Annotated in this window: 46 protein-coding genes, 1 tRNA gene and 1 riboswitch; of the genes, 26 read left to right on the forward strand and 21 right to left on the reverse strand. The window is 62.8% G+C overall.

All coding sequences use genetic code 11. The features are described 5' to 3' along the window. Positions 1-198 precede the first annotated feature (198 nt). On the forward strand, positions 199-2,721 hold the full coding sequence (locus AC0L15_RS12115; protein ID WP_473496382.1) for a ligase-associated DNA damage response DEXH box helicase: 2,523 nt from the start codon (positions 199-201) through the stop codon (positions 2,719-2,721). Beyond that, positions 2,718-3,434 carry a ligase-associated DNA damage response endonuclease PdeM gene (gene pdeM, locus AC0L15_RS12120; RefSeq protein ID WP_027155152.1) on the forward strand — a complete coding sequence of 239 codons (717 nt, stop codon included), beginning with the start codon at positions 2,718-2,720 and terminating at the stop codon, positions 3,432-3,434. Before AC0L15_RS12115 ends, pdeM begins: the two co-directional genes overlap by 4 nt. Positions 3,435-3,440: 6 nt before the next feature. Here pdeM and AC0L15_RS12125 read toward each other — a convergent pair whose 3' ends face one another. From AC0L15_RS12125 to AC0L15_RS12135, 3 genes are read right to left on the reverse strand one after another with little or no spacing between them, the layout of a single operon-like run. Then, positions 3,441-4,376, reverse strand: coding sequence for a dimethyl sulfoxide reductase anchor subunit family protein (locus tag AC0L15_RS12125; RefSeq protein ID WP_473496383.1), 936 nt, complete (start codon positions 4,374-4,376; stop codon positions 3,441-3,443). Between the two features lie 9 nt (positions 4,377-4,385). Next, a complete protein-coding gene (locus tag AC0L15_RS12130; RefSeq protein ID WP_027155154.1) occupies positions 4,386-5,120 on the reverse strand; it encodes a 4Fe-4S dicluster domain-containing protein in 735 nt (244 codons plus the stop codon). Next, positions 5,117-8,050, reverse strand: coding sequence for a molybdopterin oxidoreductase family protein (locus AC0L15_RS12135; RefSeq protein ID WP_287064860.1), 2,934 nt, complete (start codon positions 8,048-8,050; stop codon positions 5,117-5,119). Before AC0L15_RS12135 ends, AC0L15_RS12130 begins: the two co-directional genes overlap by 4 nt. 279 nt (positions 8,051-8,329) lie before the next feature. Between AC0L15_RS12135 and AC0L15_RS12140 the strand changes: the two genes are divergently transcribed. Continuing rightward, positions 8,330-9,232 carry a LysR substrate-binding domain-containing protein gene (locus AC0L15_RS12140; protein ID WP_128169885.1) on the forward strand — a complete coding sequence of 301 codons (903 nt, stop codon included), beginning with the start codon at positions 8,330-8,332 and terminating at the stop codon, positions 9,230-9,232. A 6-nt stretch (positions 9,233-9,238) separates the two neighbouring features. On the opposite strand, the gene AC0L15_RS12145 is transcribed toward AC0L15_RS12140, so the two are convergent. The 4 genes from AC0L15_RS12145 to AC0L15_RS12160 form a co-directional block, all read right to left on the reverse strand. Beyond that, entirely contained in the window at positions 9,239-10,495 is a 1,257-nt protein-coding gene (locus AC0L15_RS12145; protein WP_473496384.1) for an Hsp70 family protein, read from the reverse strand. 109 nt (positions 10,496-10,604) lie between these two features. Next, positions 10,605-11,396 (reverse strand): TIGR02186 family protein, encoded by a 792-nt coding sequence (locus AC0L15_RS12150; RefSeq protein ID WP_287064866.1) that lies wholly within the window; start codon positions 11,394-11,396, stop codon positions 10,605-10,607. Continuing rightward, on the reverse strand, positions 11,396-12,319 hold the full coding sequence (locus AC0L15_RS12155; RefSeq protein WP_027155159.1) for a sulfite exporter TauE/SafE family protein: 924 nt from the start codon (positions 12,317-12,319) through the stop codon (positions 11,396-11,398). Before AC0L15_RS12155 ends, AC0L15_RS12150 begins: the two co-directional genes overlap by 1 nt. A gap of 189 nt (positions 12,320-12,508) precedes the next feature. After that, entirely contained in the window at positions 12,509-16,486 is a 3,978-nt protein-coding gene (locus AC0L15_RS12160; RefSeq protein WP_473496385.1) for a peptidoglycan-binding protein, read from the reverse strand. A gap of 447 nt (positions 16,487-16,933) precedes the next feature. Here AC0L15_RS12160 and AC0L15_RS12165 point away from each other — a divergent pair, with 447 nt between their 5' ends. The 7 genes from AC0L15_RS12165 to AC0L15_RS12195 all read left to right on the forward strand — a co-directional run bounded on the left by AC0L15_RS12165 (position 16,934) and on the right by AC0L15_RS12195 (position 25,755). Next, positions 16,934-17,395 (forward strand): MerR family transcriptional regulator, encoded by a 462-nt coding sequence (locus AC0L15_RS12165; RefSeq protein ID WP_287248591.1) that lies wholly within the window; start codon positions 16,934-16,936, stop codon positions 17,393-17,395. A 261-nt stretch (positions 17,396-17,656) separates the two neighbouring features. Next, positions 17,657-19,453 carry an acyl-CoA dehydrogenase gene (locus tag AC0L15_RS12170; protein ID WP_473496386.1) on the forward strand — a complete coding sequence of 599 codons (1,797 nt, stop codon included), beginning with the start codon at positions 17,657-17,659 and terminating at the stop codon, positions 19,451-19,453. A gap of 56 nt (positions 19,454-19,509) precedes the next feature. Further along, positions 19,510-20,679: an acyl-CoA dehydrogenase family protein gene (locus AC0L15_RS12175; RefSeq protein WP_287280982.1), complete on the forward strand. Its 1,170-nt coding sequence runs from the start codon at positions 19,510-19,512 to the stop codon at positions 20,677-20,679. A 30-nt stretch (positions 20,680-20,709) separates the two neighbouring features. Continuing rightward, positions 20,710-21,918 (forward strand): acetyl-CoA C-acetyltransferase, encoded by a 1,209-nt coding sequence (locus tag AC0L15_RS12180; RefSeq protein ID WP_473496387.1) that lies wholly within the window; start codon positions 20,710-20,712, stop codon positions 21,916-21,918. Between the two features lie 14 nt (positions 21,919-21,932). Then, positions 21,933-24,152, forward strand: coding sequence for a 3-hydroxyacyl-CoA dehydrogenase NAD-binding domain-containing protein (locus AC0L15_RS12185; protein ID WP_287280979.1), 2,220 nt, complete (start codon positions 21,933-21,935; stop codon positions 24,150-24,152). Positions 24,153-24,234: 82 nt separating this feature from the next. Next, positions 24,235-24,885 carry a S24 family peptidase gene (locus AC0L15_RS12190; protein ID WP_091600331.1) on the forward strand — a complete coding sequence of 217 codons (651 nt, stop codon included), beginning with the start codon at positions 24,235-24,237 and terminating at the stop codon, positions 24,883-24,885. Between the two features lie 9 nt (positions 24,886-24,894). Beyond that, positions 24,895-25,755 carry a thermonuclease family protein gene (locus tag AC0L15_RS12195; protein WP_287280975.1) on the forward strand — a complete coding sequence of 287 codons (861 nt, stop codon included), beginning with the start codon at positions 24,895-24,897 and terminating at the stop codon, positions 25,753-25,755. On the opposite strand, the gene AC0L15_RS12200 is transcribed toward AC0L15_RS12195, so the two are convergent. Then, positions 25,718-27,367: a lysine--tRNA ligase gene (locus AC0L15_RS12200; RefSeq protein WP_287307111.1), complete on the reverse strand. Its 1,650-nt coding sequence runs from the start codon at positions 27,365-27,367 to the stop codon at positions 25,718-25,720. The genes AC0L15_RS12195 and AC0L15_RS12200 overlap by 38 nt on opposite strands. Before the next feature lie 169 nt (positions 27,368-27,536). Between AC0L15_RS12200 and AC0L15_RS12205 the strand changes: the two genes are divergently transcribed. Beyond that, positions 27,537-27,947 (forward strand): tellurite resistance TerB family protein, encoded by a 411-nt coding sequence (locus AC0L15_RS12205; protein WP_027155168.1) that lies wholly within the window; start codon positions 27,537-27,539, stop codon positions 27,945-27,947. Positions 27,948-28,035: 88 nt separating this feature from the next. Here the strand turns inward: AC0L15_RS12205 and AC0L15_RS12210 are convergent, their stop codons facing one another. Continuing rightward, positions 28,036-28,854, reverse strand: coding sequence for a transporter substrate-binding domain-containing protein (locus AC0L15_RS12210; protein WP_473496444.1), 819 nt, complete (start codon positions 28,852-28,854; stop codon positions 28,036-28,038). Positions 28,855-29,145: 291 nt separating this feature from the next. Between AC0L15_RS12210 and AC0L15_RS12215 the strand changes: the two genes are divergently transcribed. The 3 genes from AC0L15_RS12215 to AC0L15_RS12225 all read left to right on the forward strand — a co-directional run bounded on the left by AC0L15_RS12215 (position 29,146) and on the right by AC0L15_RS12225 (position 31,378). Beyond that, positions 29,146-29,880, forward strand: a complete 735-nt coding sequence (locus AC0L15_RS12215) for a helix-turn-helix transcriptional regulator (RefSeq protein ID WP_023802176.1) — start codon at positions 29,146-29,148, stop codon at positions 29,878-29,880. Positions 29,881-29,977: 97 nt separating this feature from the next. Continuing rightward, positions 29,978-30,616, forward strand: a complete 639-nt coding sequence (locus AC0L15_RS12220) for an acyl-homoserine-lactone synthase (RefSeq protein WP_287064884.1) — start codon at positions 29,978-29,980, stop codon at positions 30,614-30,616. Between the two features lie 15 nt (positions 30,617-30,631). Beyond that, on the forward strand, positions 30,632-31,378 hold the full coding sequence (locus AC0L15_RS12225) for an enoyl-CoA hydratase-related protein (RefSeq protein WP_236379093.1): 747 nt from the start codon (positions 30,632-30,634) through the stop codon (positions 31,376-31,378). A gap of 71 nt (positions 31,379-31,449) precedes the next feature. Here AC0L15_RS12225 and ppk2 read toward each other — a convergent pair whose 3' ends face one another. Further along, positions 31,450-32,358: a polyphosphate kinase 2 gene (ppk2, locus tag AC0L15_RS12230; RefSeq protein WP_287064886.1), complete on the reverse strand. Its 909-nt coding sequence runs from the start codon at positions 32,356-32,358 to the stop codon at positions 31,450-31,452. 192 nt (positions 32,359-32,550) lie between these two features. On the opposite strand from ppk2, the gene AC0L15_RS12235 reads away from it, so the two are divergent. From AC0L15_RS12235 to AC0L15_RS12245, 3 genes are all read left to right on the forward strand, one after another. Then, on the forward strand, positions 32,551-33,822 hold the full coding sequence (locus tag AC0L15_RS12235) for a sensor histidine kinase (protein ID WP_287064888.1): 1,272 nt from the start codon (positions 32,551-32,553) through the stop codon (positions 33,820-33,822). Between the two features lie 201 nt (positions 33,823-34,023). Continuing rightward, on the forward strand, positions 34,024-34,749 hold the full coding sequence (gene phoU / locus AC0L15_RS12240; RefSeq protein ID WP_027155174.1) for a phosphate signaling complex protein PhoU: 726 nt from the start codon (positions 34,024-34,026) through the stop codon (positions 34,747-34,749). Positions 34,750-34,840: 91 nt separating this feature from the next. Then, positions 34,841-35,848 carry a magnesium and cobalt transport protein CorA gene (locus AC0L15_RS12245; RefSeq protein WP_027155175.1) on the forward strand — a complete coding sequence of 336 codons (1,008 nt, stop codon included), beginning with the start codon at positions 34,841-34,843 and terminating at the stop codon, positions 35,846-35,848. Between the two features lie 146 nt (positions 35,849-35,994). Here the strand turns inward: AC0L15_RS12245 and AC0L15_RS12250 are convergent, their stop codons facing one another. Continuing rightward, positions 35,995-36,513, reverse strand: a complete 519-nt coding sequence (locus tag AC0L15_RS12250; RefSeq protein WP_473496388.1) for a GcrA family cell cycle regulator — start codon at positions 36,511-36,513, stop codon at positions 35,995-35,997. A 355-nt stretch (positions 36,514-36,868) separates the two neighbouring features. Here AC0L15_RS12250 and AC0L15_RS12255 point away from each other — a divergent pair, with 355 nt between their 5' ends. From AC0L15_RS12255 to AC0L15_RS12265, 3 genes are all read left to right on the forward strand, one after another. Beyond that, positions 36,869-38,068, forward strand: a complete 1,200-nt coding sequence (locus AC0L15_RS12255; RefSeq protein WP_027155177.1) for an aspartate aminotransferase family protein — start codon at positions 36,869-36,871, stop codon at positions 38,066-38,068. Positions 38,069-38,084: 16 nt separating this feature from the next. Beyond that, positions 38,085-38,996 (forward strand): ornithine carbamoyltransferase, encoded by a 912-nt coding sequence (gene argF / locus AC0L15_RS12260; RefSeq protein WP_473496389.1) that lies wholly within the window; start codon positions 38,085-38,087, stop codon positions 38,994-38,996. A gap of 117 nt (positions 38,997-39,113) precedes the next feature. After that, positions 39,114-40,124, forward strand: coding sequence for an Hsp33 family molecular chaperone (locus tag AC0L15_RS12265; protein WP_473496390.1), 1,011 nt, complete (start codon positions 39,114-39,116; stop codon positions 40,122-40,124). A 79-nt stretch (positions 40,125-40,203) separates the two neighbouring features. On the opposite strand, the gene apaG is transcribed toward AC0L15_RS12265, so the two are convergent. Further along, positions 40,204-40,596 carry a Co2+/Mg2+ efflux protein ApaG gene (apaG, locus tag AC0L15_RS12270; protein ID WP_023802187.1) on the reverse strand — a complete coding sequence of 131 codons (393 nt, stop codon included), beginning with the start codon at positions 40,594-40,596 and terminating at the stop codon, positions 40,204-40,206. Positions 40,597-40,834: 238 nt separating this feature from the next. On the opposite strand from apaG, the gene AC0L15_RS12275 reads away from it, so the two are divergent. Then, on the forward strand, positions 40,835-41,989 hold the full coding sequence (locus tag AC0L15_RS12275; RefSeq protein ID WP_473496445.1) for a ceramide glucosyltransferase: 1,155 nt from the start codon (positions 40,835-40,837) through the stop codon (positions 41,987-41,989). A 45-nt stretch (positions 41,990-42,034) separates the two neighbouring features. Here the strand turns inward: AC0L15_RS12275 and AC0L15_RS12280 are convergent, their stop codons facing one another. Further along, positions 42,035-43,222 (reverse strand): O-succinylhomoserine sulfhydrylase, encoded by a 1,188-nt coding sequence (locus tag AC0L15_RS12280; protein ID WP_473496391.1) that lies wholly within the window; start codon positions 43,220-43,222, stop codon positions 42,035-42,037. Positions 43,223-43,295: 73 nt separating this feature from the next. Beyond that, a riboswitch (SAM riboswitch) is annotated at positions 43,296-43,373 on the reverse strand. A 125-nt stretch (positions 43,374-43,498) separates the two neighbouring features. Between AC0L15_RS12280 and AC0L15_RS12285 the strand changes: the two genes are divergently transcribed. Both AC0L15_RS12285 and AC0L15_RS12290 read left to right on the forward strand, forming a co-directional pair. Further along, entirely contained in the window at positions 43,499-44,593 is a 1,095-nt protein-coding gene (locus tag AC0L15_RS12285; protein WP_023802190.1) for a 2'-deoxycytidine 5'-triphosphate deaminase, read from the forward strand. A 93-nt stretch (positions 44,594-44,686) separates the two neighbouring features. After that, complete coding sequence (locus AC0L15_RS12290; RefSeq protein ID WP_287248544.1) at positions 44,687-45,460, forward strand: ABC transporter substrate-binding protein; 774 nt, start codon at positions 44,687-44,689, stop codon at positions 45,458-45,460. Between the two features lie 62 nt (positions 45,461-45,522). Here the strand turns inward: AC0L15_RS12290 and araD1 are convergent, their stop codons facing one another. The 4 genes from araD1 to chvE all read right to left on the reverse strand — a co-directional run bounded on the left by araD1 (position 45,523) and on the right by chvE (position 50,791). Further along, positions 45,523-46,515 (reverse strand): AraD1 family protein, encoded by a 993-nt coding sequence (araD1, locus tag AC0L15_RS12295; RefSeq protein WP_023802192.1) that lies wholly within the window; start codon positions 46,513-46,515, stop codon positions 45,523-45,525. A 289-nt stretch (positions 46,516-46,804) separates the two neighbouring features. Continuing rightward, positions 46,805-48,097 (reverse strand): multiple monosaccharide ABC transporter permease, encoded by a 1,293-nt coding sequence (gene mmsB, locus AC0L15_RS12300; protein WP_473496392.1) that lies wholly within the window; start codon positions 48,095-48,097, stop codon positions 46,805-46,807. Further along, complete coding sequence (gene mmsA / locus AC0L15_RS12305; protein ID WP_287241614.1) at positions 48,094-49,626, reverse strand: multiple monosaccharide ABC transporter ATP-binding protein; 1,533 nt, start codon at positions 49,624-49,626, stop codon at positions 48,094-48,096. Before mmsA ends, mmsB begins: the two co-directional genes overlap by 4 nt. A 100-nt stretch (positions 49,627-49,726) precedes the next feature. Next, entirely contained in the window at positions 49,727-50,791 is a 1,065-nt protein-coding gene (gene chvE / locus AC0L15_RS12310) for a multiple monosaccharide ABC transporter substrate-binding protein (RefSeq protein ID WP_287241617.1), read from the reverse strand. 315 nt (positions 50,792-51,106) lie between these two features. On the opposite strand from chvE, the gene AC0L15_RS12315 reads away from it, so the two are divergent. From AC0L15_RS12315 to AC0L15_RS12325, 3 genes are all read left to right on the forward strand, one after another. After that, complete coding sequence (locus tag AC0L15_RS12315) at positions 51,107-52,096, forward strand: LysR family transcriptional regulator (RefSeq protein WP_287121758.1); 990 nt, start codon at positions 51,107-51,109, stop codon at positions 52,094-52,096. A gap of 185 nt (positions 52,097-52,281) precedes the next feature. Beyond that, complete coding sequence (locus AC0L15_RS12320; RefSeq protein WP_473496393.1) at positions 52,282-52,785, forward strand: peptidoglycan-binding domain-containing protein; 504 nt, start codon at positions 52,282-52,284, stop codon at positions 52,783-52,785. Further along, on the forward strand, positions 52,778-53,257 hold the full coding sequence (locus tag AC0L15_RS12325) for a L,D-transpeptidase (RefSeq protein WP_287248552.1): 480 nt from the start codon (positions 52,778-52,780) through the stop codon (positions 53,255-53,257). The genes AC0L15_RS12320 and AC0L15_RS12325 overlap by 8 nt, the downstream gene beginning before the upstream one ends. A gap of 641 nt (positions 53,258-53,898) precedes the next feature. On the opposite strand, the gene AC0L15_RS12330 is transcribed toward AC0L15_RS12325, so the two are convergent. The 4 genes from AC0L15_RS12330 to AC0L15_RS12345 all read right to left on the reverse strand — a co-directional run bounded on the left by AC0L15_RS12330 (position 53,899) and on the right by AC0L15_RS12345 (position 57,234). Further along, the gene (locus tag AC0L15_RS12330) at positions 53,899-54,624 is read right to left on the reverse strand and encodes a Crp/Fnr family transcriptional regulator (RefSeq protein WP_353806223.1); all 726 of its coding nucleotides are present in this window, start codon (positions 54,622-54,624) and stop codon (positions 53,899-53,901) included. A gap of 154 nt (positions 54,625-54,778) precedes the next feature. Continuing rightward, on the reverse strand, positions 54,779-55,027 hold the full coding sequence (locus tag AC0L15_RS12335) for a DUF3606 domain-containing protein (RefSeq protein WP_353813106.1): 249 nt from the start codon (positions 55,025-55,027) through the stop codon (positions 54,779-54,781). A gap of 172 nt (positions 55,028-55,199) precedes the next feature. Further along, positions 55,200-55,273: transfer RNA gene (locus AC0L15_RS12340), tRNA-Gly, on the reverse strand. A gap of 89 nt (positions 55,274-55,362) precedes the next feature. Further along, positions 55,363-57,234, reverse strand: a complete 1,872-nt coding sequence (locus AC0L15_RS12345) for an acyltransferase family protein (RefSeq protein ID WP_287248555.1) — start codon at positions 57,232-57,234, stop codon at positions 55,363-55,365. Positions 57,235-57,475: the final 241 nt, after the last annotated feature.

A 57,475-nucleotide genomic window follows, 5' to 3' on the forward strand; every position in this document is an offset into this window, starting at 1 on the left:
CTGGCCGCCAATCCTGCAACGTTGGTGATTAGCGGAAGCAGACAAGACAGCCAATCTCCCCCCTTGTGGGGGAGATGGCCGGCAGGCCAGAGGGGGGCGCAGTAGAGCGCCCACCTCACTTGCGACCGAAGCCGCGCACGATCACCTTTTGTTCCGATTCTGCTTGGCGATTGCGCGGCGCCGCGCTACCTCTGGCGGGTGACAGAGCAGCCGCGCCTCGCCGAACAGAATGCCGCCGTGCGCTTGCCCGAGCCATTCCTCAAATGGTTCGCGCAAAGAGGCTGGTCGCCGCGCGCCCATCAGATCGAATTGTTGGCGACTGCCCAGGCCGGGCAATCGGTTCTGCTGATCGCGCCGACCGGCGCCGGCAAGACGCTGGCCGGGTTTATGCCTTCACTGACCGAGCTGGCCCGGAGGCCGGGGAGAAAGCCGGGGCAGGCGCGTCGCGGCATCCACACGCTCTACATCTCGCCGCTGAAAGCGCTGGCCGTCGACATCGAGCGCAATCTCGGCAAGCCGGTGGAAGAGATCGGTCTGTCCGTCACCATCGAGACGCGCACCGGCGACACGCCCGCGCACAAGCGCCAGCGCCAAAAGCGGGCCCCGCCCGAAATCCTCCTGACCACGCCCGAGCAACTGGCGCTGCTGATTGCTGCGCCCGACGCCAGGCGCTTCTTCGAGGATCTGCGCTATGTCGTGCTCGACGAACTGCATTCCTTGGTGACATCGAAGCGCGGGCATCTCCTGTCGCTCGGGCTGGCTCGGCTGCGATCCTTTGTTCCCGGCTTGCAGACGATCGGCCTGTCGGCGACGGTCGCCGAGCAGGACGAATTGCGGCGCTGGCTGGTCAGCCAGAATCAACCCGGCGGCATGGCCGAATTGATCGTCGTCACCGGCGGCGCCAAGCCCGACATCTCCATCCTCGACTCGGAACAGCACGTGCCGTGGGCCGGACATTCGGCCCGCTATGCGACACCGGAGATCTATAGCGAGATCAAGCGACACAAGACGACCCTGCTGTTCGTCAACACGCGCAGCCAGGCCGAACTGCTGTTCCAGGAATTGTGGCGGGTCAACGAGGACACTTTGCCGATCGCGCTGCATCACGGCTCGCTCGATGTCGCCCAGCGCCGGCGCGTCGAAAAAGCTATGGGCGAGAATGCCTTGCGTGCCATCGTCGCCACGTCGACGCTCGACCTCGGCATCGACTGGGGCGATGTCGACCTGGTCGTGCATGTCGGCGCACCGAAGGGTGCGAGCCGGCTGGCGCAGCGCATCGGCCGCGCCAACCACCGCATGGATGAGCCGTCGAAGGCGATCCTGATTCCGGCCAACCGCTTCGAGGTGCTGGAATGCCGGGCGGCGCTCGACGCCAATTACCTCGGCGCCCAGGACACGCCGCCGCTGGTCAATGGCGGGCTCGATGTGCTGGCGCAGCATGTCCTGGGTTGCGCCTGCGGCGCGCCTTTTCATGCCGATGCGCTGTTCGAGGAGGTGCGAACCGCCGCGCCCTATGCCGAACTCGACCGGCCGACGTTCGATCGTGTCGTCGACTTCGTCGCCACCGGCGGATATGCGCTGAAGAACTACGAGCGCTACGCCCGCATCCGCCTGAACAAGGACGGGCTGTGGCGCGTCTCCAATCCTCGCATCGTCCAGCAGTACCGGCTGAATGTCGGCACCATCATCGAGGTGCCGGCGCTCAACGTGCGTTATGTCAAGGCCGGCAGCAAAGGCTCTGCCTCGCGCGGAGGTCGGGTTCTCGGCAAGATCGAGGAGGCGTTCCTCGAAACGCTGACGCATGGCGATACCTTCATGTTCGCCGGCAAGGTGCTGCGCTTCGAGGGCATCCGCGACAATGAGTGCTTCGTGTCGAATGCGCCCGGCAGTGACGCCAAGGTGCCCTATTATGGCGGCGGCAAATTCCCGCTTTCGACTTACCTCGCCGAACAGGTCCGCATCATGCTGGACGACCCGCAGCGCTGGAAGAAGCTGCCGGAACAGGTCGCCGACTGGCTGCGCTTCCAGGCCGACAAATCGGTGCTGCCGAAGCGCGACGACCTGCTGATCGAGACCTTTCCGCGCGGCAACCGCTACTATCTGGTGGCCTACCCGTTCGAGGGCAGGCTGGCGCACCAGACGCTTGGCATGCTGCTCACCCGCCGCCTCGACCGGGCGGGAGCCAGGCCGCTCGGCTTCGTCGCGACCGACTATGCGCTTGCCATCTGGTCGCTGGCCGATATGGGCAGGATGTTCCGGGCGAAGAAACCGTCGCTGGCCGCGCTTTTCGACCAGGACATGCTGGGCGACGATCTCGAAGCCTGGCTGGCCGGCAGCTGGCTCTTGAAGCGCACCTTTCGCAATTGCGCGCTCATTTCCGGACTGATCGAAAAGCGTCATCCGGGCCAGGAGAAGAGCGGCCGCCAGGTCACCGTCTCGACCGACCTCATCTACGACGTCCTGCGCAGCCATGAGCCCGACCACATCCTGCTGCAGGCGACGCGTGCCGACGCGGCCACGGGTCTGCTGGATGTCAGCAGACTTGCCGAGATGCTCTCGCGTATCAAGGGACGAATCGTGCATAAAGACCTCGAGCAGATTTCGCCGCTCGCCGTGCCGATCATGCTCGAGATCGGCAAGATGCCGGTGCATGGCGAGGCCGATGATACGCTGCTGATGGATGCGGCAACGCTGGTCGAGGAGGCCATGGGGACGAAATGACATTCGCACTCGCCATGACGGCGCTCCTGGCGGATGCCGATCCGATCGGCATCGCCGGCGAGCGTGCGATCTGCGATCGGCGCGGCGTGCTTTATTTTCCCGAGCTTCGGCTTCTGACCGTGTCCGACCTGCATCTGGAAAAGGGCTCGTCGCTGGCACGGCGCGGTACATTGATCCCGCCTTATGATACCGGTGCGACGTTACTGCGGTTGCAGGCGGTGATTGCCGATTATCAGCCGGCGATCGTCATCAGCCTCGGCGACAGCTTTCATGACGGCGGCGGCGCCGCGCGCATGCATGCGAGCTTTCGCGAACGGCTGGAAGCGCTGATGGCCGGTCGCGACTGGTTCTGGGTTGCCGGCAATCATGACCCGGATGCGCCGGCCGACCTGCCCGGCGAGACGGTGCGCGAGCTGGCCATAGGCTCTCTCGTATTCCGGCACGAGCCTTCGGCGGTGAGAGTGGAAGGCGAGGTATCAGGTCATCTGCACCCTTGCGCCCGCATCGTGCAGCAGGGCCGCTCGGTGCGACGGCGCTGCTTTGCCGGCGACGGCGGCCGCATGATTATGCCGGCCTTCGGCGCCTATACCGGCTCGCTCAATGTGCTCGACCGCGCCTATGCCGGGCTGTTCCGCCGCGAGACGCTGATGGCCTATATGCTCGGCACCGAGCGCATTTTTGCGATTTCCCACGCGATGCTGCGGCCGGGCTGAGCTGCTCTACCTGCCGTAGTAGAGGGTGACGGTGTGTTTCGCTTCGGCGAAGAACAGCCAGCGTTCGACCAGCATGCCGGCGAATTGGGCTGATGTGGCGAGTGCCGACAGCACCGCCGCATAGGGCCATGGCAAGGCGAACGCGGCAATCAGCAGCAAGACGGGCAGAGCGAAGGCCAGCACTTGCGTGATCTGGCGCAGCCGCGCCTTGTGCTTGCGGGCGATGCGAAAGCCCATCTCCTTGAGCAGGTAGTTTTCTTCGGTGTGCGGCCATTCCAGCGACCGCACCGTACCTCCGGCAAGCCCGGTCGCGGTGTTGGCGTTGGTCGGGATTTCCAGCCTGTCATTGTAGCGCCAATTTGCCAGCTTCCAGCCCCAGCCGAGCAAGGTCAGCAGCACGCAACCTGTCAGAACGATAGTCGAGCCGAGGGCGAAGCCCTGCAGCAGCGCGTTGAGAAGCACGCTGCCGCTCATCGCCGAAAAGATCAGGTAGCCGGGCAAAGTGAAGCGGCTGTGCCACTGGGCGATCGGCTTCAGCGAGGCATAGATCATGCCGGTGGTGCAGACGGTGGCGACCGCGCCGACCGCAGCCAGCAGCCCGGCGACGGCCACCCAGCCGTTTGTGCGGCCGAGGAGCAGCCAGCCGAAGGCCAACAATCCCGCCGGCACGAAGGTCGCGACCGAGGCAACGCCTTCGCGCGACAGCCATGAGCTGCGCCATTGCGAGAATGCTCTCCAGGCGCGTTCTGGTCGGCCGAGATGGCCGGCCGACGACAGCAGGCCGGCCGAGATCAGGCCGAGAGCCAGCCCCATGCCGACGAGGCCGAGCCAGAAGTCAGGCGGGACAAATCCTTGTCCGGCCAGCACGCCGAGCAGCGCGAGCAGGCCGTAACCGGCGCCCGTGGCAGTGGTGAAGAAGACGACGGAGAAGGCTGGATGCATGGATGCTGATCAATGCGAAAGCATGCGGTCGACCCAGCCGAGGAAACCGCCTTCAGCCCGCACCGGTTCGAGCCTCGGCGCCGGCACCGATGCAGCCCGCGGCGTGTGGGCGCGCGGCGGCAAATATTTGTTGGTCGGATGATAGCCGAGTTCGGGCATCAGGTCGACGCCGCCGCGTTCGGCCACCAGTTGCGAGATCGCCGATGCCGGGTCGCCGAGATCGCCAAAGTGCCGCGCGCTGGTCGGACAGGCGGCGACGCAGGCCGGCACGCGGTCTTCTTCCGCCAGATTGTCGTTGTAGATGCGGTCGACGCACAGCGTGCACTTCTTCATCACGCCGACATCGGTGTCGAATTCGCGCGCGCCATAGGGGCAGGCCCAGCTGCATAATTTGCAGCCGATGCACTTGTCTTCGTCGACCAGCACGATGCCGTCCGAGGCCCGTTTGTAGGAGGCGCCGGTCGGGCACACGGTGACGCAGGCCGGTGTCTCGCAATGCAGGCAGGAGCGTGGGAAATTGACCGTGCGCCCACCCATCTCCGTCATGTGCTCATAGCTGTGCACGCGGTTGAACCAGACCCCATCGGCATCGCCGCCATAGGGATCGATGTCGGTCAGCGGCGCCATGTGGCCGCCGGTGTTCCATTCCTTGCAGGCGGTAACGCAGGCCTGGCAACCGACGCAGGTGTCGAGGTCGATGACCAGGCCGAGCTTCTTGTCGGTATGGGCGGGAAGGCAGGTCATGGTCTGGAAGCTTCTCTTGCCCGGCGAAACTCGGCGCCAAAACTGAGCTTGTCGGGCGAGGGTTTGAAATGCGGTGGCTGCCGGAAGCGCTCGAACTGCGGCTCGGTGAAGCCGGCTTCTTCAGCCGCGCATTTGACGATGCGGACGCGCAGGTCGAACCATGCCGCCTGGCCGGTGATCGGATCGGAATTCGAGTAGCGCTTGCCGTTCGCATCGGCAGAAGTCTGGTCGCCGATGATGTGGTTGAGCAGGAAGCCCCGGTTGGATTCGGCCGCGTCGTCCTTCAGGCCCCAGCTGCCGCGCCGCTTGCCGATCGCGTTCCAGGTCCAAACCGTGTCGGCGTTGACCCCGTCGACCAGCTTGATCTGTCCCTTTACCCTGCCGTTGATGCTCTCGATCCAAACCCAGTCGTCATCGGTAAGCCCGAGGCCGGCGGCGGTTTGGCTGTGCACGAACAGCCGGTTCTGGCTGGTGATCTGTCTGAGCCAGGCGTTCTGCGAGCCCCAGGAATGATACATGTGCATCGGCCGCTGCGTCAGCGCATGCAGAGGGTATTTCTCAACGTCGACAACCGTCTCCTCGAAGGGCGTGTACCAGAACGGCAACGGGTCCATATAGGTTTCGATGCGGCTGCGCTCCGCCTCCGGCGGCAGCACCCTGCCATGGCCGCGCGCGGCGAGGCGAAACCGCTGCATCGGCTCGGAATAGAGCTGGAACACGATCGGCTCGGCCTTCGGGATGAAACCCATGGTCTCGGCAAACTCGAGGTAGGATCGGTTGGCCATCTTGTAGTAGCGCTGGTCGTCGGCAAAATCGTGGTGCCAGAAGCCGCCATTGTCGATGTAGCGCTGAAGCTGGTCGGGATTGGCATCGCCCTTGCCGATCAAAATTCCGTCCTTGCCGCGCCAGCCGGCGAGCGGGCCGACGCCTGGCCTGCGCTCATGATTGACGATGTAATCGGCATAGTCGCGGTATTTGGCCGAGCCGTCGTCGGCGACGAAGCCGGGCAGGCCGAGCCGCGCGCCGAGCTCGATCAGCACCGTCTGGAACGGCCGCACGTCGCGGTCCGGCTCGACAACCGGATGGCGGATGGCGTCACCCGGTCCATCGGCGTGGCTGATCGGCCGGTCGAGCAGGCTGATGCAGTCATGACGCTCGAGATAGGTCGTGTCGGGAAGCACGAGATCGGCGAACGGCACGGTCTCGGAATAATAGGCGTCGGAATAGATGATGAACGGGATCCTGTACTCGCCTGACGCTTCCATATCGGTCAGCATCGCCATCGTCTCGACGGTATTCATCGACGAGTTCCAGGCCATGTTGGACATGTACATGAACAGCGTATCGATCCTGTAGGGGTCGCCGGCCCAGGCGTTACGGATGACCGTGTGCATGAGCCCGTGTGCTGCCAGCGGCGCATCCCAGGAATAGGCCTTGTCGATACGGATCGGCGTGTCGGTGTCGTCGACCAGCAGATCGTCCGGGCCGCAGACGAAACCGAGCGGCATGCCTTCGAGCGGCGTCATCGGCCTGACGTCCTTGCCCGCCGGCCTCGGCCCCGGCGGCGCCGACCGCGGATAAGGCGGCTTGAAGCGAAACCCGCCGGGCACGTCCACCGTACCCAGGAGTACTTGCAGCAGGTGGATGGCGCGGCAGGTGTGAAAACCGTTCGAATGCGCCGAGATGCCGCGCATCGCGTGCATCGACACCGGCCGGCCCTTGATCGTCTCGTGCCGGCGGCCGGCCCAGTCGGTCCACGCCACCGGCAGTTCGATCGCCTGCTCGAAGGCGACATGCGCCAGTTCGGCGGCGATGCGGCGGATGGTGTCGGCGGTAACGCCGCAGCGTTCGGCGACCGCATCGGGAGAATAACTCTCGTGCAGGTAGCGGTCTGCGATAAGCTGGAAGACCGGTACGCAGCGGCGGCCATCGACCTGGAAGTTGCCGGTCAGCGCCGGCTTTGCGTCGGTATCGGTGGCGCTGACGGAGACTTTGGCCAGCCTGTCCCAGGCCAGCGGATTGCCGCCGCTGTCGCGTGCGAACAGCCCGTCATCTGCTGCACCCGGCTCCTGGATGACGAGGACATGGGCGTTGGTGTAGCGCAGCAAATAATCGAGATCGACGCGGCCGGCCTTCAGCAGTTCATGGATGAGAGCAAACACGAACAGGCCGTCGGTGCCGGGCCGGATGCCGATCCAGTCATCGGCAATGGCGTTGTAGCCGGTGCGGCATGGATTGATCGAGACCACCTTGGCGCCGCGCGCCTTGAGCTTGCCGAGACCGATCTTGATCGGGTTGGAATCATGGTCCTCGGCGACGCCGAACAGCATGAAGTACCTGGTGTTGTCCCAGTCGGGTTCGCCGAACTCCCAGAACGAGCCGCCGATCGTATAGAGCCCGCCGGCCGCCATGTTGACCGAGCAGAAGCCGCCATGGGCGGCGAAATTCGGCGTGCCGAACTGGCTCGCCCACCAGCCGGTCAACGATTGCGACTGGTCGCGCCCGGTGAAGAAGGCGAGTTTCTTTGGGTCGGTGCGGCGGATTTTCGAAAGCCGTTCCGTCGCGATCGAGAAGGCCTCCTCCCACTCGATCTCGCGAAACTCTCCCGAGCCGCGCGGACCGCTGCGCAGCAATGGTTTCTTCAACCTGGCCGGACTGTAATGCTGCATGATGCCGGCGCTGCCTTTGCCGCACAGCACGCCGCGATTGACAGGATGGTCCTTGTTGCCGTTGATGTAGCGGACCTTGCCGTCCTTGATGTGGACGTCGATACCGCAGCGGCAGGCGCACATGTAGCAGGTGGTCTTGGCGATGCTGTCGGAGACATCAGGCGAGGTATCGACGCCATCACCCTCGTCGGGCGCGCGGGTGTCGGCAAGCGACCGTTGGGACGGTGCGGAATTGGCGCCGCGCAGCGGTCCGTGGTTCATGATTCGGCGCTTTTGCGGTCTGCGAATTTGGCTCTCGTCTTCGGCCCGGGGCCGCGCATATAGTGTTCTTCCGGATGATAACGGTCGCCGGCAAGCCGACGCCGCAGGCCGCGGGTCCAATGGGCAAACAAGGATTTGAACCGCCCGATCACTTTTCTACCCGTTCCAGGTTGGCCGCGATTTTTTTCCAACTACGCCGGGAAAATTAGAACAAAGAAATCGATCCGTCTAACAAGTTGCTCTTGTAATTCCAATCGAAATTCTTTCTTAATTCTCCGCATGACCCTGGACCAACTGCGGATATTCGTTGCTGTCGCCGAACGGGGGCACATGACCAAGGCGGCCGAGCTGCTGGGCATTTCCCAGTCGGCTGCCTCGGCCGCCATCCGCTCGCTCGAACAGCAGCATGGCGTCCAGCTGTTCAACCGGGTCGGTCGCAACATCGAGTTGGCGCAGACCGGGCGCAGGTTTCTGCCCGAGGCGAAGGCCGTGCTCGAACGGGCGGCTGCCGCCCACGACGTGCTCGAGCACGTCTCGCAGACGATCACCGGCAGCCTTTCCATCGCCGCCAGCCAGACCATCGCCAGCTACTGGCTGCCGCGCCGGCTGGCCTCCTTCCACGAGGCCTATCCCGCCGTCAGGCTGAGCGTGACCATCGGCAACACCAGGCAGGTTGAGACCACCGTACTCGACGGTACGGCTGATTTTGGCCTGGTCGAGGGGCGCACTGAATCGGACATATTGCGGCGCGCCAAGGTCGATGTGGATCGCCTGATGCTGGTCGTGGCGCATTCGCATCCCGAGATCGCCGAAGTCTCGCGCGGGCATCCCGATATCAGGGAACTCCGCTGGATCATCAGGGAAGGCGGATCGGGCACGCGCGAGGTGCTGGAAGATCTTGCCCGCCGCGAAGGGATATCGTTCGCAGAGCTGCGGATATTCCTGGTGCTGCCGAGCAACGAGGCGGTCCGTCAGGCGGTCGAGGCCGGCGCCGGCGCCACCATCATTTCGGAGCTCGTTGTCGAACGCGCGGTTGCCGAAGGCAGCTTGCGGTCCGTGTCGATCGATCTGCCGAAGCGCGATTTCGCCATGATCACGCATCGTGACCGGCAGGCAAGTCTGGCCCAGATGGCGCTCAAGGCGCATCTGGGCGCGAGGGCCGGCGAGACCGTCCGGGGGTAAGCCGGGTCAGCCGAATTTCCGCTGCGCATCGAGCGCCAGCCCAAGCCCGACCGAGCCGAACATATCGCCTTCGATGACCGACGCCTGCGGCACCAGGGCCAGTATCTGCTGCCTTGCCAGCGGGATGGCGGTCGATCCGCCGGTCAGGAACACCGCGGTGATGGCGGTTGGTTTCACCTGCGCGTCGCGGATCGTCTCGCCAACCGTCGCAGCCACCCGTTCGATATCCCTGGCAATCGTGGCCTCGAGCCCGGCGCGCGAAATTTCGGTCGCAAACTTCGCTCCCGTCAGCGCGACCATCACCTCGGCGGACGATTGCTCCGTCAGCTCGATCTTGACCCTCTCGACCAAAGCGGCCAGCGCGTGCCCGTAACGATGCTCGACGATGTCGATGAAACGGTCGACCAGGTCGGCGCGTTCCGCCTCGTAGCGGATCTGGCGCAGATGCGTCATCGCCCGGGCGGTGTAGACCAGATTGATGCGCTGCCATGTCGCCAGGTCGATGAAGTAGCTGGCCGGCAAGTTGCGCTTGCCGTCCTTGGTCGGCGAGAGGTAGCCGAGTTGCGGCATCACATGGGCGATGCTCAACAGCCGGTCGAAGTCGGTGCCGCCGATATGGATGCCTCGGCTGGCCAGAATGTCGTCCTTGCGATCGAGGGAGCGGGCGCGCTGCGGCGAGACCCGCACGATCGAGAAGTCGGACGTGCCGCCGCCCATGTCGACGATCAGCGCCAGCTCTTCGCGCGTCACCTTCTGCTCGTAGTCGAGCGCCGCCGCGATCGGCTCGAACTGGAAGGCGATATGCTTGAAGCCCTGGGTACGGGCCGCGTTTTCGAGTTCACCTTCGGCCTTGGCATCGGCCTCGGCATCGTCGTCGACGAACTGCACGGGACGACCGAGCACCACGCTTTCAACCGTATCGTCCGCATCCTCTTCCAGCCTTTTCCTGAGGTGGCCGACGAACAGGCCGATGATCTCGGTGAAGGCGATCGATCGGGTTTTGATGCGCGTCTTTTCATGGACTAGCGTACCGCCGAGTACGCTCTTCAGCGAGCGCATCAGGCGACCCTCGATGCTGTCGGTATAGTCGGCGATGGCGCGGCGTCCAAAGTAGGTGCGGTTGTCCTCGAAATTGAAGAACACCGCGCTGGGCAGCGTCACCTCGCCGTCTTCCAGCGCCACCAATTGCGGCTGCCCGTCCCTGATCACGCCGACGGTGGAATTCGAAGTGCCGAAGTCGATACCGCCGAATGCTGGTCGCATCGCAAAGTCCTGTATTTTTGATTTGGGGAGCGACAGCTGGTGTTCGGCCGGGCCGGGGTCGCGGTCTAACCCACGAGCGTAAAAAGGGGAACCGCCTTTTGAAGAGAGTTTAATCCTTCCGGAAGACGAGCCTTCCGAGCCAGCCTGTCAGCATGGCCAACGACACCGCGAAGACGCCATACAGGAAAGAATAATCGTGGGCGACGCGGAAGATCGACTGTTCGAAACCGGACTTGCGGATTTCGAGCTGGGCGGAGCTTTCCTTGATGAACAGGCCGCTCTTGAACAGGAACGCACGGGCCTTGTGGGTGCCGACCGGAACATTGGGGGCGAGCCTGACGGTGGCGCGGAACAGGTTCTGCGACAGGAACTGCACGCCGCCGACATTCACGCTGTAGAGGCCGGTCGCCGTCTTGCGCTCGCGCAGCGCCGCGGTGAATTCCTGGATGGTCGCCGGACTGTCGCCAGCGTCGGCCGGCTGCATGTAGATGTTGGCCGCGCCGAGCGACAGTTGCTTGTAGCTGTTGGGGTCGGTGACGTCCTGCAGCGGCCGCGTCGTCGCCACCGAATAGGACACCGGCACATTCTTGAAGGTCTCGGACTCCAGATTGATCCAGATGCCGAGCACCCGGTCCTTGCGGCGCACGACGACCTTCCGCGCCGGACCCTCAAGCACGACCACGATGTCGTAGCGCCCCTGGCGCGCGACACGCGGGTCGGCATTTTCCAATGAGCCGAAGATGGTGAGGTCGGCGCCGGAAAAGCCGGCGGTGATTGAGACATGGTCGGTGGACAGGCCGATCTGGATGTTTTCGGCAACCGGCGTCTGCGCTCTTGCCGGTGACGAGGCGGCGAACAGCGACAGCGAGGCAACGGCCAGGAACGTCCTAAAACCCGCCATCAGGTCGGATCCACGCCGGACAGCAAATAGAGGCTGGGCGGCGTCACGAACAGATCGATGGCGAGCCGGAAGGCAACCGCCAGCACCAGCAGTGCCAGCAGCGCCCTGAGCTGCTCGCCGCGCAGCCTTTGGCCGGCCTTGGCGCCGTATTGCGCGCCGGCGACGCCGCCCGCCATCAACAGGAAGGCGAGCATGACGTCGACCGTCTGGTTGGTGGTGGCATGGACCAGCGTGGTGTAGGCCGAGGTGAAGATGATCTGGAACAGCGAGGTGCCGACGACCACGTTGGTCGGCACTTTCAAGAGATAGATCAGCGCCGGCACCATGATGAAGCCGCCGCCGACGCCCATGATCGACGACAGGAAACCGATGCCGGCGCCGAGGCCGAGCACCGGGATGACGCTGACGAAAAGCTTCGAGGCCCTGAACCGCATTTTCAGCGGCAAGCGGTGGATCCAGTTGTGCTGGCCTGATTTCTTCAGCACCGGTGCCGCGCCGCTGCGCGTGGCGCGCAGCGCATTGACGCTCTCGACCAGCATCAGCCCGCCGACGGTGCCGAGCAGCACGACATAGAGCAGCGAGATGAACAGGTCGAGCTGGCCGAGCCGGCGCAAGAAGCCAAAGACGAAGATGCCGCCGGTCGAGCCGACGATGCCGCCGGCCAAAAGCACACCGCCGAGCTTGAAGTCGAGCGTGCCGCGCTTCACGTGCGACAATGCGCCGGAGAAGGAGGAGGCGATGACCTGGTTGGCGCCGGTGGCGACTGCGATCGCCGGCGGTATGTTGTAGAAGATCAGCAGCGGCGTGATCAGGAAGCCGCCGCCCACTCCGAACATGCCCGAGAGGAAACCCACCGCCGCGCCCATGGCCAGCAGCACGAAGATGTTGACGGAAATTTCCGCGATCGGGAGATAGATGCCCACCCGTCAGTCTCGATCAGTTTGCCCGTCGGCGAATGCAACCGTGGCGGGCATTCGCGCCAAAAGCCTGTCCGTTCTTGCGCCGGCCGGGCGGCGAAGTCAAACCTCGCCACGTCGCCGAAACAAAAAACAACTCAATCAGTTAACAGGCAAATGTGTGGCAAAGGCGTCGCGGAAACGACGCATCTGACGTTATTTGCGCGCAAGCAGCGCCTTGACCAGCTTTTCGTCGACCGTGCCGGTAGGCTTCAGATCGTTGTCGGTCTGGAAAGCCATGATGGCATCCTTGGTTTTCTGGCCCATCACGCCGTCGTCATTGCCGGCCTCGTAGCCGTTCTTGTTGAGAATGCGCTGGATGTTCTGAATGACCTTCTTCATGTCGACGCTGGCGGTCGTCTGCGGCGTGCCATCCTGCCACGATTCGGGAATATCGGCCGAATTGGCCGCAGGATCGAGCGGCTTTGCCTTCCACAGCTCCGTGGCGGCGCGTGCGCGTTCGAGCTGCTCGGGCCTGAGCGCCTTGGCGATCTCGTCGCGCTTTGCCGCCGCATCCTTGTCGCCGGTCTTGGCGACGAGCGCGAACCATTTGTAGGACTCTTCGAGATTCTGCTTCATGCCGACGCCCTTCGCCGCCAGGATGCCGAGATTGAACTGGCTGTCCTTGACGCCGAGATCGGCGGCGGCCTGGAACCAGTGCGCGGCCGATTCATTGTCGGTCACGCCGTCCGCCGCCATGGCGAACAGCACGGCGAGGTTGTGCATGGCGCTGGCGTTGCCCTGCGCGGCGGCGAGCTGGTACCAGGTCTTCGCCTTCTTGACGTCGCGCGCGACGCCGGTGCCCTTCTCGTAGAAGTTGCCGATGCGGTATTCCGCCGGTGCGAAGCCGAGCTCGGCTGATTTCTCGTACCATTTGGCGGCCGCTGCCATGTCTTGCTTGACGCCGCGCGATTCGGCGTAGCGCGAGCCGATCTCGAACAGTGCCTTGGCGTCGCCGCCGGCCGCTGCGTCACGCAAGGCAGCCGGGCCGGCATCGGCTGGAATGTCGATCTTGGCAGTGGCCGCCGCCGTCGAAGCAACCGCTGACGTGACCGTGCCGGTCATGTCCTGGGTCGCGGGCGTGGCGTCCGGCGCGGTGGCCATTGGTTCGGCGTCCGCAGCCGTCGGGCCCGCAGGTGCCGACGCTGTCACGTTCGCTGCCGCCGGATCGGGCGATGTCGTTGAAGCCATTGGTGCAGGAACAGGCTCGGCCGCGGACCCTGAGTCGACCGACGTTTCGGCATCCGCCGATCTCTCGTTATCCGACGGCGTGGCGATGCCGGCCTGCGCCGGCATGTCGTCCTCGGCTACCGATTCGGATGGCTCTGCCTGCCGGACAGCGTGGTCTGGTGCGCTATCCCCTGCAGTTTCTGTGTCCGTCTTCGACTCGTTGACGGTACCGATCGATGCGCTTTCCGCTGGCTGCGCGGCCGCCATCGGCGCCGTGGCGTTGCTGGCAATATCGACCGGGTCGGAGACAAAGGCCTTGCCTAATTGCAGGCCGGCGAGCGCCAGCATGACCGCGGCGGCTGCCATCAGAATCGGCTTGCGTCGCGCCTTGAGCAAGTCGCCGATCCTGAGCGCCTTTACCGGCCCCCTCATCGTCGATTGCCGCTTGAGAGCGTCGGCCTCGGCAGCGGCCGCTTGCGCCGCGCGCCTGGCTGCGGCGATGAAGTCGGATTTCGATGCGTCGGCATTGCCGGCCCTGCCGGGCGGGCCGCGTTCGTCGCGCACGCGCTTCATGATGGCGTTGAGGTCAGGTGGGCCGGAGCCGGGCTCCAGCGGCCGGTTGGCAACCTTCGGGTCCAGCGGCTCGTCGAGATCGGCAATCGGTATCTCGACATCAGGCGCGGAGCCGGCAAGCGGTGGAACAATCGTCTCCTTCTTGGCCTTGAAGGCGCGCGCCAGTCCGCCGAGCATCGACTTCCGGCCGCCGGTCGGCTGGCTTTTTTCCGACGTGTCCGAGCCCAGCGCCGCCATGGCCGCGGCCGCGGCGGCTTCGGCCGGCGTGCGCGTGCCCGGGTCGCTACGCGTGCCCGGTTCGCTATGGGAACCTGGTTCATCGCTGATCATGGCAGAGACATGGCTGTCGAGGTCGGCCATGTCTTCCGTCAGCGGCAGTGGCTGGTCGATGTCCATGGACGGCGCGTCACGTACGGCCATCTTTGACGATCGCACGCCGCGCCAGCTGTCCGGCTCGGCCGGTTGCGTATTCAGAAGCTCGCTCACAGCGTCGGTCGGCTCGCCGGTTTCCAGCGAGCCCAGCCGGTCGACGATCTTGAGCAGCGTGTCGTGGATGGCTTCGAAGGTCCTCGAATTGCGCTCGTCGGAACGGCGCGTCAGTGCTTCGAGCGTCTTCAGATCCTGGGCGAGGCCAGAGACGGCCGCCGTGTTGGCACTGGAGCCCGCCAACGAACGGACGGCGCTCTCGGCTGCCTCGCGCGCCGCGCTGAGGATGGAATCGCGGGTGCCAGCCAGCGACTTCTCGATTTCGTTGAGACGAGGACTGATATCCTCCAATTCCGGCAGTGGCGCGCCGGGTTTCGAAAGGTGCGCCGACAGGCCCGCGACCTGCGCTTCCAGGCTGCGGATCAGGGCCGGGTCGATACCGGCGACTTGTGCCGCCGATGAATCCAGCCGGATTGAAATGTCTTCGAGCCGGCTTTCCAGGCCACGGATCGCGGCTTCACCTGCGTGATCGGGAACGCGCGTCTCCAAGCGCTTGGCTAGCGCGCTGAAGCGGGCGTCGAGGGCGTCCATGATGCCGGCCCCGTCGATCTGCGGCATGCGCTGGTCCAGCCTGTCGGCAACTTCGTCCAGCCGGCGCTCGAGATCGCGAAACAGCATGTTGCCCTGTTCGATCGCGTCGCCCTGGCGGCGCTCCATCATGGCGGACAGCACGTCGAAACGCTGTTCCAGCCCCTGGAAGATATAGTCGGCGTCCGGCATGGCAGGCGCCCGGTCGATCTTGTCGGCAATAAGCGCGATCTGCTTGTCGAGACGCTCCATCGCCTGCTCAGGCAAATTGGCCAGGTTGGCAAGATCGTCGACCCGGCTCGACAGCATGTTGAGGCGGTCGATGACCTCGCCGCTGGGGTGGACTTGCGTCACTTCCTCGATCTGTTCGGCAAGCGAGGCGATCCGCTTCTCGATACGCTCGAATGCTTCGGGGTCGAATGAATTGGCCTGCGCGGCGACGGTCGAGGCGACGATGGCGCGGGAAATCTCGTCCAGCCGCTCGTCGATCATTGCGAATGTGCTGCTGCCGAGACTGTCCTGCTGGCGGGCGAAATGATCGACCGCGCTGGCAAGCGTGCGGACCTTCTCTTCGAGCGAACGCAGCGACAGCGATTCCGGCAGATTGTTGACGGCATTGCTAATCTGTTCAAGCCGTTCGGTCAGCATCGAAAGACCGGGTGCGTCCGACCGCTGTCGCTGATCGGCATCGACACGATCCTCGAACGCGGTCCAGCGGCGGTCGAACTCGTCCCAGCGGCGGCCGACCGCCTGCACGCTCTCCTCGCGCGCCAATGTGTCGAGCGCGGCCTTGACCTGCTCCAGATCGAGCCGGAGCATGTTGACGCTTCTGTCGTCGCTCTTTTCGGCCAGGGACTGGATGGCGCCGGAAAGCCGCTCGAACTCGACGCCGAGTTCGGCGCTGCCTTTGCCTCCCGCCGATTGGCCACCCGGCTGGGTGCTTGCCTGGAAAGCCCGCTCGATGTCGTTGCGCAGCGCTTCGAATTCGCGCTGCAGGCCGGCGGTCATCTGGTGGCGCAGTTCCTCGCGCAGGCCGCGCAATTCGCCGGCGATCTTGCCGACCACGGCGACGCCGTCCTCCTGGCCGCGCACGCGGTCGATGTCGCGGGCGATCGCCTGGTAATTCTGGTCGAAGGCAGCCGGCGCCGGGCTTTTCGGCGGCTGCTCGGGGCGCGGATCCTCATAGGGCCGGGCGCTGGCATAGCGCGGCTCCGCGCTCAGCCGGCGCGGATCGGGACCTTCGCTCAAGTCCTCGCGCGTCCGCTCCAGCCGCTGCTCCAGCGTTTCCAGGGAACGGTTGAGCTGTTCAAGCGTGGTGTACGGCCTGCGCTGCCGGCCGGCGTTGAGTGTATCGAGATAGGACCGCTTGCTGTTCATCGATGCGCCCGTTCACAATCGCTGCTGGCTTTATGACCAGTTTCCCAAAGTCCTGCCGGAAACGAAGGCGGCCGCGGCTTTGCTGCGGTGGACTCCGAAACCGTGAAAAATTCGCTACAGGATAAACACGGGTGACCGACATGCGCACAATTCGCCCAACGTGGTAAACAACGCGTTAACCAAGCTTAAGAAGTTGCAACGATGTTGACGAGCGCCTGAAGCGCCGCCGGGCCGTGCGCTGGCGGATGCGGCAAAAAGTTCCTCTCGCACGACGCCCTTGCTTCGTGAGGCGGCTATCGGTATAGAATTGACGTAAACGTAAGGGTGCAGATTGTGCCGTTTGCGATTTTGTTTGTTGAAACCACGAGTGGAAGCACGCCCCCGCTTCGACTCAGGCGACGCACGGTCCAGGACCGCAGCGCCACCAGATGGGGAAAGCCAGTGACCATGAAACTTGTTTCGCCCGGCGAAGCCGCGGCCAATACCAATGACATGTCCGATAAAGCCGGCGAGGATCTTGTCCGCATCGGCGAGATGGCCAAGAAATACGGAGTAACGCTGCGTACGCTGCGTTTCTACGAGGACAAGGGCCTTCTCAATCCGCAGCGCGACGGCTCGACCCGTCTCTACACGCGCCGCGACAAGGCGCGGCTGAAGCTGATCCTGCTAGGCCGCAAGGTCGGGTTCTCGCTGCGCGACGTCAAGCAGATGATGGACCTCTACGATCCCAGCGGTTCCAACACCAAGCAGTTGCGACTGACGCTCGACAAGTCGGAGAAGCAGCTTGCCCGCCTGCATAAGCAGCGGGCTCTGATCGACGATGCCATCAACGAGTTGAGCAACTCGATGGCGGCGGTGCGTCAGATGCTGAGCGAACGCTCGGCGCCGCAGGCCAGCGTCGCCGGGTAATTTCGCCGGCTTCCGGTGAACGGCCTTCTGGGAGAGAGCCGCGTGGCCCTTGGCTGCGCGGCTCTTCCCGTTGTCTTGCGGCTGCGCCGGGATTTTCAATCGGACTGGCTACGGCGAGCGCCGGGGATAATTTGTCGCATCAAAAAATTGACGTTTACGCAAACGTCAACTTTTGCTATTCCGACCTGAACATTGGTCCGCATGCCCGTCTGACTTCACATTGGGGGATTCGGGGCCAAGGCCGCATGGTGGAGGAATTGCATGCCGATCTACAGGGCGCCGGTCCAGGACACGCTGTTTGTGCTGAACGAAGTGCTGGGCTACCAGCGCTATTCCAATCTTCCCGGATTTTCCGACGCGACGCCGGACGTGGTCGAGGCCATCCTCGCCGAGGGCGCCAAGCTCGCTGAAAATGTCATGCAGCCGCTGAACCGCGTCGGCGACATGGAAGGCTGCGAGCGCCATGGCGACGGTTCGGTGACGACGCCGAAGGGCTTCAAGGAGGCCTTCGACCAATACCGCGACGGCGGCTGGTTGGGGCTGGCCGCACCCGTCGAATTTGGCGGCCAGGGTCTGCCTTACGCGGTGCATACCGCTGTTTCCGAATATATGATTTCGGCCAACATGTCGCTGATGATGTACCCCGGCCTGACGCAGGGCGCGATCGCCGCGATCATTACCCATGGCACCGACGAGCAGAAGGCGCTCTGGTTGCCGAAGCTGGTCGAGGGCGTCTGGACCGGCACCATGAACCTGACCGAGCCGCATTGCGGCACCGATCTCGGCCTGCTGCGCGCCAGGGCGGTTCCCAACGGCGACGGCACCTACAGGATCTCAGGCCAGAAGATTTTCATATCGGCCGGCGAGCACGACATGGCGGACAACATCGTCCACCTGGTGCTGGCCCGCATCGAGGGCGCGCCGGAAGGCGTGAAGGGCATTTCGCTGTTCATCGTGCCGAAACTCAAGCTCGATGCATCAGGCAATCCTGGCGAGAAGAACACGGTCTCCTGCGGCTCGATCGAGGAGAAGATGGGCATCCATGGCAATTCGACCTGCGTCATGAATTATGACGAGGCACAAGGCACGCTGCTTGGCGAGACGAATGGCGGGCTTAAAGCCATGTTCACGATGATGAATGAAGCGAGGCTCGGCGTCGGCCTGCAGGGGCTTTCTGTGTCGGAGGTCGCCTACCAGAACGCTGTGTCCTATGCCAAGGATCGCCTGCAGGGACGCTCGCTGTCTGGGCCGAAGGCGCCGGACAAGAAGGCCGACCCGATCATCGTCCACCCCGATATCCGCCGCAGCCTGATGACCATGAAGGCCTTCAACGAGGCCGGTCGCGCACTGGCGCTGTGGACGGCGATCAAGTCCGATATCGCCCACCGCGCCAATGACGACAAGGACCGCCAGGCCGCCGACGACTACACCGGGCTGATGACGCCGGTGGTCAAGGGCGTGCTTACCGACAAGGGTTTCGACCACGCGGTGATGGCGCAGCAAGTGTTCGGCGGGCACGGCTATATCGAAGAGCACGGCATGAGCCAGTTCGTGCGCGATGCCCGCATCGCCATGATCTACGAGGGCGCCAACGGCATCCAGGCGCTCGACCTCGTCGGCCGCAAGCTGGCCTTGAATGGCGGCCGTGCCGTGCAGGCCTTCTTCAGGGAGGTAGGCGAATTCTGCGAGGATAACCGCACTGACGAGAAGATGGTGCCCTTCACCAAGGCGCTGAAGAAGGGCCTCAACGATCTGCAGGCGGCGACGATGTGGCTGATGCAGAACGGCATGGCCAAGCCCGATAACGCCGGTGCCGCCTCGACCGACTACATGCATCTCTTCGGCCTGGTGGCGCTGGGCTATATGTGGGCACAGATGGCCAAGGCAGCCGGGGCGAAATTGGCGAATGGCGCCAATGGTTCTTCGGCCTTCTACGGCAGCAAGCTGGTGACGGCGCGCTTCTTCATGGAGCGGATCATGCCGGAAACGTCGGCGCACCTCGCCCGCATCTCCAGCGGCGCCGATACATTGATGGCACTGCCGGCGGAAGCGTTCTAATCTCGATTTTCCCTCCCCCTCGAGGGAGGGGGACGTCGGCGCAAGGGAGAAACAGCATGACCAACCCCGCCGAAATTCTTGGCCTTCCCAAACCTGCTTGGGCGGCGGACGAGGTCGGCATGCTGTACGACATGGCGCACCGCTTCTTGTCGGAAGAGATCGCGCCGCGCTATGACGAGTTCGAGAAGAACGAGATGGTCGACCGCGAGTGCTGGCTGAAGGCGGGCGCGGCCGGTCTGCTCTGTGCCTCGATGCCGGAGGAATATGGCGGTTCGGGCGGAACGTTCGCGCATGAGAGCGCCATCATCGAGGCGATCGGCCATGTCGGCGTCGACGGTTTTGGCATCGGCCTGCACAATTCGATCGTCGCCCCTTACATCCTCCACTACGGCTCGGAGGAGCAGAAGAAGAAGTGGCTGCCGAAACTGGCCACCGGCGAGCTGATCGGCGCCATCGCCATGACCGAGCCCGGCGCCGGTTCCGACCTGCAAGGCGTCAAGACGCGCGCCGAGAAGGACGGCAACCAATACAAGGTCAACGGCTCGAAGACCTTCATAACCAACGGCCAGCTCGCCAATTTCATCATAATTGTCACCAAGACCGATCCGGAGAAGGGCGCCAAAGGCACCTCGCTGATCGTCGTCGAGACCGACAAGGTGGAAGGGTTCGAGCGCGGCCGCAACCTCGACAAGATCGGGCTCAAGGCCAACGACACGTCGGAACTGTTCTTCAACGATATGCGCGTGCCGACTTCCAATCTGCTCGGCCACGAGGAAGGCCAGGGCTTCGTCCAATTGATGCAGCAGTTGCCGCAGGAGCGGCTGCAGATCGGCACTGGCGCCATCGCCATGGTCGAACGGGCGCTGGCGTTGACCATCGACTACGTCAAGGAGCGCAAGGCCTTCGGCAAGGCGATTATCGATTTCCAGAACACCCAGTTCAAGCTGGCCGAACTGAAGACCGAGGCGACCATCGGCCGGGTCTTCTACAATGACTGCGTCGCCCGCCATATCGATGGAGGCCTCGACCCGGTGACGGCCTCGATGGCCAAATACTGGCTGTCCGACCTGCAGGGAAAAGTCGTCGACGAATGCCTTCAATTGCATGGCGGCTATGGCTACATGAATGAGTATCCGATCGCCCGCATGTTCCGCGACGCCCGCGTCCAGCGCATCTACGGCGGCACCAACGAGATCATGAAATTGCTGATCGGGCGCTCTCTCTGAGAGACTTTCAGCAAACCAAGGAGCAGGAAAATGGCCGAAGCTTATGTCTATGATGCCGTGCGCACGCCGCGCGGCAGGGGCAAGAAGGATGGCTCGCTGCACGAGGTGCCGGCGGTGCGGCTCGGCGCCAAGGTGCTCGAGGCGATCCGCGACCGCAATGGGCTGGACACCGGCGCCGTCGACGACATCATCTTCGGCTGCGTCGATCCGGTCGGCGAGGCGGGTTCTGTCATTCCGCGCGCCGCCGCCTTCGAGGCCGGTTACGATACCAAAGCGCCCGGCATGCAGATCTCGCGTTTCTGCGCCTCTGGCCTGGACGCCATCAATTTCGGCGCCGCCAAGATCGCGCAGGGCGCCGACGAGATCGTCATCGCCGGCGGCGTCGAATCGATGTCGCGCGTCGGCATGGGCGCGTCCGGCGGCGCCTGGTTCATGGACCCCTCGGTCGGCCTGCCGGGCTGGTTTGTGCCGCAAGGCATCTCGGCCGATCTGATCGCCACGAAGTACGGCTTTTCGCGCGACGACGTCGACGCCTATGCGGTCGAGAGCCAGAAGCGCGCCGCCAAAGCCTGGGGCGAAGGCCGCTTCAAGAATTCGGTGATCTCGATCAAGGACCAGAACGGCCTGACCATCCTCGACCACGATGAGCACATGCGGCCTTCGACCGATATGCAGTCGCTGGCGGCCCTCAACCCGTCTTTCGTCATGCCCGGCGAAATGGGCGGCTTCGATGCCGTCGCGGTGCAAAAGCATCCCGAGGTGGAGGAGGTCAATTACGTCCACCACGCCGGCAATTCGTCCGGCATCGTCGACGGCGCGGCGGCCGTTCTGCTCGGTTCGAAGAAGGCTGGAAAGTCGCTCGACCTGAAGCCGCGCGCTCGCATCCGTGCATTCGCCAATATCGGTTCGGAGCCGGTGCTGATGCTGACCGGTCCGGTCGACGTGACCGAGAAGCTGCTGAAGCGTGCCAGGATGAAGCTGTCGGACATTGATCTGTTCGAGCTCAACGAGGCGTTCGCCTCGGTGGTGCTGCGCTACATGCAGGCTTTCGACATTTCGCACGACAGGATCAACGTCAATGGCGGCGCCATCGCAATGGGCCATCCGCTCGGCGCAACCGGTGCGATGATCTTCGGAACGGTGCTGGACGAACTGGAGCGCCGCGACCTGAACACCGCGCTGGTGACGCTCTGCATCGGCGCCGGCATGGGCACCGCAACGATCATCGAACGCGTCTGACGGGAGAGAGACCGATGAGCTACACCAACTTCACCCTCGACATCGACGCCGATGGCATCGCGCTGGTCACCTGGGACATGCCCGACCGCTCGATGAACGTCTTCACCGAAGAGGCGATGCTGGAGCTGAACGCCATCGTCGACAAGGTGGCGAGCGACGCGTCGATAAAGGGGGCGGTGATCACCTCCGGCAAGGACACGTTCTCCGGCGGTGCCGACATCACCATGCTGCAGAAGATGCTGTCGAAGTTCGCAGCCGATAAAGCCAAGGACCTGGACAAGGCGACCAAGGTATTGTTCGACAATGCCGGCTACATGACCGGCCTGTTCCGGAAGCTGGAGACCTCAGGCAAGCCGTGGGTATCGGCGATCAACGGCACCTGCATGGGCGGCGCGTTCGAGCTGTCGCTCGCTTGCCATGGCCGTGTCGCGGCCGATTCCGACAAGGTCAAGATGGCGCTCCCCGAAGTGAAGATCGGCATCTTCCCGGGGGCCGGCGGCACCCAGCGTGTGCCGCGGCTGACCGACCAGCAGCAGGCACTGCAGATGCTGACTTCCGGTCAGACGCTGTCGCCGCAGAAGGCCAAGTCGATGGGCCTGATCCATGAGATTGCCGAACCGACGAAGCTGGTCGAAACCGCCAAAGCCATGATCAAAAATGGCTTGAAGCCAGTGGCGCCGTGGGACGAGAAGGGCTTCAAGCTGCCCGGCGGCCCGGTCTATTCGGTGGCCGGCGCCAATCTGTGGCCACCGGCAATCGCCATCCTGCGTCGCGAGACCTATGGCAACTATCCGGCCGCCGCGGCCATCCTGAAATGCGTCTATGAAGGCCTGCTGGTGCCGTTCGACACCGGTTTGCGCATCGAGCAGCGTTATTTCACCGAGATCATGCAGACCAGGGAAGCGGCGGCGATGATCCGCTCGCTGTTCGTGTCGCTGCAGGAACTGAACAAGGGCGCGCGTCGTCCGGCCGGCGTGCCGGAAACCAGGTTCAAGAAGATCGGCGTGCTCGGCGCCGGCTTCATGGGCGCCGGCATCGCCTATGTCACGGCCAAGGCCGGCATTCCGGTGGTGCTGCTCGACCGCGACATGGACGCTGCCGCCAAGGGCAAGGCGCATTCGGACAGCCTGATCTCGGATCAGGTCAGGAAGGGCCGTGCCAAGCCGGAGGACAAGGACAGGCTGCTGTCGCTGATCACGCCGACGGCGGACTATGCCGACCTCACAGGCTGCGACCTGGTGGTCGAGGCGGTATTCGAGGATTCGGGCGTCAAGAAGGACGCCACCGAAAAGGCGGAGGCCGTGCTGAAGCCGGCGGCGGTCTTTGCGTCGAACACGTCCACCATCCCGATCACGTCGCTGGCGAAGAATTCGGCGCGGCCAAAGAATTTCATCGGTGTCCATTTCTTCTCGCCGGTCGACAAGATGATGCTGGTCGAGATCATTTTGGGCAAGAAGACCGGCGACAAGGCACTGGCCACCGCAATCGACTTCGTTCGCGCGATCAAGAAGACGCCGATCGTCGTCAACGACACGCGCGGCTTCTACGTCAACCGCTGCGTGCTGCGCTACATGTCGGAAGCCTACAAGATGCTCATCGAGGGCGTTCCGGCGGCGATGATCGAGAATGCGGCGAAGGCCGCCGGCATGCCGGTCGGCCCGTTGGCGCTGACGGACGAAACGGCCATCGACCTCGCGCAGAAGATCATGAAGCAGACCATGCGCGATCTCGGCGACAAGGCTGTCGACCCGAAGCAGATGACGCTGATCAACACGCTGGTCGACACGCATGGCCGATTCGGCCGCAAGAACGGCAAGGGTTTCTACGACTATCCGCAAAAGCCTGCCAAGAAGAAGCTGTGGCCGGGCCTGAAGGATCTCTATCGGCAGTTGCCGCCTGAAAAGGTCGACTATGAGGAACTGAAGCAGCGGCTCCTGGTCACCATCGCGTTGGAGGCGGCCCGGGTGATGGAGGAGGGCATCGTCACCGATCCGCGCGAGGCCGATGTCGGCTCGATTCTCGCCTTCGGCTTCGCGCCCTTTACCGGCGGCGTGCTGTCCTACATCGACGGCATCGGCGCAAAGAAATTCGTCAAGATCGCCAAGGGTCTTCAGAAGAAGTACGGCGCCGAGTTCAAGGCGCCGAAGCTCCTGCTCGACATGGCAGAGAAGGGTGAGACTTTCTACGAACGCTTCGATCCCTATGCCAGGAGCGAGGCCAAGAAGGCGGCGTGACGCCGCCTTCGGTGGTGGACAAAATCACGGCCAGCGGTTAAAACGGAGAAGGTATTTTTTCCTGTTCTGAAGGAGAGCAAAAGTGCTCTCGCATGACCGCGTATGGGCCGCCATCGATGCACTCGCCGAGCGCTATTCGCTCTCGGCGTCGGGGCTGGCGAAACGCGCGGGCCTCGATTCGACCGCCTTCAACAAATCGAAGCGGCTGTCCTCGGACGGGCGGCCGCGCTGGCCGTCGACCGAGTCGCTGGCCAAGATCATCGAGGCGACCGGCGCTTCGCTCGACGAATTCACCGGACTGGTCGAAGGCCGGGGCAAGACCGTTCCCGGATCTCTGCCGGCACAGACGTCTTCGGTGCCGCTGCTCGGCTTCGCCCAGGCCGGCGCCGGCGGCTTCTTCGACGATGCCGGCTTTCCCGTGGGGCAGGGCTGGGACCTGATCGAGCTTCCGGCACGGGCGACCGAAACCTCCTATGCGCTGCAGGTCCAGGGCGATTCCATGCTGCCGCTCTACCGAAACGGCGACGTGCTGATCGTCGAGCCGGGCGCCGCCACCCGCAAGGGCGACCGCGTCGTCGTCAAGACCAATGCCGGCGAGGTAATGGCCAAGGTGCTGGACCGTCAGACGGCGAAGTCGATCATGCTGGTCTCGCTCAATCCCGATCACCCGGATCGCGACATCCCGATGCGCGATGTCGAATGGGTGGCGCGGATTGTCTGGGCAAGCCAGTAGGGGCCGCCGGTGCGTCCGCTTCATGCAGCCGCCGCGGTGTTGACCATCCTGGCAATGGGGGCTGCGATTGCCGCAGGTGGCCGCGCCGTGCTGCAGGACGAAAATGGGCGCGTCGCGGCTCCGGCGCAGGCCGGCATCGCGGCGCAACCCCAAGCGCCTGCTACATCAGCAAATCCGCGACCCAAGGCGGCGAGCCCAGAGGCGCATTCCAGGGCCATCGATCCCGAAGTCGTCGCCCGGCCGCAGCTTCAGCCGCAAGAGCTTGAGCGGGTCGAGCCGCGCGCGCCGCTGAGCGAGTTGGCGCTGGCCGGACCGCCCAAGCCGCCCAAAACGAAAATGCCCGACGACTGGAACGGGACAAAACTGTTCCAGCCGGTTGCATCGGCCGCCGGTGTGATCGAGGCCAAGGGCTACTCCGTCGCGATTTCCGGCGTCGGCATCGTCAGGCAGGACGAAACTTGCACTGAAGGCGGCAAGTCGTGGACGTGCGGCACCCGGGCGCGAACGGCGTTCCGTGCCTTCCTGCGCGGTCGGGCGGTGGTCTGCACGGTGCCACCCGAGGGCGGCCGCGACCTGATCACCGCCGAATGCCGCGTCGGCAACCAGGATGTCGGCCAGTGGTTGATCGAAAACGGCTGGGCGCGCGCCGCCAAAAGTGGCCCTTATGTCGAGGCCGGCGAGAAGGCGCGTACGGCGAGGAAGGGCATTTTCGGGCCGGCGCCCAGTCTCTCCGGCCTGCCTCCGGCGCCAGCCCCCTTTGCGGCCACAGCGCAGCCGACGCAGCCGATTCTCGAGCCTTCGGCGGCGGCTACGCCGCCAACCGAGACGATGGCTACGCCGCCAACTGACCAGCCAGCGCCTTCTGAATGAGCGCGCGGGTTTCTGCGATGCCGTAGAGTGCGGCGAAGGAACCGAAGCGCGGGCCGCGCTCCTGTCCGATCAAAATCTGGTAGATCATCTGGAAGAAGGCGACGGAGACGCCTGGCCCGCCTTCCGGGCTCTGCTTCGAATGGTCCTGATAGCGCTCGATCTTGCGCGCGACGTTGAGCGCGGCATTCTGGATCGCCTCGCCATCGGCATCTGTCGGCAATGCGGCGAGCGCTTCGGACAGTTTCGTCAGCGCCTCGCGCTCGACCGCATCGGCGGCCCGGTACACCTTGGCCGGCTTCACGAAATCGTCGAAATAGCGGATCGCATATTCGGCCAGCCGGTCGAGCTCGGGATGGGTCTTCGGCGTCACGCCTGATGTGTGGGGCAAAATGAACCCCCACAGCACGTCCTTGTTCTGGGCGTTCGAGGCGCTGACCAGATTGAGCAGCAGCGCGAACGACACCGGCAGGTCGACGACAGGGGGGTTGCCGTCATGCATGTGCCAGACGGGATTTCCCAGCCGCTCCTTCCACTCCTGCCGGCGATAGGCGGACAGAAAGGCGTAATACTCGTCCACCGCCTTCGGAATGACGTCGAAATAGAGCTTCTTGGCCTGCCTCGGCCGCTGGTACATGTAGAGCTCGAGGCTTTCGGTCGGCGCGTAGGTCAGCCACTCGTCTATGGTCAGCCCGTTGCCTTTCGACTTTGAAATCTTCTGGCCGTTCTCGTCGAGGAACAGCTCATAGACGAAATGCTCGGGCGCGCGCCCGCCCAGGATATTGCAGATACGGTCGTAGATCACCGCATTCGTCTGGTGGTCTTTGCCGAACATTTCGAAATCGACGCCGAGCGCCGCCCAGCGCATGCCGAAATCCGGCTTCCACTGCAGCTTCACCCTGCCGCCGGTTATGGGCAGCGTGGTTTCGGTGCCGTCATCGTCGAAGGTGATCGTGCCGGCCTTGGCGTCGACATGCTTCATGGGGACGTAAAGCACGCGGCCACTTTTGGGGGAAATCGGCAAGAACGGACTGTAGGTCGCCTGACGCTCCTCTCCGAGCGTCGGCAGCATCACGTCCATGATCTTGTCGAAACGTTCGGCAGCGCGCAGCAGAACGTCGTCGAAACGGCCAGCCTTGTAGTATTCCGTCGCGCTGGCGAACTCGTAGTCGAAGCCGAACGTGTCCAGGAAACGGCAAAGCATTGCGTTGTTGTGGTCTGCGAAGCTCGCATAGTCGCCGCCGAAAGGATTGGGGACGGACGAGAGCGGCTTGTGCAGGTGCGGCTCGAGCGCGGCGCGATCGGGGACGCTGTCCGGAATCTTGCGCATGCCGTCCATGTCGTCAGAAAAGCACAAGATCTTGGTCTTGACCGTGTCCCGGGTGAGGACGCGGAAGGCATGGCGCACCATCGAGGTGCGTGCGACCTCGCCGAAAGTACCGATGTGCGGCAGCCCCGACGGACCGTAGCCGGTCTCAAACAGGACGGTCTCGGGAAAGTCAGCCCCTTTGTAGCGCTCGACGATCTTCCTGGCTTCCTCGAACGGCCACGCCTTGCTTTCGGCCGCTGCCGCAAGCACCTCGGGATTGAGATCGATGATGTTTGATCCCGCCATGTCAGTGTTTTCCAAACTATTCGCCGGCATCGCCGCAAGAAGGGGCCGGATGATTTTTTTCAACCGGTCTCTAGGCGTGCCTGCCTTGGGCGTCAACGATCGCGGCGCTTTTTCCTTGCGACGTCGGTGCCGCGTTCCTAACTTCGGAGCCCGTTTGAGGAGTTGTTACATGCCATTGCCGCCGCACGAAGCCCTGATCCATCTGATGGTAATAACCTCCGCGTCCGATCGCGACATGACCGATGTCGAATTGGCGCGGATCGGCGACGTCGTCCGCTCATGGCCGGTGTTCGAGGATTTCGACCACGACCGGCTGGTCGGCGTCGCCCAGGACTGCCAGAAGTTGCTGCACGAAAAGGACGGGTTGGAAGGCGTTTTGGCGCACGTCGCTGAAGCATTGCCCGAGCGCCTGCTTGACACCGCCTATGCCGCAGCCTTCGAGGTAGCGGCGGTCGACCTCGAAATGCGCCTGGAGGAGGTGAGGGTGCTGCAGCTTATCCGTCGCCAGCTCGATCTCGACACGCTCACCGTCGCCGCCATCGCCCGTGCTGCCAAGGCTCGCCTGCGCACGCTGACTTGATCCAGACCCCAGCGGTTCAGAAGAAACTGACAGAGCCGGATCAGAAAAAGCTGACCGGGCCGGATCAGAAAAAACTGACCGGGCCGGATCAGAAAAAACTGACCGGAAAATAGCGCAGATAAAATTCGGCGAAGATGCCCTTCACCGAAATCTCCTGCAGTGCGTAGTCGAACGCTGCGGCCAGCGCTGGATCGTTGGCCCTGGTGGCGATGGCCATGCCCGACCCCAGATATTCGGGCGCCAGATAGGGACCGCCGGCAAAGCGGCAGCAGCCTGCGGCATTCGAACTGCCCAGCCAGAAGGCGAAGCGCATGCCGTCGCCGAAGCCGGCGTCGACCTTGCCGGCCTTGAGACCGTCGTAGAGCTCTTCCAACTGCGCGAAAGGAACGACCTGGACGGCGCCGAAGTAATCGCGCAGCATCCGCTCATGCGCGGAGCCTTCGACCACGCCGACGCGCTTGCCACGCAGTCTGTCGAAGATAGGCTCCGTGAGCGCCTTTGCCTTCGGCATGATGAAGCGCGCCGGAAACTGCAGGTAGGAACGCGAGAAAGCATATTTCGACCGCGACTCCGGCGTGGCGGCAATGCCGGCAATGATCGCTTCGCCTTCGCCCTTTTGCAGCGCCCCTTCGAGCTCGGCCCAAGGCAGCGCCTGGATCTGGCATTTTTCGGCGATGCCGAGTTCGGCGCAGATCGCGCGCGCCAGATCGACGTGGAAGCCGGACAAGCGGCCCGCCCCGTCGAGGAAGTTGAACGGCGGGAAATCGGTGGTGGTCAGGAATCTCAGACGTGGCAGCGCGGACAGGTCAGGCTTGGGCAGCCGCTCCTTGGCATCCCACAGCACCGGCACTTGCGGCTCCGCGGCGCGTGCTCCCGTGAGCCACGCTGCCCCCGTCATTGCCAGCATCAAGACGATGGTCATCCACCGAATCGCCACGATCGAGCTCCGCCCTGTCCTGTCCAGTGTGGCTTTTGGTACGAAAATGCCACAGGCACAACGGTTTTTGATTTCATCACGCCGATTTAGGGCTATGCTTCAGCGAGCTTGCAAACATGTGTGGCGGTCGGCTGGAGGGTAGCCGCAAGCCGCTGCAAACTGAGGGGAGCAGGTTTGTAATCCGGGGTCGAGGGCAAAGTGCGGGTCAAGCACTGGGCCGTTGATCTCAACGCGGGAAGGCAACATGGGGTAGATGTTGCAATGGGCCACTTCGATCGTACACTGGAATTCATAGATCAGCTGCAGCACGCCGATACGGCGGCCGCGGTCTGCGAAAAGCTGCTTGGCATAACCTCGGAGTTCGGCCTGACGGCGCTGATGGCCGGAACGGTTCCGCAACCGGGCACGCCAAGAGGTCAGCAAAAGGACCATGTGCTGCTTTGCGAGTGGCCGGGAGAATGGCTGGAGCGCTATGTGGCGCGCAACTATGTCGACCATGACCCGGTCGTCAGCCATATGAAGCAGCTGCAGGCGCCGTTCCAGTGGCGGGAAGCGTCCCAGAGCATCCGCATCGACAAGAGCAGCGGCGAAGTGATGGGCGACGCCGGCGAATTCAAGCTGCGCGACGGGTTGGCCTTCCCGCTGATCACGCTCGATGGCCAGATCGTCATGGTGTCGCTGGGCGGCGAGGCCGTCGAATTGTCGGGCGCCGATTTTGGGCTGGTGTCGCTGGTGGCGACCTACGCGATTGGCCGCGCCATGCAGATCCACACGATGGCGGCCAAGACCCTCGACCACCACGTCGAACTGACGCCGCGTGAGCGCGAATGCATGCAATGGGCCGCCGTCGGCAAGTCCGAATGGGAGATTTCACAGATTCTCGGCATTTCGGAACACACATCAGAGAAACACCTTCTTAACGCCAAAAGCAAACTCGGTGCCGTCAACCGGGTGCAGGCGGTCGCGGAAGCGATAAGGCGCGGCTATATTAGCTAGCTCGGCCGTGCCGGCCTAGAAATTCTTGCCTACGCGATCGCGTAATTTCCTCGGGACAGCCCGGCCGTATCTTCCTATTGAACCTAGGAGACGGCAGATGCTTTTTTCCCTTACAACACAGGAACTTATGGAACGTCCCGACCTTTGGGAGGCCGTTCATCGCTTACGCTACAAGATTTTTGTCGAGGAGATGGGGTGGACCGATCTGCAGCGCCCCGACGGCCTTGAGATCGATCAGTTCGATCATGACGAGGCGGTGCATCAACTCGTCATCCGCAATGGCGAACTCGCCGGTTATCAGCGGATGTTGCCGACAACGCGTGCGCATCTTCTGACCGAGGTGCTGGCGGACCTCTTTGAAGGGACGCCGCCATCCGGGCCGAACGTGTGGGAACTGACCCGCTATGCGGTCGCGCCGGGCTTTCGTGACGGCAAGCGCGGGGTCTCGACGGTCGGCACCGAGCTCATTGCCGGCTTCGTCGAGTGGGGGCTGAAGCGGAATATCAACCAGGTGATCATCGAGTTCGAGCCGATGTGGGTTCTGCGGGCGCTGCAGTTGCACTTCCTGGCGAAGCCGCTTGGCTACCAGCGCACCTATGGCAACCAGCAGGTCGTCGCCACACTGCTCACCTTCAACGAGCACACGCTTGAGGTGGTGCGGTCGCGTCGCAGTCATTTCGCGCCGGTCCTGGCCAGGGGATATCCCGACAGGCTCGGAATGAGGCAGGCCTCGTGAGAATTGGAGACAGCCATGAACATCCACCCGCAAACAGAGTTCCGCAATCATTCGTTGATCGTCACAGTGTCGTCGGATGACGGCCGGCCGGTGCTGGACGGGCGAGCCTATGAAAGCCTGGCCAGGATCTTCCACGAAGCTGCAATCGACGATGATGTGCGCGTCGTGGTGCTGCGCGGCCTCGCCGGCTGCTTCTGCCTCGGCGGCGATTTCTCCGAGTTCCTCGACGCCACCAAGCATCAACGGTTGATCGCTGCCGTCACCGACATGTTCCGCACGTTGGCGACGTTCCCCAAACCGGTCCTTGCCTGTGTCGACGGCGACGCCGTCGGTGTCGGCTGCACCATCCTGTTCCATTGCGACATGGTGATCGCATCTGACGAAAGCACGTTCCGGGTGCCGTTCGTCGATTTCGGCCTCGTGCCGGACGCGGCGACCAGCATCCTGGCGCCGCAGAAACTCGGTTATGCCGGCGCTTTCCGCTTCTTCTGCCTGGGCGACACGCTCAGTGCCGCGGACGCCAGGATGCTGGGCCTGGTCACGGAGATCGTGGTGGGCAATGTCGAGGAAGCCGCACTTGGCAGAGCCAGGCAACTCGCCAAGAAGCCGGTTGCCGCACTGCTGCAGACGCGCGACCTGCTCAAGGGCGACACAGGCGCGCTCTGCGATCGCATCGACCAAGAGATTTCGCTGTTTCAGCAGGCTTTGCAGGATGATACCACGCTGCGGCGGCTGCAGCGGATTGCCCGGCTGGCGGCATGAGACGTCATTCGGCAGAATGACGGGAACATCCGGAATCGTGCCGCGTGCCCTTGGGGGCGCGCGGCAGCGCTTCAGGCTTGTGTTCCCAGGAACGAAGGCCCTTCCCCGATGATTTTCTTGTCTTCCTTGCCGATGGGGTCGAGATCGCGGCCGTCATAGGGAAGCGACAACAGGATGCGCCGGATGATGGCAAGTCGCGCGCGCCGCTTGTCGTTGGCCTGTATGATGATCCAGGGCGCGAATTCCTTATGGGTGCGTTCGAACATGAGATCGCGCGCTTGGGTGTAGTCGTCCCATTTGGAGATGCCGGCAATGTCGATCGGCGAGAATTTCCAGTTCTTCAAAGGACTCCAGCGGCGATCGTGAAACCGCTCGAGCTGTGTTTCCCGACCGATGTTCAGCCAGAATTTGAAGAAATGGATGCCCTCGTTGCAGATCATCCGTTCAAAATACGGCGTCTCGTCCAGGAATTTCTGATGCTGCTCCGGCGTGCAGAAGCCCATGACCGGCTCAACGCCGGCACGATTGTACCAGGAGCGGTCGAAGGTGACGAACTCGCCGGATGTCGGAAAGTGCGCGACATAACGCTGGAAATACCATTGCCCGAGTTCGGTTGGGCTAGGCTTGGTCAGCGCCACGTTGCGCGCTGTCCTGGGGTTCATGTACTGGCGCAGCGCGAAGATCGTGCCGCCCTTGCCGGCGGCATCGCGTCCTTCGAACAGCGACATCACCCGCTTGCCTGTCGATTGCAGCCATGCCTGCGCCTTGACCAGTTCGATCTGCAGCCGCTCGAGCGTCTCGTCATACTCGTCGCTTTTCATTTTCTTGTCGTAGGGGTAGCCGCCGGCGGTCAGCTTGTTGTCCTCGATCCAGTCAGGAAGCTTGGGATCCTCGATGTCGAACTCGAACTCCTTGCCGCCGATCCGGATCTTTTGCGGACCTGGAACAGGCGCGGCGGCATCTTCCTTGGGGTTTTTCATCGAGACGAACCTTTCCAGCTTCCGGACTCATGCTATTGGGAGCCTTACTGCATCGGCCCGAAAATCGGAATCGATTTCGAAAGGAACGATGCAGCAGATTAGGGATAGCGCCGGTCAGCGGGAAGTTTCCAACCTGCCTGTCGGGGTGGGGACGGAGGCACAGTGCGCGCGAATGGCTGACAGTAGCTGACAATGGCTGATATGGGCGGCGCAGAACAGCGAACCACGGCGCAAGCCGTCGCCACCCGGTTGTGGAACAGCCGCTGGCTGCTAGCGACCGGCATCGTCGCGGTTTTGACGGTCTATGGTTTCGCAAACATGTCCTTCTATGTTGTGCTGCTGGCATGTGCTGTGCTGCTGCTCGCCGCCGCGATGCTGCCGGCCGGCGTAGCGCGCCAATCCGCGGAGGATGCCGCGGCGATCGAGGCAGGCGGGCTACAACAGCTGTCGGGAGAATATCTGGCAGCTGCCGTTGCCGATCCGCTGATCATCTTCGATCGCACCGCGACGATTGTCCATGCCAACGCCGCCGCCTTCGCCGCCTTCGGCGGAATCGCACCGGGCATGTCGCTGTCGCTGAAATTCCGCGCGCCCGAGATGCAGGCCTTGCTGGACAGTATCTTGTCGGGCGCCGCCGCTTCGGACGTCGTCGAATATACCGAAAAGCTGCCGGTCGAACGGGCCTATCGCGTGAGTGCATCTTCGGTCGGCCACGGCACCGACCTCTATGTGCTGGTCTTCAAGGACCAGAGCGAGGCGCGCCGCATCGACCGGATGCGAGCCGACTTCATCGCCAATGCCAGCCATGAGCTGCGAACTCCGCTCGCCTCGATCTCCGGTTTCATCGAGACGCTGCGCGGCCCGGCCCGCAACGACCCGGCGGCGCGCGAGCAGTTCCTGCAGATCATGCACAACCAGACCGGCCGCATGGCGCGCCTGATCGACGACCTGCTGTCGCTTTCACGGCTGGAGATGAAACCCTATCTGAAGCCGGGAACCGAGGTCGATCTCCGCCAGACCCTCGACAGCGTCATCGATTCGCTGGGTCCGCTTGCCCGGGAAAACGGCGTTGCCATCGAGCGGGATTTCGCGAAAGGACCACTCAATGTGCCGGGGGATCGCGATGAACTTTTCCAGGTTTTCGAAAATCTGCTGGAAAACGCCTGCAAATACGGACAGTCGGGTGGACGTGTCGTGGTGACGATTGCCCACAGCGATGACGGTCCCGAACCGGGCATCGACGTCACCATCCGGGACTTCGGCCCCGGCATTCCCGAGGAGCACATCCCGCGCATCACCGAACGTTTCTACCGCGTCGACGTCGAAAACAGCCGGACCCAGAAGGGCACCGGCCTTGGCCTGTCCATCGTCAAGCATATCCTGACGCGCCACAACGCCAGGCTGTCGATCAAGTCGGAGGTCGGCAACGGCGCAGCTTTCACGGTGCATTTGCCGGTGCACTGACACCTCACTATCTAAGCACGCGCCGGCCCCAGTACCGGAAGACTTTAGGACCACCGGATGCGTGGAACAGGACTTTAGAGCCTACTCTGTGGCCTAGTGGACGCACGTCGCTCTAACGCTTTCTTTTTTCTGTCATCCGGCTAGCGTATCAGCGGGGATTCGAGGAACGACTCGGACCAGAAGACCCGGGAAGGCATCTCCATGCAGTCCGTGCACATCGTCAGCGCCTATGACGAGGAGCTGAAATATCTGTCGAAGCGCATTGCCGCGATGGGCGGGCATGCCGAACGCATGGTCGAACAGGCGATTGCGGCCCTGGTCAACGCCGACCCTGGCCTTGCCCAGAAGGTCATCCGCGACGATGCCGTTCTGGACCAGGGGCAGCGCGAGATCGACGACAAGGCGATTATCATCATCGCCAAGCGCCAGCCGATGGCGACGGATTTGCGCGAGATCGTCGGCGCGATCCGCATCTCGGCGGATCTCGAGCGGGTCGGCGACCTCGGCAAGAATGTCGCCAAGCGCGTGGTTGCCGTCATAGAAGGGCGCCAGCCGACCAGCCTGTTCCGCGGCATCGCGGCCTTAGCAGACCTGGCGTTGACGCAGCTCAAGGAAGTGCTCGACGTCTATGCGTCGCGCTCGGTGGAAAAGATCGGCTTCGTGCGTGACCGCGACGATCAGATCGACGCCGTGTACACCTCGCTGTTTCGCGAGTTGCTGACCTACATGATGGAAGATCCGCGCAACATCACGCCCTGCACGCACCTGCTGTTCTGCGCCAAGAACATCGAGCGGATCGGCGACCACGCCACCAATATCGCCGAGACGATCTACTACATCGTCACCGGCGACCAGATGCCGGCCGAGCGGCCGAAGGGCGACAAGACAGACAAGATTGTGCTTCCCGCAACGCTACCGGCGAAGTGAACGGCTGCCTCTCGAACCCATTGCTGATTTAGGCTAAGCTTTACCGAACGTTCCTGATCCTGACCCGCGGCCATGCCTCCAGGAGGTAGCGATGGAAACCGTTCGGAACCTGACGCCGGCCCCGCCGACATCGGCCATCGTCGCTTCCAGCGTCTATACCGCCGGCCGGCGTGTCGCCGACATTCCGATCGAGGAAGCCGGCGAATGGGCCAAGAAGCCAGGTCATGTCGTCTGGATCGGCCTGCTGGAGCCGGACCGCGACCTGTTGCTTCGTGTCCAGGCGCAATTCCACCTGCACGATCTGGCGATCGAAGACGCCGAGCATCCGCATCAGCGGCCGAAGATCGAGCAATATGGCGATGCGTTGTTCATCGTTGCCCGCACGGCTCAACTGATCGACAGGCGCGTCACCTTCGGCGAGACGCATCTGTTCGTCGGCGCTGGCTACATCGTCAGCGTCAGGCACGGTCCGTCGACTTCTTATGCCGTCGTTCGCCAGCATTGGGAAAGCTGCCCGCATTCGCTAGCCAAAGGCGAGGATTTCGTCCTCTATGCCATTCTCGATTTCATCGTCGACAACTACATGCCGGTGCTCGAGCAGATCGAGGACGAGGTCGAGGCGATCGAGGACAGGGTTCTGCTGAAGCCGATGACCGGCTCCGACATAGAGCGGCTCTACATGCTGCGCCGCGATCTCTTGCGCCTGCGCAACGCCGCGCTGCCGCTGGTGGAAGTCTGCCGCCGGTTGACCAGCGCCGACCTGCCGCAGATCCATGCGGCCATGCACCCGCTGTTCCGCGACGTCACCGACCACATCCGCACCGTCCAGGAGAAGATCGACAGCTTGCGGGAGGTGCTCGCATTTGCCTTCGAGGCGAGCCTCCTGGTTGGCCAGAGCCAGGAAACGGCGATCACCAAGAAGCTCGCCTCATGGGCTGCAATCCTGGCGGTGCCGACGGCGCTCGCAGGCATCTACGGCATGAACTTCAACGACATGCCGGAACTTAGGATGGAATATGGCTACCCTGTCGTTTTGGGAGCGATTATTTTGGTCTGCTCGGTTCTCTACTGGCGCTTCCGCAAGAGCGGCTGGCTGTGAAGAGTAGGGCAGTAGGGCAGTAGGGCAGTAGGGCAGTAGGGCAGTAGGGCAGTAGGGCAGTAGGGCAGTAGGGCAGTAGGTAAAGATGGCGCCTCACGAGCGCCGTCTTTTGCAGTTCACCACATACTGCCTTACTCCCCTATCCCCTACCTACTGCGCCGCCGCTCCGAAGCGGGCTGAAACGCAACGCGGGCGTGATACTTGCAATAGGGTCCGGTTTCGGCCGCGTCGTTGCCGCAGAAATGGAACTCCTCCGAAAGCGGATCGCCATTCGGCCATTTGCATGTCCGCTCGGTCAATTCGACGAGCTGCAGATGCCGCGAGATCGGCACGACGACGTTCTCGACCGGACGGACATAATGACGCGTCACCGGTACGGCGTCGAATTGCGCCTGCAGCGCGGTCGCGCCGATCGACGTGGTGATATGCCGCGCAGTGCTCGCCGCCCGCGACACCGATTTCTGCACGGTCGATCCCTGCACGCTTTTCTTCTGGCGTGCCGGCGTGGCAGTCGTGCGTCCGCGGCCCGACAGTTTCAGCCGATGCACCTTGCCGATGACGGCATTGCGGCTGACACCCCCAAGCTGTGCGGCGATCTGGCTGGCGCTCAGCCCCTCCGACCACAATTTTCTAAGAAGTTCGACCCGCTCGTCAGTCCAATTCATGAGACCGCGCTCCTGCTGAAATGTGCGGCGATCGGAATCCTTCCACGATCCGGCTTCCGCCGGGCAGACACCACATATATCGGGTGATTAGGTCCGCCGCACGAAATCTAGTTATTTCTCGACCTATAATTACCTTATGCGCTGACTCGGTGACAAGAGTCCGAGGGCCAACACGAATCGGTTTTTTCGGTTTTCCCCAACTTGCCCGGTCGCTGATGAGCCGGCGTCTCGCTGGAAAGCTTGCCGCGCGTCCTCGCGCGACGTTTTCGTTGACTTCATGGCCGAAAAACACGATAAGCCGCACAGGCCGCCGCTTTGGCGGCTTTTTGATTTTCCGGTTCCGGAGACGCATATAATGAGCGGTTCGGCGCTTTTCGAGACCTTTACCCGCGCACCTCTGGCCTTCGACCATGGGGAAGGCACTTGGCTGGTCACCGACAAGGGCGAGCGATATCTCGATTTTGGCGGCGGCGTTGCCGTGAATTCGCTGGGCCACAGCCATCCGCATCTGGTCTCGGCACTCACCGAGCAGGCGGCCAAGCTCTGGCATGTCTCCAACCTGTACGAGATTCCGGGGCAGAGCCGTCTGGGCGAGCGGCTGGCCGACGCAACCTTCGCCGACAAGGTGTTCTTCACCAATTCCGGCGCCGAGGCGCTGGAATGCGCCATCAAGACGGCGCGGCGCTACCATTTCGTCAGGGGCCATCCCGAGCGCTTTCGCATTATCACCTTCGAAGGCGCTTTTCATGGCCGCACGCTGGCGACCATCGCCGCCGGCGGCCAGTATAAATACCTGGAAGGTTTCGGCCCCAAGGTCGAAGGTTTCGACCAGGTCGGCTTCGACGACATCGACGCCGCCGAAAAGGCGATCACATCAGAGACCGCCGCGATCCTGATCGAGCCGGTGCAGGGCGAGGGCGGTATCCGCCCGGTGCCGACGCAGTCGCTTAAGCGGCTGAGGCAGCTCTGCGAACAGCATGATCTGCTGCTGATCTTCGACGAGGTCCAGTGCGGCATCGGCCGCACCGGAAAACTGTTCGCGCATGAATGGGCTGGCGTCACGCCCGACATCATGGCGGTCGCCAAGGGCATCGGCGGCGGCTTCCCGGTGGGCGCCTGCCTCGCCACCGACGAGGCCGCCGTCGGCATGACCGCCGGCGTGCACGGCACCACTTTCGGCGGCAATCCGCTGGCGATGGCGGTCGGCAACGCCGTGCTCGACGTCGTGCTGGAAGACGGTTTTCTGGAGGATGTGCAGCGCAAGGCGTTGCTGCTGAAGCAGGGGCTGGCGGGTGTCGCCGACGAATTTCCCGATGTCATTGAAGACATCAGAGGCAGCGGCCTGATGCTTGGCCTGAAATGCGCCGCGCCCAACACCAAGGTGAACATGGCGTTGCGCGACCAGCATCTGCTGGCGGTTCCGGCCGGCGACAACGTTCTTCGCCTGCTGCCGCCGCTCACCGTCACCGACGCCGAGATCCATGAGGCGCTCGACCGCATCCGCGCCGGCGCCCGGGGCCTGTCGGACGCCATCGCCGCGGCTGCGGCGAAATAACAGTCGGAAGACCCACATGAGCCTTCGCCATTTCACCGATCTTTCCGCCGTTTCCGAGGGCGATCTGCGCCTTATGCTGGACGATGCCGTCGTGCGAAAGGCAAGGCTCAAGGCTGGCGAGCGGACAAAACCGCTTGAAGGCAAGGTGCTGGCGATGATCTTCGACAAACCGTCGACGCGCACGCGCGTGTCCTTCGACGTCGGCATGCGCCAGCTCGGCGGCGAGACCATCATGCTGACCGGCGCCGAGATGCAGCTCGGCCGCTCCGAAACCATCGCCGACACGGCCAAGGTGCTGTCGCGCTATGTCGATGCGATCATGATCCGCACCACATCGCATGACCGGCTGCTGGAGCTGACCGAGAACGCCACCGTCCCCGTCATCAATGGGCTGACCGACGATACCCATCCCTGCCAGCTGATGGCCGACATCATGACCTTCGAGGAGCATCGCGGCCCAGTCGCCGGCAAGACCATCGCCTGGACCGGCGACGGAAACAACGTGCTGCATTCACTGCTGGAGGCCTCGGCGCGGTTCCGCTTCAACCTCAACGTCGCCGTGCCGGAAGGCAGCGAGCCGGCGCAGAAGCATGTCGACTGGTCGAGGGCGCATGGCGGCAAGTTGAACTTCACCCGATCGCCCGAGGAGGCCGTCCACGAGGCCGACTGTGTCGTTACCGATTGCTGGGTGTCGATGGGCCAAGAGCACCGTGCTCGCGGCCACAATGTCTTCTCACCCTATCAGGTCAATGCGGCACTGATGGCGAAGGCAAGGCCCGACGCGTTGTTCATGCACTGCCTGCCGGCGCATCGCGGCGAGGAGGTCACCGACGAAGTCATCGACGGGCCACATTCGGTGGTGTTCGACGAAGCCGAGAACCGGCTCCACGCCCAGAAGGCGGTTTTGGCTTGGTGCCTCGGCGCTTGATCCGGGCCGCCTTGATCCGGCAGTGCGTGATGCCTATCTCAGGCGCATCACGCAAATCGAGCGCGTTTCGACGCATGCGCCCCGGAGGGCGGCATCGCCGCGCCCCGGAGCTTTGTCATGTTGGAAACCCGTCAATTGGCTGAACATCAACCCAAACTCGGCGAATTCGGCTACGCCGGCGACGATCATGTCGTGCCCTTCGAGGTCGGCCCGCTCGACGTGCGCGGCCGCACCGTCCAGCTCGGGCCGATGCTCGACGCGATCCTCAGCCGTCATGACTATCCCGAGCCGGTCGCCCGCCTGCTGGCGGAAGCCTGCGTGCTGACGGTGCTGCTTGGCACCTCGCTCAAGTTTGATGGCAAATTCATCCTGCAGACCCGCACCGACGGGCCGGTCGATATGCTGGTGGCGGATTTTTCCACGCCGCATGCGCTGCGCGCCTATGCCCGCTTCGACGCCGACCGGCTGGAGGCGCTGACGTCTGCCGGCGAGACCTCGCAGCGGACGCTGCTCGGCAGCGGTGTCCTGGCGCTGACTATCGACCAGGGCGCCCACACGCAGCGCTATCAGGGCATCGTCCAGCTCGACGGCGAGACGCTGGAGGAGGCCGCGCGCACCTATTTCCGGCAGTCAGAGCAGATCCCGACCGATCTCAGGCTTTCGGTGGCCAAGCTGTTGACGCCCGGCATCGGCGGTGCCCGCGAGCAATGGCGCGCCGGTGGCATCCTGGCGCAGTTCCTGCCGCAATCGCCTGAACGCATGCGCGTGCCCGACCTTCCGGGTGGCGACGGCGATCCGCGCGAGGAGATCCATGATGCGGCCGACAATTCCTGGCAGGAACTGCTCGCGTTGCTTGGCACCATCGAGCCGACGGAACTGATCGACCCGACGATCGGCGCCGAGCGGTTGCTTTACCGGCTGTTCCACGAGCACGGCGTGCGAGTCTTCGGCGGCGTGCCGGTAGCCGACCAGTGCTCATGCTCCAGGGAGAAGATCCGCGGCATTCTCGAAGGCTTCTCCGCCGACGAGATCAGGGACAGCACCGAGGATGGCGGCATTCACGTCGCCTGCGAATTCTGCTCGAAGCAATATGACTTCGACCCGGCGGAATTTGCTGCGGCTCAATAGCCGGCGTCAGTGCTGCCTCGGTGCCTTCGCAGAGCTTGGTTTCTCGCCCCTCGCAATGGGCGAGAAGCCCAAGTGAGCCTCAGTTGACGGTGCGCCGCGTGCCCGGCAGGTCGAGCGAAAAGGCGGGGATGGCGACGTCGAACGTTTCGCCCCGCTTGTTGCGCATCGTGTAGTGGCCGACCATGATGCCGGATGGCGTCGAGAGTGGGCAGCCAGACGTATACTGATAACTGTCGCCTGGATTGAGTTCAGGCTGGTCGCCGACAACGCCGGCGCCGCGCACCTCCTCGACCCGGCCGGTGCCGTCGGTGATCTGCCAGTAGCGCGACAGAAGCTGCACGAATTCATCCGACTGGTTGTCGATGGTCACCTGGTAGCCCCAGACATAGCGGTTCTCCGAAGGGTCGGAGCGATCTTCCAGATAGAACGGCCTGACCTGCACTTCGATGTCGCGCGTGACGGCGCTGTACATAAATCACTCCACACTATGCAGACGGAACATTCGACCCTCTCCGCAGTTCGGTCAACGGGGTGCGTCGCCTCGGTGTCTGCCATCGTTGCCCGAATTTGTTAAGCGCAGGTGCCGATCAACAATGTCATTTAAGTGACACGTGACAATGATGGTGTGCAGGGCCGGGCGACTCAGCATTCTGTCGAACTGTTGAAAACGGCTTCATGCGGCCGGTTTTTTCTGGAGCGACCAGATATTGATGGAATTGACAGTCACAGCCGCCTTGCTTTCCATAGCTCTGCTTGTTGTCAATCTCGCCAGCATCCTGCTCGCTTCGTTGAAGCTGAAGCGGCCTGGCAGGATCACGCCGCCAGCCGCCAAGGCGCCGCCGGTGTCGATCGTCGTGCCGTCGCGCGGCGTCGAGCCGTTTACCGGGGAGACGCTCGAGCGCGCCTTCTCGCTCGACTGGCCGCACTATGAGCTCATCTTCTGCGTCGCCCATGCCGACGACCCGGTGGTCGGGCGGATCACCGATGCGATCGCCCGCTTTCCGGCCGTGCCGGCCCGGCTGCTGGTCGGCGACGACCGCATCAGCGGCAATCCGAAACTCAACAATTGCGTGAAGGGCTGGGAGGCCGCGCGCCACCACTGGGTCGTCCTTGCCGATTCCAACGTCCTGATGCCGAGGGACTATGTCCAGCATCTGATGACGGCATGGCGGCAGGACACCGGCCTCGTCTGCTCGACGCCGATCGGCTCGCGGCCGGACGGGATCTGGGCGGAGGTCGAATGCGCTTTCCTCAATACGCTGCAGGCGCGCTGGCAATATACCGGCGAGGCGCTCGGCCTCGGTTTTGCCCAGGGCAAGAGCATGCTGTGGAACAAGCCATTGCTCGACGCCAATGGCGGCGTCCGTGCGCTTGCTGCGGAGATTGCCGAGGATGCCGCTGCGACCAAGCTTGTCAACGGGCTCGGACTGCGCGTCAATCTCGTTGCCTCGCCCTTCGAGCAGCCGCTCGGCTTGCGCACATTTGGCGAAATCTGGTCGCGCCAGGCCCGCTGGGCACGCCTGCGTCGCGTCACATTCCCACTGTTCTTCGCGCCCGAGATCCTGATCGGAGCGGCGCCGCCGCTGGTGCTGGCGCTGGTTGCGGCAGCAGGCGCCGGTTTCAGCCTGCCGGCTACCGCCGTCGCCGTGCTGATAGTCGCCTATCTGCCGGAATGCGCTCTCGCCTCGGCCAAGGGCTGGCACCTGTCGCTGCGCATGATCCCGGCGATGGTTGCGCGGGACGTGATGCTTCCCGCCATCTGGGTGCGCGGCTGGCTCAGCGGTGCCGTCGACTGGCGCGGCAACACGATGACCATCCAAACCAGCGCCGTTGCGGAATTGGAAGAGTCGCCGTCGGGCGCCTGACCGCGCCTGCTTTGCAGATCAGAGCGCAGCAGTTCGGCGCGTATCCTATCTGGCGGCTAAGGCCTGCTCGATGTCTTCGAGCAGGTCGTCAGTGTCCTCCAGTCCGACGGACAGCCTGAGCGTGCCTGGCCCGATGCCAAGTTCGGCCCGCGCCTCGTCGCTCAGATTCTTGTGTGTCGTCGTCGCCGGATGGGTGATCAGGCTCTTGGCGTCACCGAGATTGTTGGAGATCAGCACGACATCGAGCGCGTTCTGGAAGGCGAAGGCCGCCTGCTTGCCCCCCTTGACGTCGAGGCAGATCAGCGTCGAGCCGCCCGACATCTGCTTCTTGACGATCGCCGCCTGCGGGTGATCGGCGCGGCCGGGATAGATGACGCGGACAATTTCCGATCGCTCGGCGAGGAAGTCAGCGATCCGGCCGGCACTTTCTGTCTGCTGGCGAACGCGCAGCGGCAGCGTCTCCAGCCCCTTCAGCAGCGTCCAGGCATTGAAGGGTGAGAGGCTGGGACCGGTGTGGCGGAAGTAGTCGTGCAAATTCTCGTCGATCCACTTCTTGTCCGACAGGATGATGCCGCCGAGGCAGCGTCCCTGGCCGTCGATGTGCTTGGTCGCCGAATAGACGACGATATGGGCGCCGAGCTGCAACGGCTTCTGCTGCAAGGGCGTGGCAAAGACGTTGTCGACGATCAGCCGCGCGCCGATCGAATCGGCAAGCGAGGCTACCGCTGCGATGTCGACGACCTCCAGCGTTGGATTGGTCGGGCTTTCAAGGAAGAACAACTTGGTGTTGGGCTTGACCGCCTTTTCCCAATTGGCGATGTCGGTGCCGTCGACCAGCGTCGCCTCGATGCCGTATTTCGGCGCCAGCGTCTCGACCACCCAGCGGCAGGAGCCGAACAGCGCGCGCGCTGCCACGATGTGGTCGCCCGCCCGGGCACTGCACAGCAACGCCGCCGTCACCGCCGCCATGCCGGACGCGGTGGCGCGGGCATCTTCGGCACCTTCCAGCGCACACATGCGCTTCTCGAACATGTCGACCGTCGGATTGGCATAGCGCGAATAGATGAAGCCCGGTTCCTCGCCCTTGAAGCGGGCTTCCGCCGCCTGCGCCGTGTCGTAGACATAGCCTTGCGTGAGATACATCGCCTCGGAGGTTTCGCCGAAGCCGGAACGCAGCGTTCCTGCATGCACGAGGGCGGTCTGAGGCTTCCAGTTGCGCGTTTTGCTCGTCATCACCTTGTTCCAAACACAAAAAATGGTCCAAACACAAAAAAACCGGCCGCGAAAGTCGCAACCGGTCGTACGGCCTTTCGGCCCGACGGTCCTTTAGCGACTTGTTTAACGTGGCTGCAAGCCGACCGGCCAAATCACCACGGGATAACGAACCTTTAGACCTGCGCCGCGCTTGCGTCAATTGCCGGCATGATTAAGAGGTTTGTACCAGCGGGTTCCACGGCAAGAACCTGCGACAAGACGAGACCACGCCCGGCCTTCGAGCGGAGCCAGACTTTGCGGCAGACAGGCATTCTTCCGGATCAGGATATTTCCGCGCTGTACCAGTCGGGCGCGCTGAAGTCGCCGCGCGCGCTCGACGCCGACCAGGTCCAGCCGGCCAGCCTGGACCTCAGGCTTGGCGACAAGGCCTGGCGGGTGCGCGCCTCCTTCCTGCCCGGCCCCAACCACAGGGTTGCTGAAAAACTCGACCGCCTGAAGCTGCACGAAATCAATCTCACCGATGGTGCGGTGCTGGAGACGGGCTGCGTCTATATCGTGCCGCTGCTCGAGAGCCTGGCGCTTCCGGCAAACATTTCCGCCTCGGCCAACCCAAAAAGCTCGACCGGGCGGCTCGACATCTTCACCCGCGTGATGACCGATCGCGGCCACGAGTTCGACAAGATCGCTGCCGGCTACAACGGCCCGCTCTATCTCGAAGTCAGCCCGCGCACCTTTCCGATCGTCGTCCGCGCCGGCTCGCGGCTGTCGCAGATCCGGTTCCGCACCGGCAATGCGCTTTTGTCGGAAAGCGAGCTGCACGAATTGCACCGTGCCGAGACGCTCGTCGCCACCGAGCCGCCGAACATTTCCGGCGGCGGCATCGCACTGTCGATCGACCTCGATGGCGACAAGGACGGGCTGGTCGGCTACCGCGGCAAGCACCACACCGGCCTGGTCGATGTCGACAAGCGCGCCGCGCAGGATGTCGTCGATTTCTGGGACCCGCTCTACAAGAGCGGCGCCGGCGAACTGGTGCTCGATCCGGACGAATTTTATATCCTCGTCAGCCAGGAAGCGGTGCATGTGCCGCCGCTCTATGCCGCCGAGATGACGCCCTTCGATCCGCTGGTCGGCGAATTCCGCGTCCACTATGCCGGTTTCTTCGATCCGGGTTTCGGCCATTCGGCCTCGGGCGGCACCGGCAGCCGGGCCGTGCTCGAAGTGCGCAGCCACGAAGTGCCGTTCATCCTCGACCACGGCCAGATCGTCGGACGGCTGGTCTACGAGCACATGCTGAAGCGGCCGCAGGCGCTCTACGGCACAGATCTCGGCTCGAACTATCAGGCGCAGGGCCTGAAACTGTCCAAGCATTTTCGCGCCGCGCGCTGATCGCCCACTATGATCAGACCATGCTTGCCTGACCTTACGGGTCGTGCTTGGCTGTCTTAGCCGTCAATACGGTTGGAACAAGGGGAACAAAAAATGCAGATTTCAAGATGGATCGCATCGGCAGCAACAGCCGTCATGCTGGCGATGTCAGTCGGGTCCCTGTCGGCGCAAGCACAGGAAAAGTTGAAGATCGCCACTGAAGGAGCCTATCCGCCGTTCAACACCATCACCGCGGATGGCAAGCTCGTCGGCTTCGACATCGACATCGCCAATGCGCTTTGCGCTCAGATGAAGGTCGAATGCGAACTTGTCACGCAGGACTGGGACGGCATGATCCCGGCGCTCCAGGCCAAAAAGTTCGACGCCATCATCGCGTCCATGAGCATTACCGAGGAGCGCAAGAAGCAGGTCTCCTTCACCAACAAATACTATACGACGCCGCTTTCGCTGGTGGCCTTGAAGGACAGCGATATTGCCTCGACCGAACCGGCGGCACTCGCCGGCAAGACAGTCGGCGCCCAGGCTTCGACCACCCAGGCCGACTATGCCCAGGATGTCTATGGCAAGGCCGGCGCCGAGGCGAAGCTCTATCCAACCCAGGAGGAGGCGGTCGCCGACCTGATGAACGGCCGTCTCGATGCCGTCCTTTCAGACAAATTCGTGCTGATGGACTGGATGAAGAAGTCGAGCGACGACTGCTGCAAGATGGTCGGCGACGTCAAGGGCACGGAGACCGAAGCCGGTATCGCCGTGCGCCAGGAAGACACTCCGCTGCGCGAAAAGCTCAACGCCGCAATCGACGCGATCGTCGCCGACGGCACCTACAAGAAGATCCAGGCCAAATATTTCGACTTCGATATTTATTGAGAGGTCGAAGCTGCGCGTTTCTTCCTTCTCCCACAACAAGGGGAGAAGGAGAAGGTTGGCGCCTAAAGCGCCTTCACCGCCACCTTCACCGGCTGCTCGATTTCAAGCGGGTTGCGCAGCGGTAGGCCGAAATCCTTGGCCTCGATTTCGAAGACATCGCCGGCCTCGGTCCTGACGCCGTCGGCGAAGGACAGTGTTGCGGTGCCGAACATGTGCACATGCACGTCGCCCGGCTGGCGGAAGGCCGAATATTTGAAGTGGTGATGTTCGAGATTGGCGATGGTGTGTGACATGTTCGCCTCGCCCGACAGGAAAGGCTTTTCCCACAGCAGCTGGCCGTCGCGGAGGATGCGCGAGGAACCCCTGACGTCGGACGGCAGCTCGCCGATCAGGATCTCCGGTCCGAACGAAGCGTTGCGCAGCTTGGAATGCGCGAGGAAAAGATAGTTCACGCGCTCGGTGACGTGATCGGAAAACTCGTTTGACAGCGTGAAGCCGACGCGGAACGGGACGCCGTCGTCGCCGATGACATAGATGCCGGCGACTTCCGGCTCCTCGCCGGCATCCTCGGCGAAGGCGGGCGACAGAAGTGCCGCACCGGGCGCCACTGCCATGGTGCCGTTGCCCTTGTAGAACCATTCCGGCTGCACGCCGGTCTGGCCCTTGGCCGGCTTGCCGCCCTCCAGCCCCATGCGGAACATCTTCATGGAATCGGTGAGCTGCTCCTCGCCGTCGCTGCTGAGCTTCTTGTGCATGGAATCGCGGGTCGCGGCGGAGCCGAGATGTGTCAGCCCGGTGCCGGTGAGGTGGAGATGCGCCGGGTCGGGATGGTTGATCGGCGACAACAGCCGCCCCTTCTTGTAGGCGGCATCGAGGTCGACCGCTTCACCAAAACCCTTGCGCTCGATGAGGGCGACAAGCCCGGTGCCGGTGCGCGCGGCCTCCATCGCCAGCGAATAGACGCTGCGGGCGCCGTTGATGATTCTGGTCTTGCCGCCGTTGCGGGCGACGACGCGGATGGTCTCCGCCTCGTCGAGGATCTGGGAAATCAGCATGACGTACCCTCTCTCAATTGCCTTGGCCGGCCTGCCGGTCTGGCCAGCTTTTCCTGGCGCAGCTCGGACGGTGTCCGCGCCACGGGTGAAATTCTTCGTCCGGATTGCGCTCGCGGGCCCGGTCCCCTAGGGGGACTTCCTTGCGTCGCCCGGCAGCGCCGCGATGTGACCCGTGCCTCCTAAAAGCGCGCCGCGTTTGAAAACGGGCCCGCTTTGATCCTTGCTTTCATGCGTGCCGTTGTCCCAACACGCTGCACACGTTTGGCGACATGCATGAGTTCCCTCGCCCTCAAGCCTTGTTCTTGTTGTAGACGTCGAAGACCACGGCGCCGAGCAGCACCAGGCCTTTGACCACCTGTTGCCAATCGACATTGACGCCCATGATCGACATGCCGTTGTTCATGACGCCCATGATGAAACCGCCGACCACCGCGCCAACAACCTGACCGACGCCGCCCATCGCCGAAGCGCCGCCGATGAACACAGCGGCGATGACGTCGAGCTCGCTGCCGAGGCCGGCCGCCGGCACCGCCTGGCCAAGGCGCGCCGCAATAATCAGCCCGCCGAGCGCCGAGAGCACGCCCATATTGATGAACACCATCAGGGTCAGCCGCTCGGTCTTGATACCCGATAGCTGCGCCGCCTTGGCATTGCCGCCCATTGCGTAGATGCGGCGGCCGACCGTCATGCGTTTGGTGACGAAGACGAACAGCGCGATCAGCACGCCCATCACCACGAGAACGATTGGCAGGCCCCTGTAGGTGGCGAATTGGTAGACCAGGAATAGCGCCAGGGCGCTGGTCACCAGGGTCTTGACGACGAACAGCGAGAAGGGCTCGGCTTCGTAGCCATGCCGCTCGCGGCTGCGCCGTGCCCTGAGCCCGAAATAAGCATAGGCGACCACGGCGACGATGCCGAGCACGATCGTCGTCATGTGCAGCGTCAGGCCGCTGCCGACGATTGTCTTGCCGGCGGCGTTCACCACCGGCGGTATCAGCGTCAATGAGCCGATCACGTCGGGAATGAAGCCGGAACTGAGCGCCTTGAAGCCGACCGGAAGCGGCCCCACGGAAGACCCCCCACCCAGCAGCGCCTGGCAGATGCCGCGGAAGATCAGCATCCCCGCCAGCGTGACGATGAAGCTCGGTATTCGGTGATAGGCAATCCAGTAGCCTTGTGCCGCGCCGATTGCACCCCCGACGATCAGGCAGAGGATCGACACCACCAGCGGATTGCTGAAAGGGCCGAGAGGCCAGATGACCATCATCATCGCCGCCAGCGCGCCGATGAAACCGGCGACGGAGCCGACGCTGAGATCGATATGGCCGGAGACGATCACCAGAAGCATGCCCAGCGCCATCACGATGATGAAGCTGTTCTGCTGCACCAGGTTGCTCAAGTTCACCGGCTTGAACAGCGTTCCGGACGTCGTGTACTGGAAGAACACCATGATGGCGATAAGCGCCAGGATCAGGCCGTATTCGCGCAGGTTGGTGACCAGCGCCGAGACAGCGATGCGCGGCCCTTGCTGCACATCTTCGGCGACGCCGCTTTTCGGGACGGGACCGCTTTCGGTGCTCATGATGCTTTTCCTTCTCCGCGAACGATGGCGCGCATGATCTTTTCCTGGCTGGCATCACTCGCCGCCATTTCGCCGACGATACGTCCTTCGTTCATGACATAGATACGGTCGGTGATGCCGAGCAGTTCGGGCATCTCGGACGAGATGACGATGATCGCCTTACCCTCCGAGGCGAGCCGCGCGATGATCGTGTAGATTTCATACTTGGCGCCAACGTCGATGCCGCGCGTCGGCTCGTCGAGGATCAGCACCTCCGGATTGGCGAACAGCCATTTCGACAGCACCACCTTCTGTTGATTGCCGCCCGATAGATTGCCGGTCATCTGATAAACGCTGGACGAGCGGATGTTGGTCTTGGCCTTGTAGTCGTTGGCGACGGCGAGCTCGCGCATGTCGTCGATCACGCTGTGGCGCGACACGCCGGGAAGATTGGCCAGCGTGATGTTGTGCTTGATATGATCGATCAGATTGAGACCGTAGGTCTTGCGGTCTTCGGTGACGTAAGCAATGCCGTGTTCGACTGCCTTGCTGACAGAGGAGACATCGATGGGCTTGCCCTTGAGCAGCACCTCGCCGGTGATGCCGCGGCCGTAGGAGCGGCCGAACAGGCTCATCGCGAATTCGGTGCGTCCGGCGCCCATCAGCCCGGCGATGCCCACCACCTCGCCCTTGCGGACGTCGATATCGATACCCTTGATCACTTGCCGCTCGGCATGGATCGGATGATAGACCGACCAGTTCTTCACCTGGAGCACGATCTCGCCGATGTCAGGCTCGCGCGACGGATAACGGTCGTCCAGCGAGCGGCCGACCATCGAGGTGATGATGCGGTCTTCCGAGATGTCCTTCTTCGCCAGCGTCTCGATCGTCCGCCCGTCGCGGATGATCGTGACCTTGTCGGCGACCCGGTTGATTTCGTTGAGCTTGTGCGAGATCAGGATCGAGGTGATGCCCTGGCGCTTGAATTCGAGCAGCAGGTCGAGCAGCGCCTGGCTGTCCTTTTCGGACAGGCTCGCCGTCGGCTCGTCGAGGATCAGCAACTGCACTTCCTTGCTGAGCGCCTTGGCGATCTCGACCAGTTGCTGCTTGCCGACGCCGATATTGGTAATCAGCGTCTTGGGGTCTTCCTTGAGGCCCACCTTCTTGAGCAGAGCGCTGGTGCGCGTCTCGTTGGCGTTCCAGTCGATGATGCCGTAGCTGGCGTGTTCGTTGCCCAGGAAGATGTTTTCGGCGATCGACAGCATCGGCACCAGCGCGAGTTCCTGGTGGATGATGACGATGCCGCGGCGCTCGCTGTCGTGGATGCCTTTGAAATGGCACTCATCGCCGCGATAGACGATTTCGCCGTCATAGGTGCCGGCTGGATATACGCCCGACAGCACCTTCATCAGTGTCGACTTGCCGGCGCCGTTCTCGCCGACCACGGCGTGGATCTCGCCTTCCTCGACGCTGAGGTTGACGTTCGAAAGCGCCTTGACGCCGGGAAACGTCTTGGTGATGTCACGCATCTCCAAAATCGTCGAGGCCATCGTGAATACCACTCCTGCGAGGTCCGGAAACACACCGGGGTCGTTCACTGACGAAGCGGGGCCCTGCGTTGCGCAGGACCCCGGGGTTTTACGTCTGCGGTTACTTCAGCTCTTCGGCCTTGATGTAGCCGGAATCGACCACCAGGGCCTGGTAGTTTGACTTGTCGACATCATGCGGCGTCAGCAGGATCGAAGGGACGACCTTGACGTCGTTGTTGTAGGTCTTGGTGTCGAGGCCTTCCGGCTTGCCGCCCGAGAGCACCTTGTCGACGAGCTCGACCGTCGCCTTGGCGAGTTCGCGGGTGTCCTTGAACACGGTCGAGTACTGCTCGCCGGCGATGATCGCCTTGACCGAAGCGGTTTCGGCGTCCTGGCCGGTGACGATTGGCCATGGCTGATCGGCCGTGCCGTAACCAACGGCGCGCAGCGAGGCGATGATGCCGCGCGACAGGCCGTCATATGGCGAGAGCACGCCATCGACGCGGCTGCCATCCGAGTAGTGGGCGGAGAGCAGATTGTCCATGCGGGCCTGGGCGGTGGCTGCCAGCCAGCGGAGCGTGCCGACCTTGTCCATGCCCATCTGGCCGGACTTCACGACCAGGGTCTTGTCGTCGATCAGCGGCTGCAGAACGGACATGGCGCCGTCGTAGAAGAAGAAGGCGTTGTTGTCGTCGGGCGAGCCGCCGAAAAGTTCGACGTTGAACGGACCCTTGTTGTCGGGATAGCCGAGGCCCTTGAGCAGCGATTTCGCCTGGATGACGCCGACGCCGAAATTGTCGAACGTGGTGTAGTAGTCGACATTCGGGGTTTTCTTGATCAGCCGGTCATAGGCGACGACGACGACGCCGGCGTCAGCCGCCTTCTGCAGCGCGTCCGACAAGGTGGTGCCGTCGATCGAGGCGATGATCAGTGCCTTTGGGCCCTTGGTGATTTCGTTTTCGAGCTGGCTGAGCTGATTGGGGATATCGTCCTGCGCATATTGCAGGTCGACAGTGTAGCCCAGAGCCTCGAGCTGGGACTTGACGGCATCGCCGTCGTTGATCCAGCGCTGCGAGGTCTTGGTCGGCATCAGAACGCCGATGAGGCCTTCGCCTGCCTGCGCCGGGACCGTCATGGCCGCGATGCTAAGGGCCGCGACGGCGGCCAGTGTCTTGATGATCTTCACATTAACTCTCCCTGGTTGATGGACGCGCACCCTGGGTTTCGTGGGCCGCGCGATCGTGCAGGAGCGCCAAACGCGCCGCTGCCGCCATTTCGATCTCCGGTATCCTCCCAATCGGCCCTGAGACTCTGGTTCCGGTCGATGCGATTTTTCTCGCTGGCGACGGTCAGGTTTCAGGACGCGCAAAGGTGTGGCGCTTTGCCATAACTGTCAAATGCGATCTTTGGTAGTTGCTATACCCAAACTGGTATACTGAAAGTGGCCAAAGTACCTGGCCGGGATTGCCGGCCGGCCACCAGCGAGGGGCAAACGGACATCATGGCGGCGCTACGGGATTCTGGCGGACTTTCAGAGGGTTATGGGGAACGTCCCGGCAGGAGTGAGACCTTGCTGCGCAGCGGCCTCAGTCTGCGCCACATGCGCATGATCGCAGCCCTCGACGACCATGGCCGGGTCAGCGCGGCAGCCCAGGTCATGAACATCTCCCAGCCCGCCGCCTCGCGCATGATCGCCGAGATGGAGGCGGTGCTCGACGTCAAGCTGTGCGAGAGGCTGCCGCGTGGCATCACGCTGACGCCCTATGGCAAGGCGTTGGCGAGGCGCGCGCGTTCGATCCTGCTCGAGATGCGTGAAGTCGACCGCGAGATATCCGAGCTCAAGGCGGGCAAGGGCGGCTCGGTGTTCCTGGGCGCGGTGACGGCCCCTGCAATCGAGCTCGCCGTGCCGGCGATCCGCGAGATCCGGCGGATCTATCCTCGTATCGAGATCACCATGCAGGTCGAGACCTCCAATGTGCTGGCGCGCGAACTGATCGCCACACGTCACGATTTCATCATCGCGCGCATCCCCGAGGACCTCAATCCGCGGCTGTTCGAGGCCCGCGTCATCGGCGTCGAAAAAGCCTGCCTCATCGTGCGCCGCGGCCACCCGCTGGCTAAGGGCAAGGCGGTGCGGCTGGAGGAGACCGCCGCCTATGACTGGGTTTTCCAGTCGGGCGGCTCGCCGCTGCGCCAGGCGATGGAGAGCAATTTCTTGAACCGCAACATCGCGCTGCCGGACCGCATCCTCAACACCAGCTCGCTGCTGCTCACCCTGGTCATGGTCGCGCAGTCGGACGCCATCGCGCCGGTGTCGATCCAGGTGGCGAAATTCATCCAGAACCCCGAGGGGCTGGCCGGCGCCATCGACGTCGTCCAGACCGAATTCGACATCGAGGTCAGACCTTACAGCCTGATCACCGTAAAAAATCGCGTGCTGTCGCCGGCGGCCAAGATGCTGCACGACTTCATTTTGAGAGAGGTCGGCTGACAGCGTTTAATCAAGCAATCCATTGCCTGGCTATCGCAGCTACGGCTCTTCGGCCATGTCGCTTCAATCAGAATATCGCTCGAGCGAAGGAACCACACCGGGCTGTGCCGCGTCATAGAAGCGGGCTCCTGTTGCAGGGCCCAGGAAGGCTATCGATGATCAGGCTTCTCCTCGTCTTCGCCGTGATGCTTGCCTTCGCATGCGGCGGGGCGCGTTCGGCCAAGCTGGACTTAGCGACCGTCAATCAGGCCCAATTCACCGCCGGCGAACCGAAGGATGTCGATCCGACGCTGCTCAAGGCGCAGATTCTATTGGATCGCGCCCGCTTCTCGCCGGGGCTGATCGACGGTCGCCTCTCAGAGAACTTCGCCAAGGCAGTCGGCGCCTTTCAGCAGGCGAACGGACTCCGATCCGATGGCAAGCTCACTGCGGAGACCTGGAGCAAGCTCACGGCGACCTCCGCCGACCCGGTTCTGGTCACCTATGAGGTGACGCGCAAGGACGTGCGCGGACCTTTCACCAGGCGGATTCCGGCTCGCATGGAGAGGATGGCCCGCCCGCGGTGGCTCGCCTATCGCCAACGCGGTGGAGAAGCTGGCGGAGCGCTTCCATGTCAGCGAAAAGTTGCTCAGGATGCTCAATCCGGGCGTCGGCTTCAGGAGGCCCGGCAAGACCTTGATCGTGCCTGATGTTGGCCGCGGCGATCCTCCCGCGGGCGTAGCCCGCATCGAGGTCGACAAGGACGCTCGCCTGGTGCGCGTGCTCGACCCTTCCGGCAAATGGCTCGCAGTCTACCCCGCCTCGATCGGCAGCGATGAAAACCCGGCGCCAAGCGGCACGGCGGAGGTCAAGCGCGTGGTGCGCAATCCGACCTATCACTACGATCCGGATTTTGCCTTCAAGGGAGTCAAGACCAAGCGTCCCTTCACCATCGCTGCCGGGCCGAACAATCCCGTGGGATCGGTGTGGATCGATCTCTCCATCGAAAGCTACGGCATCCACGGCTCGCCCGAACCTGGCAAGATCGGCACGACCTTCTCGCATGGCTGCATCCGATTGACCAATTGGGATGTCGAAGATCTCGGCTCCATCGTGCAGCCGGGCACGAAGGTCGAGTTCAAGGACGAGCCCGCCCGCGCCGTCGACGAGCTTGCCCCGTAGCAAAGCGGACTGGCCCGCCACCTGCCCTCGCAAGGCCCGGGCGCGCGCCGGAGACGATGCCGGATGACGTCCTATGGACCTGGCCTTCAGGCCGGTGGCGAGCTACGAGGTGGCTGAAGACCCGTCCGACGACCCCAGCAAACGATCGCGAATGGCTTCCTCAGTTCTGTTTGCGGTCGATTCCACAACTTTGCCGACCTTGCCTGCTAGGGTGCCTGCATCTCCACCCGAGCCTTGCCGCTCGGCCTCTTCCTTGACCGTTTCGTAGGCCTCGGAAGGCTCATGGTCGGACTGCATAATGACGCGCCACGCCTAGCTCTCATTAAGGTCAAAGCTCACCGGAAGGTTGTAGTCTATTGCACGATTGGCAATCATGTTCGCCAGGTCGGAATCTGAGACCGAACATGCCGGTACGATCTGTTTGAGCGCCTTAACGGCGAGCCCCGTCGATATGAAACTATGGCGCCGCCTCCGACTATTTACATACTGTTCGATGAGATTTTCGAGCTCACGCATGTGCAATCCTTCTTGACGTCAACTGTGCCAATTGAACCAAGCCGTAATCGATCCGGAGCGAGGGCTCATTCACATTGTTTATTTGACGAGAAATCTTGATGCCGAGGCGTCTTGGCCGAGGGCGGTCACCGTGGCTCATGGAAGAGATTTAGGTAAGTCGTATCAAAGTCGGCCAGCAAGGCCAATCGCTGGAAATCAAGGATAACAATCCTCCGGTCTTTCCAGATAACCAGGTCCTTCGCTCGAAGCTCCTGCAGTGTCCGATTCACGTGAACTACAGATAGACCAAGCACGTCCCCCATTGCCGCTTGCGTCAGTGGAATAGCGAACTTCTGGTCAGAGGCCAATCCGACTATCTCTAATCGGACATACAACTCGCAAATTATATGTGCGAGATGTTGTTTGGCGGAGCGACGCCCGAGGCAGGTTATCCAAGTCCTTTGGATCGAGGCGTCGATAGTCGTCGAAAGCCAGAGCATCCGGGTGAGATGTGGACTTCCACCCATTGCTGTAAGCAGGTCTTTGTGTCGAATGAAAACTACATCGCACGAACCCAGCGCGCTCACGCTGTGGTCCATCACTTTTAGCAGTAAACTATGCAGATCGACAAAGTCTCCCGGCACGTGAATTGCCGTTATTTGACGCTTTCCTTCCCGAATAGCCTGGTTTCGAACTGCGAACCCATTCGCGACAAGGCAGCTTTCGGTGGGGCGGGATCCCTCCCTGACGATCTCCTCATCGGGTCCGAACGTTACCGGCCGAACCGGAAGAGCCTCAATGAGCGCGATCTCGTCTGGCGGCAGGGTGTCGCGGCGGTCGAGCATGTGAACCAGGAGGTCTTTGCCGAACATCGCGGTGCCTTTTGAGCAGATCAGGCATCAAGTTCCAGCGGCTCGTGCCAATTGACATGCCGCAGGTCCCGAGCATCTACGATTTGGCCGCCTGTCAGACACAGATAGAAATGGTCGCTCTCATGTTCGACTTCTTGGCTATGTCTCTTGCCGATCATAGGCGGCCCTGGTGGTGAAAGGTTCGGTCGTCGTTCGAGATCCGTTCTTGTGTGGTCACGGCGTTTCCGAGCTTCCGAGCCTCCCGATACAGGGTCTCGCGATCAGTGCCGTGTTTGCCAAAAAGCTCGCGGATCTGCGGTATTGAGAGGCCGAACTTGGTAGCGAAATAGCGGAACTCATAATCTTGGTCGCGCGCGACGCGGTTTCCGTCGCCAGGACCTCTATTGCTCTTGTCGTTGGCCATTTCGGTTCCTCCCTGGCTGGCCTTCAGATCAAACGCAACGCGGATCGGCATCTTTTGTTGCCGCCACTTATTAGAATCACGTTATGTTCTATCCGGCTGATATAGGCCACTCACCTGGACCTCATCATGTGGTCCTGTGAGGTGCGGCGCCGGCCGGCCCGACTGCGCAAGCTGGAGCGGGTAGCGGGAATCGAACCCGCGCGTTCAGCTTGGGAAGCTGACAGGCTACCATTACATCATACCCGCGCAGCAGCCTCGTTACCACGCAAGCCGGCCTTCGGGCAATCGTTATGCGTGCACTCGTGTGCACTCGTGCCTTGCCAGCCGCCCGACTGTTACTCCGTCGTGGCAAGGGTATCGTCTGCGGCAAAGGCCGGCCAGTATTTCGAAATGGCAAGCGTGGCCCCGATGGTAGAAAAATGGCCGTAGTCGAAATAGAGGAACTGGCCTGCGTCGGCGTAGGAGCAGCGTCCGGCGCTACAGAGAAAATTCAGCGGATCGATGAAGGTGGCGCCTTTGGTAAATGCGCGCACACGGTTGTTGATGTCGGGATCCATGGCCATTGGCCAGGACGTATCATCGAGATTTTCGCGCTTTGCGAAGAACGCGATTTTCCGAACATCGGTTATGAACTGCGGGGATTGGCCGATGACAAACACACGCACACCCAGACCACGAACGGTATCGATCGTTTGCTGGAGACCGTCGAAACTTCTGGCCTCATAATCGGTCCACCGACCGCTGAGCACGACCGTCTTGATGCCAGCGTCCTGGATAATCTTCAGGGCTTGCTGATTGAACCGCATGCAATCCGGGCGTCCATAGGAGAAGTAGGAGAGAATCGGGGGACAGCCCGCGTAGGTGTATTCCACGATATTGGCCCGGAGTTGATTTATGTTGGCGTCCAGGCCTGGAACATAGTGGGCGGCGAACGAGTCACCCCACAACAAAACGGTTGTAGGGAAGCCGCGTGTGCGCGTGCAATCCTCGATATTCCAGTTTTCGATCCGGCTGAAGCCCTCGTTGAAACAGGTGCCATTGCCCCAGTCCCCGACAGGAATCCGCTGTTGGACATAGTCTGGAAAGCGTTGCGGAAAGCCGTTGCCGAGCGCCCCCGCCGCCCCGCCAAGGCAAAGAACAGCGATTGCGCCCGCTGAAAAGGCGAAGATGGGCGCCGGGGCGGTGAAGCTCCTTTTCTGCCGAAACGGCTGCTCGACGTACTTCCAGGAAAACGCAGCCAGCGCGAGGCTTGCTACCGTCAACGCAACGGTCATCGACGGGTCGAATTCTTCTAGTGAGAGATAGTGCGCGAACGCATTGATCGGCCAGTGAACAAGATACAGTGAATAGGAGATGAGGCCGATCCAGACCAGCGGCCGGACTTCTAGTATGCGGCTGGCGATCGTCGAGGGGCTGTTTTGGCCAACATAGATGAGCAGGACCGTTCCGACGCAGGGATACAAGGCGTTGTAGCCCGGGAACGGATCGCTCTCCGAGATCGCAAAGAACCCGATGGCGAGAAGGCCAAATCCGGCCAACCCGAGCAGTTCCATAAGAAACCGGCTGCTCAGGGGCGGGGGGCGTTTCAGCATGAGCACGGCGCCCAGCATGAGCTCCCAGATCCGTGTCGGCAGCAGGTAGAATCCCGCGTTTGGCGCCAGCCACGTCGCCATGACCGCCAGCACGAAACTGCCGAGGATGATCGGCAGGAGTATCGTCAGCCAGCGTTTGGCAAAAAAGCGGTAGATCAGGAACATCAGGATCGGGGCAAAGATATAGTACTGTTCCTCGACCGAAAGCGACCACGTGTGCAACAGCGGTCGGAGCTCGGCATCGATCGAGAAGTAATTTGACGTTTTCCAGAAATAGATGTTCGACCAGAAAGTCGAAGCAGCTATGACGCTGAGACTGAATTCATGCAGATCCGACGGCAGAAGAATGAACAGGGCCGCAATACAGGTGAGAAGCGTGACAAAGATCAGCGCCGGCAGAATGCGCCGGGCGCGGCGCCAGTAGAAGCTGACGATCGAAAACTGGCCGCGTTCAAGGTCGTCCAGAAGGCTTCCGGTGATCAGGTAACCAGATATGACGAAGAAGATATCGACGCCGGTAAAGCCGCCTGGAATTGCCGAGATGCCGAAATGGAAGAGTACGACCGGCAGTACCGCAACGGCCCGAAGACCATCGATATCGCGCCTGTACTTCATTCAAGAAGCCCTGTGTTCGCAAGTCACGGTGAGGCAGCGCAGTCCGTCCATCACCGGGCGATGAGTCTGGCAGTTCGATATCAACTGGTTACCCTCTGTCGCCCAATTTTGCTGCACTGCAACATAAGTGTCAAGAGCACAATTCGGCAAAGCGCCGACCGCAGCAACTGAGCGATCGCCTTGATGCCGGGCGGCCAAGTGCGTATTTTTGGAGCTGTGCCCGAATCGGGGCAACCGAATC

The sequence above is a fragment of the Mesorhizobium sp. WSM4846 genome, from assembly GCF_055811415.1.

Coding starts and splice junctions, on each gene's coding strand:
- pdeM (WP_027155152.1), top strand. CDS start 2,718: ATGACATTCGCACTCGCCATGACGGCGCTCCTGGCGGATGCCGATCCG.
- AC0L15_RS12125 (WP_473496383.1), bottom strand. CDS start 4,376: ATGCATCCAGCCTTCTCCGTCGTCTTCTTCACCACTGCCACGGGCGCC.
- AC0L15_RS12130 (WP_027155154.1), bottom strand. CDS start 5,120: ATGACCTGCCTTCCCGCCCATACCGACAAGAAGCTCGGCCTGGTCATC.
- AC0L15_RS12135 (WP_287064860.1), bottom strand. CDS start 8,050: ATGAACCACGGACCGCTGCGCGGCGCCAATTCCGCACCGTCCCAACGG.
- AC0L15_RS12140 (WP_128169885.1), top strand. CDS start 8,330: ATGACCCTGGACCAACTGCGGATATTCGTTGCTGTCGCCGAACGGGGG.
- AC0L15_RS12145 (WP_473496384.1), bottom strand. CDS start 10,495: ATGCGACCAGCATTCGGCGGTATCGACTTCGGCACTTCGAATTCCACC.
- AC0L15_RS12150 (WP_287064866.1), bottom strand. CDS start 11,396: ATGGCGGGTTTTAGGACGTTCCTGGCCGTTGCCTCGCTGTCGCTGTTC.
- AC0L15_RS12160 (WP_473496385.1), bottom strand. CDS start 16,486: ATGAACAGCAAGCGGTCCTATCTCGATACACTCAACGCCGGCCGGCAG.
- AC0L15_RS12165 (WP_287248591.1), top strand. CDS start 16,934: ATGAAACTTGTTTCGCCCGGCGAAGCCGCGGCCAATACCAATGACATG.
- AC0L15_RS12170 (WP_473496386.1), top strand. CDS start 17,657: ATGCCGATCTACAGGGCGCCGGTCCAGGACACGCTGTTTGTGCTGAAC.
- AC0L15_RS12175 (WP_287280982.1), top strand. CDS start 19,510: ATGACCAACCCCGCCGAAATTCTTGGCCTTCCCAAACCTGCTTGGGCG.
- AC0L15_RS12180 (WP_473496387.1), top strand. CDS start 20,710: ATGGCCGAAGCTTATGTCTATGATGCCGTGCGCACGCCGCGCGGCAGG.
- AC0L15_RS12185 (WP_287280979.1), top strand. CDS start 21,933: ATGAGCTACACCAACTTCACCCTCGACATCGACGCCGATGGCATCGCG.
- AC0L15_RS12200 (WP_287307111.1), bottom strand. CDS start 27,367: ATGGCGGGATCAAACATCATCGATCTCAATCCCGAGGTGCTTGCGGCA.
- AC0L15_RS12205 (WP_027155168.1), top strand. CDS start 27,537: ATGCCATTGCCGCCGCACGAAGCCCTGATCCATCTGATGGTAATAACC.
- AC0L15_RS12210 (WP_473496444.1), bottom strand. CDS start 28,854: ATGCTGGCAATGACGGGGGCAGCGTGGCTCACGGGAGCACGCGCCGCG.
- AC0L15_RS12215 (WP_023802176.1), top strand. CDS start 29,146: ATGGGCCACTTCGATCGTACACTGGAATTCATAGATCAGCTGCAGCAC.
- AC0L15_RS12220 (WP_287064884.1), top strand. CDS start 29,978: ATGCTTTTTTCCCTTACAACACAGGAACTTATGGAACGTCCCGACCTT.
- AC0L15_RS12225 (WP_236379093.1), top strand. CDS start 30,632: ATGAACATCCACCCGCAAACAGAGTTCCGCAATCATTCGTTGATCGTC.
- ppk2 (WP_287064886.1), bottom strand. CDS start 32,358: ATGAAAAACCCCAAGGAAGATGCCGCCGCGCCTGTTCCAGGTCCGCAA.
- AC0L15_RS12235 (WP_287064888.1), top strand. CDS start 32,551: ATGGCTGATATGGGCGGCGCAGAACAGCGAACCACGGCGCAAGCCGTC.
- phoU (WP_027155174.1), top strand. CDS start 34,024: ATGCAGTCCGTGCACATCGTCAGCGCCTATGACGAGGAGCTGAAATAT.
- AC0L15_RS12245 (WP_027155175.1), top strand. CDS start 34,841: ATGGAAACCGTTCGGAACCTGACGCCGGCCCCGCCGACATCGGCCATC.
- AC0L15_RS12250 (WP_473496388.1), bottom strand. CDS start 36,513: ATGAATTGGACTGACGAGCGGGTCGAACTTCTTAGAAAATTGTGGTCG.
- AC0L15_RS12255 (WP_027155177.1), top strand. CDS start 36,869: ATGAGCGGTTCGGCGCTTTTCGAGACCTTTACCCGCGCACCTCTGGCC.
- argF (WP_473496389.1), top strand. CDS start 38,085: ATGAGCCTTCGCCATTTCACCGATCTTTCCGCCGTTTCCGAGGGCGAT.
- AC0L15_RS12265 (WP_473496390.1), top strand. CDS start 39,114: ATGTTGGAAACCCGTCAATTGGCTGAACATCAACCCAAACTCGGCGAA.
- apaG (WP_023802187.1), bottom strand. CDS start 40,596: ATGTACAGCGCCGTCACGCGCGACATCGAAGTGCAGGTCAGGCCGTTC.
- AC0L15_RS12275 (WP_473496445.1), top strand. CDS start 40,835: ATGGAATTGACAGTCACAGCCGCCTTGCTTTCCATAGCTCTGCTTGTT.
- AC0L15_RS12280 (WP_473496391.1), bottom strand. CDS start 43,222: ATGACGAGCAAAACGCGCAACTGGAAGCCTCAGACCGCCCTCGTGCAT.
- AC0L15_RS12290 (WP_287248544.1), top strand. CDS start 44,687: ATGCAGATTTCAAGATGGATCGCATCGGCAGCAACAGCCGTCATGCTG.
- araD1 (WP_023802192.1), bottom strand. CDS start 46,515: ATGCTGATTTCCCAGATCCTCGACGAGGCGGAGACCATCCGCGTCGTC.
- mmsB (WP_473496392.1), bottom strand. CDS start 48,097: ATGAGCACCGAAAGCGGTCCCGTCCCGAAAAGCGGCGTCGCCGAAGAT.
- mmsA (WP_287241614.1), bottom strand. CDS start 49,626: ATGGCCTCGACGATTTTGGAGATGCGTGACATCACCAAGACGTTTCCC.
- AC0L15_RS12315 (WP_287121758.1), top strand. CDS start 51,107: ATGGCGGCGCTACGGGATTCTGGCGGACTTTCAGAGGGTTATGGGGAA.
- AC0L15_RS12320 (WP_473496393.1), top strand. CDS start 52,282: ATGCTTGCCTTCGCATGCGGCGGGGCGCGTTCGGCCAAGCTGGACTTA.
- AC0L15_RS12330 (WP_353806223.1), bottom strand. CDS start 54,624: ATGTTCGGCAAAGACCTCCTGGTTCACATGCTCGACCGCCGCGACACC.
- AC0L15_RS12335 (WP_353813106.1), bottom strand. CDS start 55,027: ATGGCCAACGACAAGAGCAATAGAGGTCCTGGCGACGGAAACCGCGTC.
- AC0L15_RS12345 (WP_287248555.1), bottom strand. CDS start 57,234: ATGAAGTACAGGCGCGATATCGATGGTCTTCGGGCCGTTGCGGTACTG.